Origin of the sequence: Actinospineispora acaciae DSM 45401 (assembly GCF_000620785.1) — a bacterium.
GTDB classification, from domain to species: Bacteria; Actinomycetota; Actinomycetes; order Mycobacteriales; family Pseudonocardiaceae; genus Pseudonocardia; species Pseudonocardia acaciae.
Genome location: NZ_JIAI01000010.1, coordinates 1 through 56,084, shown reverse-complemented (window position 1 = coordinate 56,084; position 56,084 = coordinate 1). Strand labels below are relative to the sequence as shown.

At 72.5% G+C, this 56,084-nt stretch carries 59 protein-coding genes (1 of these 59 running past the window's edge); 45 read left to right on the top strand and 14 right to left on the bottom strand.

Annotation, left to right across the window (positions count from 1 at the left end):
* Window positions 1-609, bottom strand: partial view of an MFS transporter gene (locus N912_RS56375; protein WP_037068067.1) — the 5' portion only. 852 nt of this gene lie to the left of the window's left edge; 609 of the gene's 1,461 nt are visible here — the first part of the coding sequence; its start codon is at window positions 607-609; the stop codon falls past the left edge of the window.
* 167 nt (window positions 610-776) lie between these two features.
* Between N912_RS56375 and N912_RS0133945 the strand changes: the two genes are divergently transcribed.
* Both N912_RS0133945 and N912_RS0133940 read left to right on the top strand, forming a co-directional pair.
* Window positions 777-1,145, top strand: coding sequence for a YciI family protein (locus N912_RS0133945; RefSeq protein WP_028925917.1), 369 nt, complete (start codon window positions 777-779; stop codon window positions 1,143-1,145).
* Window positions 1,142-2,389 carry an RNA polymerase sigma factor gene (locus tag N912_RS0133940; protein ID WP_037068184.1) on the top strand — a complete coding sequence of 416 codons (1,248 nt, stop codon included), beginning with the start codon at window positions 1,142-1,144 and terminating at the stop codon, window positions 2,387-2,389. The genes N912_RS0133945 and N912_RS0133940 overlap by 4 nt, the downstream gene beginning before the upstream one ends.
* Here N912_RS0133940 and N912_RS56370 read toward each other — a convergent pair.
* Window positions 2,356-3,099, bottom strand: coding sequence for a DUF2306 domain-containing protein (locus tag N912_RS56370; RefSeq protein WP_064745473.1), 744 nt, complete (start codon window positions 3,097-3,099; stop codon window positions 2,356-2,358). The genes N912_RS0133940 and N912_RS56370 overlap by 34 nt on opposite strands.
* 96 nt (window positions 3,100-3,195) lie before the next feature.
* On the opposite strand from N912_RS56370, the gene N912_RS0133930 reads away from it, so the two are divergent.
* Window positions 3,196-3,915 (top strand): TetR/AcrR family transcriptional regulator, encoded by a 720-nt coding sequence (locus N912_RS0133930; protein ID WP_028925915.1) that lies wholly within the window; start codon window positions 3,196-3,198, stop codon window positions 3,913-3,915.
* Between the two features lie 5 nt (window positions 3,916-3,920).
* Here N912_RS0133930 and N912_RS0133925 read toward each other — a convergent pair whose 3' ends face one another.
* Complete coding sequence (locus N912_RS0133925) at window positions 3,921-5,150, bottom strand: MFS transporter (RefSeq protein WP_028925914.1); 1,230 nt, start codon at window positions 5,148-5,150, stop codon at window positions 3,921-3,923.
* Between the two features lie 82 nt (window positions 5,151-5,232).
* On the opposite strand from N912_RS0133925, the gene N912_RS0133920 reads away from it, so the two are divergent.
* Together N912_RS0133920 and N912_RS56365 are read left to right on the top strand one after the other, a co-directional pair.
* Complete coding sequence (locus N912_RS0133920) at window positions 5,233-5,592, top strand: winged helix-turn-helix transcriptional regulator (protein WP_051581187.1); 360 nt, start codon at window positions 5,233-5,235, stop codon at window positions 5,590-5,592.
* Window positions 5,593-5,618: 26 nt separating this feature from the next.
* Window positions 5,619-6,095, top strand: a complete 477-nt coding sequence (locus tag N912_RS56365; protein WP_051581186.1) for a MerR family transcriptional regulator — start codon at window positions 5,619-5,621, stop codon at window positions 6,093-6,095.
* Window positions 6,096-6,098: 3 nt separating this feature from the next.
* Here N912_RS56365 and N912_RS0133910 read toward each other — a convergent pair whose 3' ends face one another.
* Window positions 6,099-6,440, bottom strand: a complete 342-nt coding sequence (locus N912_RS0133910) for a DUF6247 family protein (RefSeq protein ID WP_051581185.1) — start codon at window positions 6,438-6,440, stop codon at window positions 6,099-6,101.
* A 9-nt stretch (window positions 6,441-6,449) separates the two neighbouring features.
* Entirely contained in the window at window positions 6,450-7,397 is a 948-nt protein-coding gene (locus N912_RS56360) for a LysR family transcriptional regulator (RefSeq protein WP_051581184.1), read from the bottom strand.
* 206 nt (window positions 7,398-7,603) lie between these two features.
* Here N912_RS56360 and N912_RS0133900 point away from each other — a divergent pair, with 206 nt between their 5' ends.
* A complete protein-coding gene (locus tag N912_RS0133900) occupies window positions 7,604-8,497 on the top strand; it encodes a DMT family transporter (protein WP_211261507.1) in 894 nt (297 codons plus the stop codon).
* Here the strand turns inward: N912_RS0133900 and N912_RS0133895 are convergent.
* Window positions 8,486-8,734 (bottom strand): hypothetical protein, encoded by a 249-nt coding sequence (locus N912_RS0133895; protein ID WP_156994221.1) that lies wholly within the window; start codon window positions 8,732-8,734, stop codon window positions 8,486-8,488. The two genes, N912_RS0133900 and N912_RS0133895, sit on opposite strands and share 12 nt — an antisense overlap.
* A 215-nt stretch (window positions 8,735-8,949) precedes the next feature.
* Between N912_RS0133895 and N912_RS0133890 the strand changes: the two genes are divergently transcribed.
* The 11 genes from N912_RS0133890 to N912_RS0133845 all read left to right on the top strand — a co-directional run bounded on the left by N912_RS0133890 (window position 8,950) and on the right by N912_RS0133845 (window position 19,093).
* Entirely contained in the window at window positions 8,950-10,260 is a 1,311-nt protein-coding gene (locus tag N912_RS0133890; protein WP_156994220.1) for an NsdA family TPR-like regulatory protein, read from the top strand.
* Window positions 10,257-10,841: a GNAT family N-acetyltransferase gene (locus N912_RS56355; RefSeq protein ID WP_084211456.1), complete on the top strand. Its 585-nt coding sequence runs from the start codon at window positions 10,257-10,259 to the stop codon at window positions 10,839-10,841. Before N912_RS0133890 ends, N912_RS56355 begins: the two co-directional genes overlap by 4 nt.
* A 33-nt stretch (window positions 10,842-10,874) precedes the next feature.
* Window positions 10,875-10,952 carry a putative leader peptide gene (locus N912_RS67125; protein WP_425415347.1) on the top strand — a complete coding sequence of 26 codons (78 nt, stop codon included), beginning with the start codon at window positions 10,875-10,877 and terminating at the stop codon, window positions 10,950-10,952.
* A gap of 108 nt (window positions 10,953-11,060) precedes the next feature.
* Complete coding sequence (locus N912_RS0133880; RefSeq protein WP_084211455.1) at window positions 11,061-11,909, top strand: ABC transporter permease; 849 nt, start codon at window positions 11,061-11,063, stop codon at window positions 11,907-11,909.
* Window positions 11,882-12,625 carry an ABC transporter ATP-binding protein gene (locus N912_RS0133875; RefSeq protein WP_028925907.1) on the top strand — a complete coding sequence of 248 codons (744 nt, stop codon included), beginning with the start codon at window positions 11,882-11,884 and terminating at the stop codon, window positions 12,623-12,625. Before N912_RS0133880 ends, N912_RS0133875 begins: the two co-directional genes overlap by 28 nt.
* Before the next feature lie 67 nt (window positions 12,626-12,692).
* On the top strand, window positions 12,693-13,808 hold the full coding sequence (locus N912_RS56350; protein WP_037068065.1) for an LLM class flavin-dependent oxidoreductase: 1,116 nt from the start codon (window positions 12,693-12,695) through the stop codon (window positions 13,806-13,808).
* Complete coding sequence (locus N912_RS65325) at window positions 13,805-14,932, top strand: alpha/beta fold hydrolase (RefSeq protein ID WP_211261506.1); 1,128 nt, start codon at window positions 13,805-13,807, stop codon at window positions 14,930-14,932. The genes N912_RS56350 and N912_RS65325 overlap by 4 nt, the downstream gene beginning before the upstream one ends.
* Entirely contained in the window at window positions 14,929-15,405 is a 477-nt protein-coding gene (locus tag N912_RS0133860; protein ID WP_028925906.1) for a cupin domain-containing protein, read from the top strand. The genes N912_RS65325 and N912_RS0133860 overlap by 4 nt, the downstream gene beginning before the upstream one ends.
* Before the next feature lie 12 nt (window positions 15,406-15,417).
* The gene (locus N912_RS0133855) at window positions 15,418-16,392 is read left to right on the top strand and encodes an ABC transporter substrate-binding protein (RefSeq protein WP_028925905.1); all 975 of its coding nucleotides are present in this window, start codon (window positions 15,418-15,420) and stop codon (window positions 16,390-16,392) included.
* A gap of 14 nt (window positions 16,393-16,406) precedes the next feature.
* Entirely contained in the window at window positions 16,407-17,729 is a 1,323-nt protein-coding gene (locus N912_RS0133850) for an MFS transporter (RefSeq protein ID WP_028925904.1), read from the top strand.
* On the top strand, window positions 17,726-19,093 hold the full coding sequence (locus tag N912_RS0133845) for an LLM class flavin-dependent oxidoreductase (RefSeq protein ID WP_028925903.1): 1,368 nt from the start codon (window positions 17,726-17,728) through the stop codon (window positions 19,091-19,093). Before N912_RS0133850 ends, N912_RS0133845 begins: the two co-directional genes overlap by 4 nt.
* A gap of 145 nt (window positions 19,094-19,238) precedes the next feature.
* On the opposite strand, the gene N912_RS0133840 is transcribed toward N912_RS0133845, so the two are convergent.
* Together N912_RS0133840 and N912_RS0133835 are read right to left on the bottom strand one after the other, a co-directional pair.
* Window positions 19,239-19,826, bottom strand: coding sequence for a TetR/AcrR family transcriptional regulator (locus N912_RS0133840; RefSeq protein ID WP_028925902.1), 588 nt, complete (start codon window positions 19,824-19,826; stop codon window positions 19,239-19,241).
* A 367-nt stretch (window positions 19,827-20,193) separates the two neighbouring features.
* Window positions 20,194-21,168, bottom strand: coding sequence for a LacI family DNA-binding transcriptional regulator (locus N912_RS0133835; RefSeq protein WP_028925901.1), 975 nt, complete (start codon window positions 21,166-21,168; stop codon window positions 20,194-20,196).
* Window positions 21,169-21,376: 208 nt separating this feature from the next.
* On the opposite strand from N912_RS0133835, the gene N912_RS0133830 reads away from it, so the two are divergent.
* From N912_RS0133830 to N912_RS0133775, 12 genes are all read left to right on the top strand, one after another.
* Window positions 21,377-22,012, top strand: a complete 636-nt coding sequence (locus tag N912_RS0133830; RefSeq protein WP_028925900.1) for a hypothetical protein — start codon at window positions 21,377-21,379, stop codon at window positions 22,010-22,012.
* A 369-nt stretch (window positions 22,013-22,381) separates the two neighbouring features.
* A complete protein-coding gene (locus N912_RS0133825; RefSeq protein WP_028925899.1) occupies window positions 22,382-23,263 on the top strand; it encodes an MlaE family ABC transporter permease in 882 nt (293 codons plus the stop codon).
* A 256-nt stretch (window positions 23,264-23,519) separates the two neighbouring features.
* A complete protein-coding gene (locus N912_RS56340; protein ID WP_245645620.1) occupies window positions 23,520-24,260 on the top strand; it encodes an ABC transporter permease in 741 nt (246 codons plus the stop codon).
* Window positions 24,261-24,300: 40 nt separating this feature from the next.
* Window positions 24,301-25,566, top strand: a complete 1,266-nt coding sequence (locus N912_RS0133815; RefSeq protein ID WP_084211454.1) for an MlaD family protein — start codon at window positions 24,301-24,303, stop codon at window positions 25,564-25,566.
* Window positions 25,563-27,047: an MlaD family protein gene (locus N912_RS56335; RefSeq protein ID WP_051581182.1), complete on the top strand. Its 1,485-nt coding sequence runs from the start codon at window positions 25,563-25,565 to the stop codon at window positions 27,045-27,047. Before N912_RS0133815 ends, N912_RS56335 begins: the two co-directional genes overlap by 4 nt.
* A 2-nt stretch (window positions 27,048-27,049) precedes the next feature.
* Entirely contained in the window at window positions 27,050-28,312 is a 1,263-nt protein-coding gene (locus N912_RS0133805; protein ID WP_028925897.1) for an MlaD family protein, read from the top strand.
* A 6-nt stretch (window positions 28,313-28,318) separates the two neighbouring features.
* Entirely contained in the window at window positions 28,319-29,803 is a 1,485-nt protein-coding gene (locus tag N912_RS56330) for an MlaD family protein (RefSeq protein WP_051581181.1), read from the top strand.
* Complete coding sequence (locus tag N912_RS56325; RefSeq protein ID WP_064745472.1) at window positions 29,800-31,110, top strand: MCE family protein; 1,311 nt, start codon at window positions 29,800-29,802, stop codon at window positions 31,108-31,110. Before N912_RS56330 ends, N912_RS56325 begins: the two co-directional genes overlap by 4 nt.
* Window positions 31,107-32,402 carry an MlaD family protein gene (locus N912_RS0133790; RefSeq protein WP_028925896.1) on the top strand — a complete coding sequence of 432 codons (1,296 nt, stop codon included), beginning with the start codon at window positions 31,107-31,109 and terminating at the stop codon, window positions 32,400-32,402. The genes N912_RS56325 and N912_RS0133790 overlap by 4 nt, the downstream gene beginning before the upstream one ends.
* On the top strand, window positions 32,399-34,789 hold the full coding sequence (locus tag N912_RS0133785; RefSeq protein WP_028925895.1) for an RND transporter family protein: 2,391 nt from the start codon (window positions 32,399-32,401) through the stop codon (window positions 34,787-34,789). Before N912_RS0133790 ends, N912_RS0133785 begins: the two co-directional genes overlap by 4 nt.
* Entirely contained in the window at window positions 34,786-35,853 is a 1,068-nt protein-coding gene (locus N912_RS56320; RefSeq protein WP_084211453.1) for a peptidyl-prolyl cis-trans isomerase, read from the top strand. Before N912_RS0133785 ends, N912_RS56320 begins: the two co-directional genes overlap by 4 nt.
* 51 nt (window positions 35,854-35,904) lie before the next feature.
* Window positions 35,905-36,108, top strand: coding sequence for a hypothetical protein (locus N912_RS0133775; RefSeq protein ID WP_028925894.1), 204 nt, complete (start codon window positions 35,905-35,907; stop codon window positions 36,106-36,108).
* On the opposite strand, the gene N912_RS56315 is transcribed toward N912_RS0133775, so the two are convergent.
* Window positions 36,089-36,628 carry an MDR/zinc-dependent alcohol dehydrogenase-like family protein gene (locus tag N912_RS56315; protein WP_051581179.1) on the bottom strand — a complete coding sequence of 180 codons (540 nt, stop codon included), beginning with the start codon at window positions 36,626-36,628 and terminating at the stop codon, window positions 36,089-36,091. The genes N912_RS0133775 and N912_RS56315 overlap by 20 nt on opposite strands.
* A 149-nt stretch (window positions 36,629-36,777) precedes the next feature.
* On the opposite strand from N912_RS56315, the gene N912_RS0133765 reads away from it, so the two are divergent.
* On the top strand, window positions 36,778-37,584 hold the full coding sequence (locus N912_RS0133765) for an ABC transporter ATP-binding protein (RefSeq protein ID WP_051581178.1): 807 nt from the start codon (window positions 36,778-36,780) through the stop codon (window positions 37,582-37,584).
* Here N912_RS0133765 and N912_RS0133760 read toward each other — a convergent pair.
* Window positions 37,491-38,192, bottom strand: a complete 702-nt coding sequence (locus N912_RS0133760) for a TetR/AcrR family transcriptional regulator (RefSeq protein WP_028925892.1) — start codon at window positions 38,190-38,192, stop codon at window positions 37,491-37,493. The two genes, N912_RS0133765 and N912_RS0133760, sit on opposite strands and share 94 nt — an antisense overlap.
* 260 nt (window positions 38,193-38,452) lie before the next feature.
* Between N912_RS0133760 and N912_RS0133755 the strand changes: the two genes are divergently transcribed.
* The 5 genes from N912_RS0133755 (at window position 38,453) to N912_RS62615 (ending at window position 42,198) form a co-directional block, all read left to right on the top strand.
* Window positions 38,453-39,133, top strand: coding sequence for a DUF4097 family beta strand repeat-containing protein (locus N912_RS0133755; RefSeq protein WP_028925891.1), 681 nt, complete (start codon window positions 38,453-38,455; stop codon window positions 39,131-39,133).
* A gap of 71 nt (window positions 39,134-39,204) precedes the next feature.
* A complete protein-coding gene (locus N912_RS0133750) occupies window positions 39,205-40,398 on the top strand; it encodes a cytochrome P450 (RefSeq protein ID WP_028925890.1) in 1,194 nt (397 codons plus the stop codon).
* Window positions 40,399-40,498: 100 nt separating this feature from the next.
* On the top strand, window positions 40,499-41,041 hold the full coding sequence (locus N912_RS0133745) for a hypothetical protein (RefSeq protein ID WP_028925889.1): 543 nt from the start codon (window positions 40,499-40,501) through the stop codon (window positions 41,039-41,041).
* A gap of 31 nt (window positions 41,042-41,072) precedes the next feature.
* On the top strand, window positions 41,073-41,909 hold the full coding sequence (locus N912_RS0133740) for a DUF4097 family beta strand repeat-containing protein (protein WP_028925888.1): 837 nt from the start codon (window positions 41,073-41,075) through the stop codon (window positions 41,907-41,909).
* A 31-nt stretch (window positions 41,910-41,940) separates the two neighbouring features.
* A complete protein-coding gene (locus N912_RS62615; protein WP_084211452.1) occupies window positions 41,941-42,198 on the top strand; it encodes a WhiB family transcriptional regulator in 258 nt (85 codons plus the stop codon).
* Window positions 42,199-42,235: 37 nt separating this feature from the next.
* Here the strand turns inward: N912_RS62615 and N912_RS0133735 are convergent, their stop codons facing one another.
* Window positions 42,236-43,303, bottom strand: a complete 1,068-nt coding sequence (locus N912_RS0133735) for a LacI family DNA-binding transcriptional regulator (protein WP_028925887.1) — start codon at window positions 43,301-43,303, stop codon at window positions 42,236-42,238.
* A gap of 305 nt (window positions 43,304-43,608) precedes the next feature.
* On the opposite strand from N912_RS0133735, the gene N912_RS0133730 reads away from it, so the two are divergent.
* The 8 genes from N912_RS0133730 (at window position 43,609) to N912_RS0133695 (ending at window position 51,973) form a co-directional block, all read left to right on the top strand.
* Window positions 43,609-44,757: a Gfo/Idh/MocA family protein gene (locus N912_RS0133730; protein ID WP_028925886.1), complete on the top strand. Its 1,149-nt coding sequence runs from the start codon at window positions 43,609-43,611 to the stop codon at window positions 44,755-44,757.
* 8 nt (window positions 44,758-44,765) lie between these two features.
* Window positions 44,766-45,929 carry a dihydrodipicolinate synthase family protein gene (locus N912_RS0133725; RefSeq protein ID WP_245645640.1) on the top strand — a complete coding sequence of 388 codons (1,164 nt, stop codon included), beginning with the start codon at window positions 44,766-44,768 and terminating at the stop codon, window positions 45,927-45,929.
* On the top strand, window positions 45,926-46,765 hold the full coding sequence (locus N912_RS0133720) for a sugar phosphate isomerase/epimerase family protein (protein ID WP_028925884.1): 840 nt from the start codon (window positions 45,926-45,928) through the stop codon (window positions 46,763-46,765). Before N912_RS0133725 ends, N912_RS0133720 begins: the two co-directional genes overlap by 4 nt.
* Window positions 46,762-48,144: an MFS transporter gene (locus N912_RS0133715; protein ID WP_051581177.1), complete on the top strand. Its 1,383-nt coding sequence runs from the start codon at window positions 46,762-46,764 to the stop codon at window positions 48,142-48,144. Before N912_RS0133720 ends, N912_RS0133715 begins: the two co-directional genes overlap by 4 nt.
* Complete coding sequence (locus tag N912_RS0133710; protein WP_028925882.1) at window positions 48,141-49,136, top strand: cobalamin-independent methionine synthase II family protein; 996 nt, start codon at window positions 48,141-48,143, stop codon at window positions 49,134-49,136. The genes N912_RS0133715 and N912_RS0133710 overlap by 4 nt, the downstream gene beginning before the upstream one ends.
* The gene (locus N912_RS0133705; protein ID WP_245645618.1) at window positions 49,126-50,172 is read left to right on the top strand and encodes an NAD-dependent epimerase/dehydratase family protein; all 1,047 of its coding nucleotides are present in this window, start codon (window positions 49,126-49,128) and stop codon (window positions 50,170-50,172) included. Before N912_RS0133710 ends, N912_RS0133705 begins: the two co-directional genes overlap by 11 nt.
* Window positions 50,172-51,191 (top strand): dihydrodipicolinate synthase family protein, encoded by a 1,020-nt coding sequence (locus tag N912_RS0133700; protein WP_037068060.1) that lies wholly within the window; start codon window positions 50,172-50,174, stop codon window positions 51,189-51,191. Before N912_RS0133705 ends, N912_RS0133700 begins: the two co-directional genes overlap by 1 nt.
* 83 nt (window positions 51,192-51,274) lie before the next feature.
* A complete protein-coding gene (locus N912_RS0133695) occupies window positions 51,275-51,973 on the top strand; it encodes a hypothetical protein (protein ID WP_156994219.1) in 699 nt (232 codons plus the stop codon).
* Here the strand turns inward: N912_RS0133695 and N912_RS0133690 are convergent.
* Window positions 51,937-52,779: an LLM class F420-dependent oxidoreductase gene (locus N912_RS0133690; protein ID WP_028925878.1), complete on the bottom strand. Its 843-nt coding sequence runs from the start codon at window positions 52,777-52,779 to the stop codon at window positions 51,937-51,939. The two genes, N912_RS0133695 and N912_RS0133690, sit on opposite strands and share 37 nt — an antisense overlap.
* A gap of 19 nt (window positions 52,780-52,798) precedes the next feature.
* The gene (locus tag N912_RS0133685; RefSeq protein ID WP_028925877.1) at window positions 52,799-54,199 is read right to left on the bottom strand and encodes a cytochrome P450; all 1,401 of its coding nucleotides are present in this window, start codon (window positions 54,197-54,199) and stop codon (window positions 52,799-52,801) included.
* A 79-nt stretch (window positions 54,200-54,278) separates the two neighbouring features.
* Between N912_RS0133685 and N912_RS0133680 the strand changes: the two genes are divergently transcribed.
* Window positions 54,279-54,893, top strand: coding sequence for a TetR/AcrR family transcriptional regulator (locus tag N912_RS0133680; RefSeq protein WP_028925876.1), 615 nt, complete (start codon window positions 54,279-54,281; stop codon window positions 54,891-54,893).
* A 312-nt stretch (window positions 54,894-55,205) separates the two neighbouring features.
* Entirely contained in the window at window positions 55,206-55,754 is a 549-nt protein-coding gene (gene idi, locus N912_RS0133670; protein WP_028925875.1) for an isopentenyl-diphosphate Delta-isomerase, read from the top strand.
* A 62-nt stretch (window positions 55,755-55,816) separates the two neighbouring features.
* Here the strand turns inward: idi and N912_RS63980 are convergent.
* On the bottom strand, window positions 55,817-56,084 hold a 268-nt coding region (locus N912_RS63980), incomplete at its 5' end, for an HNH endonuclease signature motif containing protein (RefSeq protein WP_169748003.1).

Here is a 56,084-nt window from a genome sequence, read left to right as displayed (position 1 = left end):
GGCGCCGAGCAGGTCGAACGAGCGGGCCCGTTCCGACTCGCGGGTCTCGCGAAGCAGCCCCGGCGCGAGCGCCAGCACGACCAGCCCGACCGGGACGTTGACCAGGAACACCCACTGCCAGCCCAGCCCCTCGGTGATCACCCCGCCGAGCAGCAGCCCGGCGGTGGCGCCGGTGCCGCCCAGCCCGCCCCAGATGCCCAGCGCCTTGTTCCGCTCCGGCCCTGCCGGGAACGTGTTCATCAGCAGCGACAGCGCCGCCGGCGCGATGATCGCCGCCGAGGCCCCCTGCAGCGCCCGCGCCGCCACCAGCACCTCGATCGACGGCGCCAGCCCGCACAACAGCGAGGCCACCACCCGCACCGCCATCCCGACCAGGAACGCGCGCTTGCGCCCGTACACATCGGCCGCCCGCCCGCAGAACAACAGCAACCCACTGAACGCCAGCGCGTACACGGTGACCGTCCACTGCACCGCCGCCCCGCCCACCCCCAACCCCGCCTCGATGGACGGCAACGCCGTCAGCAGGATCGTGCCGTCCAACACCGCCATCAAGAACGCCGCACTCAACAGCGCCAGTACCCGCCACCGCCGGTCATAGTTCGCACCCATACCCCCCAGTCGAACCCCGCACCCCAATCCGGACACGCTCACGAACAGCCCGCGAGTCGGGGTTTTTGTCAGGGTGAGTCGGGGTTTCTGTCAGGGTGGCGATGTCCGATCCGCCCGGCCGGCGCCGACCCACCGGCGACGAGCAACCGCGACGAGGAGCAGACAACGTGAAGTACCTGATGCTGATCTACAGCTCGCCGGCCACCTGGAACGCGCTGTCCCAGGAGCAGCGCGACCAGCTCGAGCGCGACCACTCCGCGCTGTACCACGAGCTGGTCGAGTCCGGCGAGTGGATCGGCGGCAACGCGCTGGCCGACCCGTCGACGGGCACGGCGGTCCGGGTCCGCGACGGCGTCACAATGGCGACCGACGGCCCGTACGCCGAGGTCAAGGAGCACCTGGCGGGCTACGACCTGATCGAGTGTGACAGCAAGGAACGGGCCATCGAGATCGCCGCCAGGATCCCGGACGCTGCCGTCTGCGGCGTGGAGATCCGCCCGGTGATGGAAACGGGCGCCGGCTCGGAGTTGTGGTGACGCGCTCGCACGCCCGCGAGCTCGAGGACCTGTTGCGCGAGCTCGCGCCGAACGTGCTCGGCACCGTGCTGCGCCGCCACGGGGACTTCGACCGGACCGAGGACGCGGTGCAGGAGGCGCTGCTGGCCGCCGCGCGGCAGTGGCCGTCCGAGGGTGTCCCGGACAACCCGCGCGGGTGGCTGGTCACGGTGGCCAGCCGCCGGCTCACCGACCAGTGGCGCGGCGAGTCCGCCCGCCGGCGCCGCGAGGAGGCCGTCGCCGCCCTCGAACCGCCCGAGGAGCGCGCGGCGCCAGGGGTCGACGAGCTCGAACCCGCCGCCGAGGACGACACCCTGGAGCTGCTGTTCCTGTGCTGCCACTCCGCGCTGAGCGCCGCCTCCCAGGTGGCGCTGACCTTGCGCGCCGTCGGCGGCCTGACCACCGCGCAGGTCGCCGCCGCGTTCCTGGTTCCCGAGGCCACCATGACCCGGCGGATCACCCGCGCAAAGCGGAGCATCGAGGCGACCGGCGCCCGGTTCGGACCGATCCCGGCCGGGGAGCACGCCGAGCGGCTCGGCGCCGTGCTGCACACCCTGTACCTGATCTTCAACGAGGGCTACACCGCGACCGGTGGCGAGCAGCTGTACCGCACGGAGCTGACCGGCGAGGCGATCCGGCTCACCCGCCAGGTGCTGCGGCTGCTGCCCGAGGACGGCGAGGTGGCCGGCCTGCTCGCGCTGATGCTGCTCACCGAGGCGCGCCGCCCCGCCCGGACCACCGCCGACGGCGCGCTGGTGCCGCTGGCCGAGCAGGACCGGACGCTCTGGGACGCCGCGCTGCGCGACGAGGGGATCGCGCTGATCACCGCGACGCTGCCGCGCGCCGAGGTCGGCCCGTACCAGCTGCAGGCGGCCGTCGCGGCGGTGCACGCCGAGGCGCGGCGTGCCGAGGACACCGACTGGCGCCAGATCGCCGCGCTGTACCGGCTGCTCGCCGCGACGGCGCCCAGCCCGATGGTCACCCTCAGCCAGGCCGCCGCCGTGGCCATGGTGGACGGCCCGGCCGCCGGCCTGGAGCTGCTCGAACCGCTGCGCACCGACGACCGCATCGCCAAGCACCACCGCCTGGCCGCCGTCCGGGCGCACCTGCTGGAGCTGGCCGGCGAGCACATCGCCGCCCGCGACGAGTACCGGCTGGCCGCCCGCCGCACCACCAGCCGCCCCGAGCGCCGCTACCTCGAAGCCCGCGCCTCCCGCCTGGACTGACCGGACGCCGGCCGCCCCCGCAGCAGCCACCACTCCACGACCAGCAGGTTCACCACCCAGCTCATCCAGACCGCCGAGCCGGCGGCGGCCTGGACCGCGGCCACGTCGCTGCCGCCGAGCAGCGAGTCCGAACCCGGGTCGAGGATGATCACGAACAGCGCCACCCAGGGCCGGTTGAGCACGATCGAGGTGGTCAGCGCGACGCTGCGCAGCATCCACGCCCGGTGGTCGGCGAAGCGGCGCTGCCGGGCGGCCCGGTACCCCGCGACCCCGGTGACCAGCCAGCCCAGCGCGAGCATCGTGTTGCCCACCGAGGAGACGAACCCGGTGGTGCTCACCACCGACACCCCGAGCACCGCGATGCCGCCGGGAAAGATCCCGAGGAAGAAGTACGCCCGGCCGATCCACCGGTGCGCGGCCCGGAACCTGGTACGGAACCACGGCCAGACCTGGAAGCAACCGGCGACCAGCGCCACCGAGCCGAACGCGATGTGCGCCACCAGCAGCGGGTAGTGCAGCGGGTAGTCGCGGTGCAGCGGGATGCGGGAGGTGGCCGGGTCGCCGGTCAGGTAGGGCGGGACGGCGGTCGCCAGGAAGATCACCGCCATCATCGCCAGCGGCGGCATCCAGATCTGTTGGTACGAGCGGCGGCGGGCGCGCCGGTGGCCCGGCCTCTGCGGCGGCTCGGTGCGGACTGTCGGCTGGCTCATGAGCTGGCGCTTTCTCTCGGCGGGGAGGCTATAGCGTATGGGATACGCAGTAAGTGTCCGGCATTGGCCGCGTATGGGGTACGCAATAATCCGGGCATGCCGGAGAAGCCGTCGAACGACGAGGCGCTGCTCTGGGGAGGCGACAGCGGGCCGAGGCGCGGGCCCCGGCCGACCTTGAGTCGGGACCGGGTGGTGCGCGCCGGGATCGAGATCGCGGACGCCGAGGGGCTGGACGCGCTGTCCATGCAGCGGGTGGCCGCCCGGCTGGGCGCGGCGACCATGGCGCTCTACCGCCACGTGCCGGGCAAGCAGGAGCTGGTGCTGCTGATGCTGGACGCGGCGACCGGCGCGCCGCCGGAGATCGACGACCGCGTTGACTGGCGTCCGGCTTTGACGACCTGGGCGCGGGCGAACTGGGACGTCTTCGCGCGCCATCCGTGGGCGCTACCGATCGTGATGCTGCCCCGGACGATGGGGCCCAACGAGGTGGCCTGGGCCGAGGCGGCGCTGCGGGCGCTGGCCCCGACCGGGCTGGAGCCGTTGACCGCGCTGCGGGTCCTGATGGTGGTCAACGGCTACGTCCGGGGCGTGGCGTCCGAGGCGGCCGGCGGGCCCTCGGTGCCGGGGGTGGACCGGATCAGGGCGTACGACTGGACCGGGCGGTTCCCGCTGTTCGTCGGGGCGCTGGAGTCGGCGGACCACGAGGCGTTCGAGATGCCGGAGCCGGCGGAGGCGCTGGCGGCCAGGTTCGAGTTCGGGCTGGAGCGCGTGCTGGACGGCATCGAGCCGTTCGTGCGCGCGCACGGGCGTCAATAGCGACGCTAGAAACGCCGCAGCGCCAGCCCGAGCGCGATGGCGACCAGCGCGGCGGCGCCGAGCACGAGCGGCGTCGCGCCCCAGCCGCCGACCGAGGTGGCCACCGCCGCCACCACCGGAGGGCCGGCCACCTGCCCGAGCGTGGAGCCCTGCATGACCACCCCGACGGTGGCCGCCATCGCGTTCGGTGACGGCGCCAGGTCCGGCGTCGCGCCGATCAGCGTGGCCGGGATGATGCCGCCGGCCAGGGACAGCAGCACGCAGCAGGCGTAGCGCCACTCCAGCGGCAGCCCGCCGGCGAAGATCCCGACCGCGGACAGGCCCATCACCGCGCTGCCCGCGCAGATCAGCACCCACCTCGGCGCGCCGCGCCCGCGCAGCCAGCCGCCGAGCAGGTTGCCGGGGGCGTTGACGAAGCTGGCCGCCGCCGCGAGCAGCGCCGCCGTGCCCACCGGCACGCCGTCCTCGATGAGCAGCGTGGGCAGGAAGCCGAACACCGCCAGGTACTGCCCGGCGTACATCGCGAACGCGCCGGCGGCCAGCAGCGGCCCCGGTGCGGTGGCCACCGCGCGCAGCACCGGCAGCACCCTGGCGCGCGGCTCGCTCTCCGGTGCCCGAGGTGCCGGCCGCAAGGTGCGGGTGGCCAGCCCGGCCGCGGCGGCGGTCAGGCCGGTCAGCGCGGCGCCCAGCAGCCACAGCCCTCGCCACCCGCCGTGGTCCAGCAGCACCGGCGTGACCAGCACGCCCAGCGCGGTCCCGGTCGGCATGAACGCGCTCCACAGCCCGAACATCACGCCGCGCCGCGCCGGCGCGGTCACCCGGAGCAGCAGCGGGGGCACGGCGAGCACGGTCAGCACGAACCCGAGCCCCTCGCCGAACCGGGTCGCGAGCAGCAGCGCGCCACCCTGGGCGGTGGCCCCCGCCGCGCTGGACACCGCGATCACGCCCAGCCCGGCCAGCATCGAGCGCCGATGCCCGAACCTGTCCACCGTCGCGCCCAGCACCAGCCCGAACAGCCCGCCCGCGACGTTCACCGCCGCGATCACCCAGCCGCCGGTGACCAGCGAGAGCCCCAGGTCTTCGCGCACCGCTGGCAGCGCCGCCACCGCCTTGCCGACCTGCAACGCCGCCGCGACCCCGCCGCCGAACAGCAACAGCGCGACCGCCCAGCTCGTGCGCGCCGGCAGGGCGCTCGCGCCCGCGCGCCCGGCCGACGTCGTGACCGGTTCGTTCACGGCGGCACCCCATCCCTCTAGTATTGGTTACAAAAGCGAACCAGGTTGTATTCTGGAACCCACCTCGGTCACAATGGGCCGTATGTGCGAGAAGTCACCGCCGTCGTCGCTGCTCCGCAACGGCGACACGGCGTTCTGCCCCCACTACCACCGCGCGGTGGAGATCATCGGGCGGCGCTGGGCCGGTGCGATCGTGCGCGCCCTGCTGGCCGGCATGACCCGGTTCAACGAGATCGCCGCCGCCTGCCCCGGCATGTCGCACCGGGTGCTCTCGCAGCGGCTGCGCGACCTGGAGGAGGACGGCATCGTGGTCCGCACCGTGCACGACGAGGTCCCGGTGCGCATCGAGTACCGGCTCACGCCCCGGGGCGAGGCGCTCGCCGAACCGGTCATCTCGCTGACCGCCTGGGCCGAGCACTGGCTCCGCGACAACCCCGGTTGATCGACCCGCTCAAGTAGGCTTGAACCATGACGGCCGAGGCGGACGGGGAGCGGTTCACCATTGGCGAGCTGGCCGCGCTGGCCGGGATGCGGCCGTCCGCGCTGCGCTACTACGAGGACGAGGGGCTGCTGGCGCCGGCCGGCAGGTCCGGACAGCAGCGGGTGTTCGACCGGCGCGGCGTGCACCAGCTCGCCGCCATCGACTTCTGGCGCGAGGCCGGTTTCACCCTCGACGAGATGTCCCGGCTGTTTCACGACGCGGCGGGCAGCATCTCCGAGGCCAAGCGGGTGGCCGCCGACCGGGTGGCCGAGCTGGAGCGGTTCATCGAGGAGGCCGGCCGCGTCAAGGACCTGCTGCACCACGTGCTGAGCTGCGAGAACGAGCGCCTCGACGAGTGCCCGCACTACCAGGAACATCTGCACGAACGCGCCGAGCGGATCGTCTCCGGCGACTACCGCCGCGACCGTCGCCTACGCCTGCAACCGCTCCGCCGCTCGCCCTGAGACCTACTGGCCGAGGCGTTGGCGGATCAGTGCCCGCACCTCGTCGGCCGGCACCCCGTCGGGGTTCTCGCCGGTCCGTACGATCTCCGCGGCCTTGTCCAGCATCCTGCGGTGCGCCTCGGGCCCCTGCCGATGGGTCAGCCACGCGATGCGGTGATAGTTGCGCAGCACGTCGAGGACGCCTGTGAGGTCCAGCGTCTCGGCCTCATCCGCCAGCGCTCGCCGGTATGAGCGCTCGAACGCGGTCCGCTCCTCGTCGATCAACGCGTCCCGGATGGCCGCCGGCGAGGTGCCCGGCGGCAGCGCCGGAACCGGCGACTCGTCGAACGGGTTTGCGGCGGTCACTGTCACAGACTAGCCGTCATCGAGCGCAGGGTGCTCGGGCCACGGTGGCAGGTCTGTCGAGGTCACCCGGGTCAGCTCGGCGACGAACGCGCGCAGTGCCGGGGTGTCGCCGGTGGCCAGCGAGGCGACCGCGAGCGAGCGGGACACGGCCGGCTCGCAGGGCAGCAGCCGCACGCCCGGCACCGGCGCGCCGGGGGGCACGGCGGTGCGGGGCACCAGTGCCATCGCGAGGTCGGCGGCCACCAGCGCGAGCTGGGTGGTGAAGTCGTAGACGCTGTAGCGCACGTCGGCGTCGACGTGGTGCGCCCGCAGGATCTGGACCAGGGCGCCGTGCTGGTCGGTGTGCGGCGGGCAGGCCGTCCAGACCTGATCGGTCAGCTCGGCCAGCGGCGCCGAGGCACGCCGCGCCAGCGGATGCCGCGCCGACACCGCCAGCCGCACCTCCTCGGTGACCAGCTGCGTCACCCGGATGCCGGCGGGCACCGTCGCCGGATGGGCCGACCAGACCTCCATCACCAGCACGTCGATCCGGCGCGCCCGCAGCGCCGGGATCAGGTCGACGATCTCGCCGTCGAGCAGCCTCGGCTCCAGGCGGGGGTGCGCGGTGATGAGCGCCCGCAGCACGTCGGGGAACAGGGTGCGGATCGCGCTGGCCATTGCCCCGATGCGCAGCGGCCCGGCGACCTGGCCGCTGGCGTCGGCCAGGTCGCGCTGCGCGTCGGCCACCGTGGCCGCGATGTCCCGCGCCGAGCCGGCCAGCAGGTGCCCGGCGGGGGTGAGCCGGATGCCCCGCCCGTCCGGCTCGACCAGCCGGCAGCGCGCCTCGCGCTCCAGCTTGCGCATGTGCTGCGACACCGCGGGGCCGGTGATGTGCAGGGCCTCGGCGGCGGCGGTGATCGAGCCGTGCTCGGCGACGGCGGCGAAGACGCGCAGCCGTTCCCAGGACAGGGAAGACATCTAAGTCACACTAATACTTAGACGGTAAGAATACGAAGTAGAGGTTAGCGGACGTCGGTGGCAGTGTCGAAGCAGTGGGCCTCCCAGTGCAATCCAGTCAGCACGCCAGCCAGCATCCCGCCGCATCGACACCGACACCGACTCCAGCAGCGACTCCGACCCCGAAACCCGCGCCGTCACGCACGGACCTGACGGCCACCCTGTGCGTGCTCGCCGGCGCGATCGGCATCTCGGCGTCCAGCATGTTCGTCAAGCTCGCCGGCGCCGACCCGGCCAGCTCGGCGCTGCTGCGCTGCCTGATCGCCCTGGTCGTGCTGCTCCCGCTGGCCGGCTACGAGCTGCGCCGGCGCGGGCTGATGCCGGCCCGGATGATCTGGTGCGGGCTGGCGGCCGGGGCGTTTCTCGGCGCGGACTTCATGATGTGGACGGCCTCGATCTTCGACGTGGGCGCGGCGATCGCGACGGTCCTGGTCAACGTCCAGGTGGTGGCGTTCCCGGTGCTGGCGCGGCTGCTGGACGGCACGCCGATCTCCCGGCGGTTCGTGGCCGCGTGCCCGGTCATGCTGGTCGGGGTGCTGCTGGCCAGCGGCGCCCTCGGCGGGAGCCTGAGCAGCGCCCACCCGGTGCGCGGCACGCTGCTCGGCATCGCCGCCGGCGTGGCCTACGGCGCGTTCCTCTACCTGAACCGGCTCTCCGGGGAGCGCAGCCCCGGCCACTCGGTCACCCCGATCGCGCTGGCCACCGTCGGTGCGGCCGCGATCGCCGCCGTGGTCGGGCCGTTCACCACGGGCATCCAGCTGTCCCAACCGCCGGCCGCCTGGGGCTGGCTGACCGCGCTGGCGCTGGTCGGCCAGGTGGCGTCCTGGGTCCTGGTCGGGATCGGCAGCCCTCGGCTGGCGCCGAACAAGACCAGTGCGCTGCTCCTGCTGACGCCGGTGCTCGCCGTGGCGCTCGCCCTCGTGGTCCTTCGTGAGGACCCGACGGCCGTGCAGCTGGTGGGGTGCGTGGTGGTGGTCGCCGCCGTGTGGGTGGCGAACCGGCGGGGAGCGGCTCGGGGCCGGGGAGCGTCGGGGTCGGTTCGGGGTGCGTCAGGGAGTTGACCGGAGCAGCCGCCGCGCGATTCGTTTCGCGGCGCTGGCCGCCGAGCGCGCCGTGGTCCGCCGCCGTTCGCGCAGCGTGTGGCACCGGGTACAGCGCGGGCCGAACGGCTCGACCATGGACTGCGGAAGGATCGTGTGCCCGCACAGCGAGCGGTAGGTCCCGCTGTGCTCCAGGAACGCCACCGCGATCTCGTCGTCGGCGACGGCGTGTTCGCGCTGGTCCTGGCTGCAGGTCACCCAGATCACCCAACTCGCGGAGGGCTGACCGGCTGGGCCGGGAGCTGTTATACCGGACATGGAGCGGCACTCTCTCTCGGGATCACATGCCCTCGGAATGTCGCGGACACTGACTTCTTGTGCCATCTGTCGCCGTCGCACGAGGGGGGTGGGTCTATCGATAGGACTGTCAACTACGGTGATTCCTGTCACTACAGGGATCGGGGGAAACCGGCGTGGCGGAGAAGGCCTCACCGCGCACTCGTCTGGAGCAGCTGCTCGCGCAGCGGCACATGACCGTCGACGATTTCCGGGCCCGCTTCGAGCGGTTGTCCGGCGACTCCCTCTCGGCCCGGCAGGCATACCGCTGGGTCGCCGGGAGCGTCAAGGGGCTGCCCTACCCCAGGGCACAGGGCACCCTGGAGAGGATCTTCGGCGAACCGGCCGCCCGCCTGCTCGGGCCGCCGTTGGGAGCCGGTGTGCTGGCCGCTTCGTCCCGCTCGGCCGCCACCCATCGGGGTACGAACAGCGACTGGCAAGGGCAGCTCGTCGCACTCAGCGCCGAGCGCGCACGGGATTTCCTGACTAGTGCGGAGGCGACCAACGTGGGTACCGAGACGGTTGATCAGCTTGCGGACGACATCCGGCGGTTGGCGGTCGCCTACCCGCGCCAGCCGTTGGCCTCGCTGCTCGGCGAGATCGTGGACACCCAGAGCCACGCGTTCGGCCTGCTGGAGGGCCGGCAGCGGCCCGAGCAGGCGCGCGAGCTCTACCTGCTGGCCGGGGTGGCGTCCGGGCTGATGGCCAAGGCCTCGCACGACCTCGGCGCGCCGCACGACGCGATCACCCAGGCGCGCGCCGCGTACACCTGCGCGGACAACGCCGGCCACGACGGGCTGCGGGCCTGGGCGCGCGGCCTGCAGTCGCTGATCTCCTACTGGGCCGGCCGGCTGGACGACGCGGTGCGCTACGCCGAGCAGGGCAGCGAGGCCGCCGACCGCGCCAAGGGCACCGCGTCGGTGTGGCTGGCCGCCGGCAAGGCCCGCGCGCTCGCGGCCCTGGGCAAGGTGTCCGAGGCGGGGGAGACCATCCAGCGGGCACAGGACGCCCGCGAACAGGTGCGCCCCGACGAGCTGGACGGCTTCGGCGGGATGTGCACGTTCAACCTGCCCCGGCAGTACTACTACGCCGCGGACGCGATGCGCTGGGGCGGCGCGGCGGAGAGCGAGCGCACCGAGCGGCTGGCCACCCAGGCCATCGAGGCCTACGAGGCCGCCCTGGAGGCGGACCGGGCGTTCGGCGACGAGGCGGGCGCCCGCTGCGCGCTGGCCGTCGCCCGGATCGAGCGCGGCGAGCTGGACGGCGCCGCCGAGGCGATGACCGACGTGCTGTCGCTGCCCACCGCGCGGCGCATCCACGGCGTGGTCACCTCGGTGGACTATGTTCGCCAGGTGCTTGCCCGTGCCGGCCGCAAGGCGAACGTGGCCCTCGAGCTGGAGGCCGCGCTGCTGGGGTTCAGCTCGGAGCGCCTGGCCGTTTCTCGGTGACCGGCCTCCGGCTGACGGGCGTGCTGACCCGGCTGCGGGAGTTCCGGCTGGACGACGTCGACGACGCGTTCGCCGTGCTCGGCGACGACCGGGTGACCCGGACGCTCTCGTTCGACTCCCGGACCCCGGGCCAGGTCCGCGACATGCTGGCCGGCGCGATCGAACGGGCCGCCGCCCGCCCGCGCACCGAGTACTACCTCGCGGTCACCCCGCTGGCCGGCGACCGGCTGGTCGGGTTCGCCCGCCTCGGGCTGACCGGCGTGCGCGCGGCCAAGCTGGGCACCGCGATCGCGGCCGACCACTGGCGCCTCGGCTACGCCCGCGACGCGGTCACCACGCTGCTCGGCTTCGGGTTCGGGCGGCTGGACCTGCACCGGGTGAGCGCCGCGATCGGGCCGGGCAACGAGGCGTCGCTGGCGGTGTTCACCCGCATCGGGTTCCGCTACGAGGGGCGGCTGCGCGACCATGTGTTCACCAACGGGGCGTGGCGGGACTCGCTGCTGTACTCGCTGCTCGCCCACGAGTGGTCGCCCGCTCGGGCGCCTGGTGACCTGGTTCACAAATCCAACCTGATTGGTTGAGATTAGCGCGGCGCGGCGATTAGCGTCCCTGCCGTGGACGGACACGTGATGCTGACCAAGCGGGGTCACATCGACCTGCTGCGGGTGTCCTCCGCCATCTGTTCGCGCTGACCCTTGCCGCCCGCGCCGTGCCGGCGCCTGCCGCGGTGTCCCGGGCTCGGCGCCGTCGCGACTCGGGGCCGCCCCACTTCGTGCCCGAACCCGCCCCGAGGAGTGCCGATGACCGTGACCCACGGCGACGCGCGCGCCGGTGTTGCCGAACTTGACCTGCAGACCGTGCGCAACACCCCGGCGCGGGGTGAGCGGCGGGTGCCGCGCTGGCTGTTCAAGACGTTCTCGCCGATCGCGCTGGTGGCGCTGTGGCAGCTGCTCAGCTCGCTGGGCGCGCTGCCCTCGGAGACGCTGGCCGCGCCGGTGACGGTGGCGCGCACGGCGGTCGGGCTGTGGACGGAGGGGCAGCTGTCCGATGCGGTGCTGACCTCGGTCGGGCGGGTGCTGTTCGGGCTGGCCATCGGGCTGGTCGCGGCGGTGTCGCTGGCCACGCTGTCCGGGCTGTTCCGCCGGGGCGAGGACGTGATCGACGCGCCGGTGCAGATGCTGCGCACCATCCCGGTGATCGGCCTGATCCCGCTGCTGATCATCTGGTTCGGCATCGGGGAGGAGCCCAAGGTCGCGCTGATCTCGCTGGCCGTGACGTTCCCGCTGTACATGAACATCTTCGGCGGCATCCGGAATGTGGACGCCGGCCTGGTGGAGGCGGCGCGCACGCTCGGGCTGGGCTGGCTGGGGCAGGTGCGGCACGTGATCCTGCCGTCCGCGCTGCCGCAGGCGCTGGTCGGGCTGCGCTACGCGCTGGGCTCGGCGTGGCTGGCGCTGGTGTTCGGCGAGACGATCAACGCCACGTCCGGCATCGGCTACCTGATGAACAACGCCAGGGAGTTCTTCCAGACCGACGTGATCGTCGTCTGCCTGGTGCTCTACGCCCTGCTCGGGCTGCTCGGTGACCTCATCGTCCGGACACTGGAAAGGGTGCTGCTGGCATGGCGACCGGCGTTTCGCGGGGCGTGACGAGCGTGACCGGCCCGGTGTCCGTGACCGGGCCGGTGTCCGTGACCGGGCTGACCCGCCGGTTCGGCGACCGCGCCGTGCTCGACGGCCTGGACCTGGACATCCCGCCCGGCCAGTTCGTGGCGCTGCTCGGCACCAGCGGCTGCGGCAAGAGCACGCTGCTGCGCATCCTGGCCGACCTGGACCGCGACATCGCCGGCACGGTCCGGGTGGCGCGGCGGCGGGCGATCTCGTTCCAGTCGCCCCGGCTGATGCCGTGGAAGCGCGTCTGGCGCAACGTCGCGCTCGGCCTGCCCGGCCGCCCGGACCGACAGCGCGCGGTCGCCGCCCTGGACGAGGTGGGCCTGGCGCACCGCACCGACGTGTGGCCCAAGACGCTGTCCGGCGGCGAGGCGCAGCGTGCCTCGCTGGCCCGCGCCCTGGTCCGCGAGCCCGACCTGCTGCTGCTCGACGAGCCGTTCTCCGCGCTGGACGCGCTGACCCGGCTCACCGCGCAAGCGCTGGTCGCCGAGCTGTGGCAGCGCCACGGCTGCGCGGTCCTGCTCGTGACCCACGACGTGTCCGAGGCGCTCACCCTGGCCGACCGCGTCCTGGTCATGTCGTCCGGCCGCATCGACTACGACGTCTCCGTGACCCTGGACCGCCCCCGCGACCCCGGCTCCCGCGAGTTCGTCGCCCTGCGTACCGATCTGTTGGCCCGACTGGGCGTCCGCTGAACCCGTGAGTGGTTGGCGTTGTCATAGCAACGCTATCCACTCACGGGTCCTGACCTGGGAGGATAGTGTGAGCGTCGAGTTCATCGGGATGATCGGCACGCGTCATGTGTCGGAGATCCACCCCGCGGCCGGGCCGGTGATCGACCGGGAGTTCGTGCGGCGATTCACTCGGGCGCACGAGGATGCCGGGTTCGATCGGGTGCTGGTCGGGTACAGCTCGAGCACGCCGGACGGGCTGCAGGTCGCGGCGTACGCGGCGGCGCACAGCGAGCGGCTCGGGTTCCTGGTCGCGCACCGGCCGGGGTTCGTGGCGCCGACGCTGGCCGCGCGCCAGTTCGCCACGCTGGACCACTTCTCCGGCGGGCGGGTCGCGGTGCACGTGATCAGCGGCGGCAGCGATGTGGAGCAGCGGCGCGACGGGGACTTTCTGGGTAAGGACGAGCGCTACGACCGCACCGACGAGTACCTCGAGGTGCTGACGAAGACCTGGACCGCGGGAGAGCCGTTCGACCATCACGGCCGGCACTACCGGGTGGAGGGCGTGCAGGCGGAGGTCCGGCCGTTCCAGGACCGGATACCTGTGTACTTCGGGGGCTCGTCGGCCGCCGCGTACCGGGTGGGCGGGCGGCACGCCGACGTGTTCGCGCTGTGGGGCGAGCCGCTGGCCGAGACCGCCGAGCAGATCGCCGCCGTCCGCGAGGCCGCGCGCGCCGCCGGCCGGTCGGAGCCGCCGCGGATCAGCGTGTCGTTCCGGCCGATCCTGGGTCCGACCGAGGAGGCGGCGTGGGAGCGCGCGCACCGCATCCTGGCGGGGATCACGGCGGCCGGCGGTGGGCACGGCTCGTTCACCGGCAGGAAGATGCACGTCGGCGCGCCCGGCAACGTCGGCTCGCAGCGGCTGCTGGCGGCCGCCGAGCGCGGCGAGCGGCACGACCGCGCGCTGTGGACGCCCACCGCCGCGGCGACCGGCGCGGCCGGCAACTCCACCGCGCTGGTGGGCACCCCGGAGACGGTGGCCGCCGCGCTGCTGGACTACGTCGACATCGGGGTGAGCACGCTGCTCATCCGAGGCTACGACCCACTCGACGACGCCGTCGACTACGGCCGCGAGCTGATCCCGCTGGTCCGCGCCGAGCTGTCCCGCCGCGCGTCCAGCCGTACCGAGGCCGGTGTCACCTCATGACGGTGTGGACCCCGGACGGCTCGTCGAGGGGAACTGTCGTCGTGGTGCACGGGCGCGGCGAGCACCCCGGGGTGTACCAGCGGATCGGACGGAGGCTCGCGGCCGACGGCTACACGGTGGTGGCTCCGGACCTGCGGGAAGACGGCTTCAGCCCTGCGCACCTGTACGCAACGCTGGCCGCGCACCCCGGTGGCTCGCGGGTGCTGCTCGGCGCGGACTCCGGCGCGGTGCACGCGTGGACCTGGGCCGCCGAGAACCCCGGTGAGCTGGACGCGCTGGTGCTGGCCGGCCTGCCGCTCGAACCGGCCGCCGAGCCGCCCGGGCCCGGTTTCGCCGATCGGGACGCCGAACTGGCCGCCCGTACCTCCTGCCCGGTGCACCGCGAGCTGATCGGCAACGACCCCGGGTTCGGCTGGGGCGCGCTGGTCGACCTGGTTCCACAACCGCCGGCCACGCTGCCCGACCTGCCCGTGCTGATCCTGCACGGCGACGCCGACCCGGTCGCCCCGGTGGCCCCGGTCCGCCTGCTTGCCGCCCGACGGCCCGGAACACGTTGCGTTGTAGTGTCGGGCGGCGTGCACGATGTGCTCAATGATCGGTTCCACCGCAGCGTGGCCGCCCAGCTGGTGCTGTTCGTCGAGGAGATCGGCAAGGGCGCCGTGCTGCTGTCGGAACCGCTGGAGCCGGCCAAGCCGGTGCGAGCCCGCCGGGCCGCCCCGCTGCACGTCTCGGCCCGGCTGGACTACGCGCTGCGCGCCGTCGCCGAGCTGATCGCGGCCGGCACCGGGTCGCCCGAGCCGGGAGAGCCGGTGCGCTGCGAGGCCATCGCCCGCGCCCGGGACATCCCGCTGAACTCGCTGGTCAACCTCATGATCGAGCTGCGAAGGGCCGGACTGGTGCGCAGCCAGCGCGGCTGCGAGGGCGGCTACTGGCTGGCCCGGCCGTCATCGGAGATCACCGTCGCGGACGTGGTGCGCGCGGTGGAGGGCGTGCTCGTCTCGCTGCACACCGCCGGCCCGGACTCCTGGCTGTGGCACCGCCTCGGCCAGACAGTTGCCGAGTTCCTCGAAGCCTGGACAGTCGAGGATGTCGCAACAAGACAGATCGAGGAGGCCATCGGATGACCGACGCATTCCACCCGGACCTGACCGACACCGCCGGCGCCACCGACCGGACCCCGCTGCGCACCAGGCTGCACCACGTTCGGGCCGGCGAGCTGGACGGCGACACCGCGCAGACCTCCGGCATGCGGCGGCTGGCCGCGATCAGCGGCGAGCGGGTCGGCTCGGAGCGGATCTGGATGGGGGAGACGCACGTGGCGCCGGCCACCGCGTCCGGCAACCACCACCACGGCGAGTCCGAGACGGCGATCCACGTGGTCAGCGGCCACCCCGAGTTCGTCTTCCACGACGGCACCGACGAGGTGCGGATCAAGACCGCCCCCGGCGACTACATCTTCGTGCCGCCGTTCGTGCCGCACCGCGAGGAGAACCCCGACCCGGACCAGCCGGCCGTGGTGGTGATCTCCCGCAGCACCCAGGAAGCCATCGTCGTCAACCTCCCCGAGCTGTACCCGTTAGAGAACCCCCCGCACTAGGAGCACTCAACAATGCGCCGACTCCTGCTCGCCGCCGCCGCGGCGATCGGACTGTTGCTGCCCGCCGCCTGTTCCGGACCGTCGAACCCCGGCGACGCGTCCGACCTGTCCTCGGTGACGCTGCGGGTCGGCGACCAGGCGGGCATCCAGCAGGCCCTGCTGAAGGCGTCCGGCGCGCTGGACGGCGTTCCTTACAAGGTCAACTGGGCGGAGTTCCCGGCGGCCGCGCCGCTGCTGGAGGCGCTGCGCGGCGGCGCCATCGACGTCGGCGTGGCCGGCGACGCGCCCACCCTGAACGCGCTGGCCGCCACCGAGGAGATCAGCATCGTGGCCGCCAACCAGCAGCCCAAGCGCGGCGGGCTGGCCATCCTGGTGCCGAAGGACTCGCCGATCCAGACGGTCGCCGACCTGCGGGGCAAGGCCGTCTCGCCGACCACCCAGGGCAGCATCGGGCACTACCTGCTGCTGCAGGCGCTCACCGAGGCCGGCCTGACCGCGAAGGACGTGAAGATCAGCTTCCTGCAGCCGGTGGACGCGGCGTCCGCGCTGCAGTCCGGCTCCATCGACGCCTGGTCCACCTGGGACCCGTACACCGCCGTCGCCGAGCAGGAGCAGGGCGCCAGGATCCTGCGCGACTCCGGGGGCCTGGCCTCCGGGCTCGGCTTCCTGGACGCCAACAACGACTCGCTGGCCGACTCGTCCACCCGCGCGGCCATGGCCGACTTCGTCCGCCGCTACAACCGCGCGATGGACTGGGCGCGGGCCAACGCCGCCGCCTACACCCGCATCTACGTCGACCTGACGCGCCGGCCCGAGTCGGTGGCCGGGGTCGTCGCGGAGCGTGCCAAGCGGACGGGCACGCCCGTCACCCCGGCGGTGGTGGCCGAGCTGCAGCAGGTCGCGGACAACTACCACCGCTACGGCGTGCTGCGCAAGAAGGTGGTCGTGCAGGAGCGGGTGCGCGACCTGACCAACGAGAGCCCCTGACCCCGGAGGGTTATGTGACTACCAACGGAGCCCGGCCGGGGCGGGCGGCCATCGCCAGCCTGGTCGGTACCACGATCGAGTGGTACGACTTCTATCTGTACGCCACCGCGTCCGCGCTGGTGTTCGGCCCGCTGTTCTTCTCCAACGTCGACCCCAAGGCCGGCGTGCTGGCGAGCTTCGCCACGTACGCGGCGGGGTTCGGCGCCAGGCCGGTGGGCGCGCTGGTGTCCGGGCACCTGGGCGACCGGGTGGGCCGGCGCACCATGCTGGTCGCCTCGCTGCTGGTGATGGGGCTGGCCACCGCCGCGATCGGGGTGCTGCCGACGTACTCCTCGGTCGGGCTGGTGGCGCCGGCGCTGCTGATGCTGATGCGGCTGCTGCAGGGGCTGGCGGTGGGCGCGGAGTGGGGCGGCGCCGTGCTGATGTCCGTGGAGCACGCGGAGTCGCTGCGGCACCGGCGGCGCCGAGGGCTGTTCGGCAGCTTCCCGCAGATCGGCTCGCCGGCCGGGATGCTGCTGGCGTCCGGGGTGTTCACGCTGGTGCAGGCCGGGTTGGGGCGCGAGGCGTTCCTGGCCTGGGGCTGGCGGGTGCCGTTCCTGCTCAGCCTGGTGCTGGTGGCGATCGGGCTGGTGATCCGGCTCAGCCTGGAGGACGCGCCGCTGTACCGGCAGGCGCGGGAGCGTTCGGAGGTCGCCCGCCGGCCGCTCCTCGAGGTGGTCACCACACAGCGGCGCGGGCTGTGGGTGACCACCGGGATGCGGATGTCGCAGAACGCGCTGTACGTGTTGTGCACCACGTTCGCGCTGACGTACCTGTCCCAGGGCAAGGCGGCCGACCCCGGCGCCGGGCTCACGGCGGTGATCATCGCCTCGGCGATCGGGCTGGTCAGCACGCCGCTGTGGGCGGTGCTCTCGGACCGGGTGGGGCGCCGGCCGGTGTACCTGGGCGGTGCCGTCGGGGCGGCCGTGTTCCTCGGGGTGTTCTTCCTGATGCTGGACACCGGCTCGACAGCGTTGATCGTGCTCGCGATGGTGGTCACCGTGAACGTCTTCCACGACGCGATGTACGGCCCGCAGGCGGCCTGGTTCAGCGAGCTGTTCCCGACCGGGGTGCGCTACAGCGGCGCGTCCATCGGCTACCAGTTCGGCTCCGTGCTGGCCGGCGGCACCGCGCCGCTGATCGCCGCCGCGCTGCTGCTCGCCGGGGGCGGGACGCCGTGGCTGATCTGGGCGTACTTCGTGGGGCTGTCGGTGCTGACTATCGCCTCGGCGTGGCTGGCGCCGGAGACGCTGCGGTCGAGCCTGGGACGCCGGGTCGACTCGAAGGTGGCCGCATGAGCGAGCGGATCCTGCTCAACGCGTTCGACATGGCCTGCGTGGGCCACCAGTCCACCGGGTTGTGGACGCACCCGGACGACCAGGGCCATCGCTACCGTGACCTGGACTATTGGACGGACCTCGCGAAGCTGCTGGAGCGCGGCGGGTTCGACGCGTTGTTCCTGGCCGACGTGCTCGGGGTGTACGACGTGTACGGAGGCTCCCGCGACGCGGCGGTGCGGGCGGCCGCGCAGGTGCCGGTGAACGACCCGATCATGGCGGTGCCGGCGATGGCGGCGGTGACGTCCCGGCTGGGCTTCGGGGTGACGGTGTCGCTGGCCTACGAGCAGCCGTACGCGCTGGCCCGCCGGATGAGCACGCTCGACCACCTGACCAAGGGCCGCATCGGCTGGAACATCGTCACGTCCTATCTGGACAGCGCCGCGCGCAACCTGGGGCGGGGACAGCAGATCCCGCACGACGAGCGCTACGAGATGGCCGAGGAGTACCTCGAGGTCTGCTACAAGCTCTGGGAGGGCTCCTGGGAGTCGGACGCGGTGGTCCGCGACGCCGCGCGCGGGGTGTTCACCGACCCGGCCAAGGTGCACGACATCGAGCACAAGGGCCGCTACTTCGAGGTGCCGGGGCCGTTCCTGTGCGAGCCGTCGCCGCAGCGCACGCCCGTGCTCTTCCAGGCGGGGGCGTCGCCGCGCGGGACCCGGTTCGCCGGGACGCACGCCGAGGCGGTGTTCGTCAACGGCCCCAACCCCGGCGTGGTCCGCCGCTCGGTGGACGCGGTCCGCACCGCCGCGCGCGAGGCCGGCAGGGATCCACGCTCGGTCAAGGTGTTCGCCATGCTCACCCCGGTGACGGGCGAGTCGGACGCTCTTGCTCGGGCCAAGTTCGAGTCGTACCTGGAGCACGCGTCCGAGGAGGGCGCGATGGCGCTGTTCGGCGGCTGGACCGGGGTGGACCTGGCCGGCGCCCCGTCCGAGCAGCGGTTGGAGTACGTGGAGACCGACGCCAACCGCTCCGCGCTGGCCTCGTTCACCACCGCCGACCCGGACCGGGCCTGGACGGTCGGGGAGCTGGCCCGGTTCATCGCGGTGGGCGGCCGGGGGCCGGTGGTGGTCGGATCCGGCGTCACCGTGGCCGACGAGCTGGAGCGCTGGGTGTCGGAGGCGGACGTGGACGGGTTCAACCTGGCCTACGCCGTGACCCCGGGGACGTTCGTGGACTTCGTCGAGCACGTGGTGCCCGAATTGCGCCGCCGTGGCCGGGCCCGCGACTCCTACCCGGCCGGCACGCTGCGGGAGAACCTCGGCGCCGCCCCCGGCCCGCTGCTGGCCGCCGACCACCCCGGCGCCCGGTACCGCCTCGGGTAGCTCGTGCGCGCCCGGTGCTTGGGGAGATCATCAGGCCGTTACGGTTGTTCTGAGCGTGCTATAACAACCGTGGTGGCCTGATGATCTTCGTTTCCGGGCGCGGGCGGGGGCACGGGCGCGAGCGGGGGCGGAGGCCGTTCGCGGTTCAGTCGCCGAGTAGGCGGCGCAGGACCTCGGCGATCGCGGTCTCGCCGTCGGCGATCGCGGCGTCCTTGTTGTGCGCGCGGGCGATCACCAGCGCGACCTCGTTCACGGCGGCCACGATGATGTGCGCGAACATGGTGACCTGGCGCGGTTCCAGGCGGCCGGCGCGGGAGGCGCGGGCGAGCGCGGCCTTGACCGAGCCGAGGGTGTAGTCGTCGTCGAGGGTGCGCCAGCGATGCCAGCCCAGCACCGAGGGGGCGTCGAGCAGCATGACCTGGCGCACGGCCGGGTCGTCGGCCAGCCTGATCCAGGCCAGGCAGCCCGCGCGCAACGCCGCGACCGGGGTCGACTCCCGCTCGGCCGCTCGTTGGATCTCCTTGCCGACCTGCTCCTGCATCTCCTCGAATACCGCCCGGAACAGGGCCTCCTTGCCTTCGAAGTGGTGGTACAGCGAGCCCTTGCTCAGGTTCGACTCGCGCAGCACGGCGCCGATCGACGTGCCGTCATAGCCGCGCGAGGCGAACAGGCGGGTGGCGTGCGCGAGCACCCGCTCACGGGTGGCGACGCCGCGCTCGGCGTTCTTGTTCATGGTCGGTTGCCGCCGTTCTCCTTGACAGACCGACCGTCGGTCTAGCAGGTTCTAGACCGACGGTCGGTCTAGCTTTGGCGGTGCGCGCCTTGGTCTCGGACGGCGGCCCGCACCCGGTCTTTCTGTTTTAGACCGACGGTCGGTCTCTTTACGCGACACGGTATCGGGACCAGGACTTCTCGCTGGCCGGGACTGGGCCGGGTCGACCTGGTCGCCAACGACACCGGCGGCGCGGTCGCGCAGCTCTTCGCCGCCCGCCCCTGACCACCGTTCCCCCTCCCGCCGGCACACGCACCTTCGTCGCCCCACACAGGTCCCAACATGTGTGCGGCGACGTAACGGTGTGTGCCGGCCGGGGGAGGAGCGGTCAGGTGGAGGCGCGGACGACCAGTTCGGGGTCGAGGCGGACCAGGCCGGGGGGCTCGGTGCCTAGGAGCATGTCGAGGGCGCGCCCGGCGATCGCGTGCAGCGGGTGGCGCAGCGCGGTGATCGGGGGGTCCACCAGCTCGAGCAGGTCGGTGCCGTCGAAGCCGGTCACGGCGATGTCGGCGGGCACCTTGACGCCTTCCTTCTGCAGCGTGCTGAGCAGGCCGACGGCCAGCACGTCGGCCGCGCACAGCGCCGCGTCCGGCAGCGTGTCCCTGCGCAGCAGTTGGTGCGCCGCCTCCCGGCCGGCCGAGGTGGAGAAGTGCGGCAGCAGGATCTCCTCGTCGCCGGCCCGCGCCCTGGCCCGGAACGCCGCGAGCCGCTCCGCCCCGGCCGAGGACTCCTGCTCGGCGCCGACGTACACGGTCCGCTCTCGCCCGGACTCGCGCAGGTGGGTCAACACCGTGTCGATGCCGGCGTCGTTGTCCACCCCGACGAACCCGGAGCTGGCGCCCGTCGCCCACCTGTCGACCTGGATGACCTGGGAGCGTTCCTCGGCGCGGTGGATGGCCGCGCCGCTGCGGGCGGTGGAGGTGGGCACCACGGCCAGGCCGTCCACGAACGACTCGTGGAACGCCTCGAGCCGCTGTGCCTCGACGTCCGGGTCGTCGGCCGAGTCGGCGAGCACGACCCCGACCCCGGCGCCGTTCGCCACCTGCGTGAACGCGTCGACCAGGTGCACGAAGTAGGGGTTGCGGATGGACGGGACCAGGATGCCGAAGTTGCCGGTCGACTGCCGGCGCAGCGCCCTGGCCACCGGGTTGGCCCGGTAGCCGAGCCGTTCGCTGGCCGCCAGCACTCGCTTCGCCAGGCCCGGGTCGACGTTGCGGTCGGTCCCGGCGAGCACCCTGGACGCCGTCGACCTCGACACGCCGGCCGCGACCGCGACGTCGAGCAGCGTCGCGCGTCCACCCATTCCCCCGACCTCCCACTGATCCCGAGCAGACCCCGAGCCGATGTCCCGCTCAGTACGAAAGTTTGCACGCAAACAATCCGTCCGTCCACGCGGGCCGCCGGTGATGCATGCAGCGTGTCCGAGAGGTGCGCGGGACAGGACGGTCGGGCGGGCGAGTAGGTTCACCGCCGACCGGCTCCTCGCTCGCCGCTCCCCCGAGGAGGTTCTCGTGCTGATGCTGGTGCTGATTGTCGCGGTCGCGGCGTGCCTGGCGGCCGGGCTGCTGGCCGGCAAGATGGTCCTGGTCTGGTGCGCGCTCGCGGCCAGCGTGATCGGCGCGCTGATGCTCGCGTACCTGCTGTACGCCGGCCGGCGCATCGGCGCCGAGGAGCCCGACGAGGACGCAACGCTCGAGGTCCCGCCCGCCCCGAAACCGGCCACCCCTGAACCGGCCACCCCGGAACCGGCCACCCCGGAACCAGCCACCCCGGACCCGGCCACCGAGCCGGAGCCCGAGCGGTCCGCCGAACCGGACGCGGCCCGAGCCGCCAAGCCCGACGCCGAACAGACCGGCGAACCGAAACCCGAGCCGGTCGCGGAGACGAACACAGAGCCGGCCGCCGCGACGAACACCGAGACGAACACCGCGACGAACACCCCCACGGCCACGACGGACGACGACCCCGGATCCCCGGACATGATCGTGCAGGTCGTGCCCGGTCGCCGGCGGTTCCACGTGGACGGCTGCCGGCTGCTCGCGGGCAAGCCGGCCGAGGAGATCAGCCTCGACGAGGCCCGCGAGGAGGGCTTCACCGCGTGCACCTCATGCATCCCGCGCCGCGAGGCACTCCTCACCCCGAGCTGAGCCCGGCCCCGATCGCGAACGGTAACCCCGCCGACACCCGGTCGATGTCGCGAAGTTACCCAATCGTGGCCACCAGGGCCGATACCTCGACACCCGCCCCGCACGCCCGCTCACACCCCCACTGACCAGGCATTTCCCCTCACGAACGAACGGCTGAGAAGACCTGGGAACCCACAGGTGCTCTCCGTAACCCGACCGTCTGCCCATCGTTGCTTGGTTAGGTGGATCACATGGTCGCCCTGAATGGAGCGTTCGGGGCCGCCGCCCACCCGTGAGCCTCTCGCGACTCACCGAGGGGTACGCCGGGAAGGACTCCCGGTCCTGGCTGGTCAGCGCGGCGTTGCCCGGCCAGCGAGAAAGGGAAGCCACATGTCAGAACGTGGTGACGCACCGTCGGGTACGGGCGGCGCCTCGGCGGTCCGTCCGGCCGGGTACCTGCCGCGTACCCAGAGCCGGTGGGCGGGGTTCGTCCCGACGCCGGTGTTCGCCCCGCTGGAGCTGGCCGGCGGGCTGGCCCAGCTCGGCGGCCGGGTGCTGGCCTCGGCGGTGCTGCACCCGGTCGGCTACTGGCGCGCGGCCCGCGACGAGATGTACGGCGTGCTCAAGGTCTCCTGGTTCCCGATCGTCTCGGCGGTGTTCACGTTCGGCCTCATGACCGGCATCGTGGCGGAGAACTTCAGCGTGCAGGTCGGCGCCGGCAACCGCTACGGCCAGTACTTCTTCATCGTCAACATCCGCGAGTTCACCCCGTGGATCAACTCGATGGTCGTCGCCGGCGTGGTCGGCGCGACGATCTGCTCGGAGCTCGGATCAAGGAAGATCCGCGAGGAGCTGGACGCGCTGGAGGTGCTGGGCACCGACCCGGTGCGCGAGCTGGTGGTGCCCAGGATGGTGTCCATCACGATCCTGACGCCGCTGCTGATGATCGTGTCGGTGATGATCGGCGTGGTGTGCGCGCTGGTCAGCTCGGTGGGCTATGCGCACGTGCCGGCGAACGACTACCTGGGCTCCGTCTACTCCAACCTGACGGTCACCGAGATCGTGGCCGCACTGGTCAAGAGCACGCTGATCGGCTACGCCATCGGGCTGGTGTGCTCGTACATGGGCCTGAACGCCTCTGGCGGCTCGGCCGGGGTCGGCCGCGCGGTGAACCGCGCCGTGGTGATGTCGTTCGTGATGGTTTTCATTATTGACGGGCTGTTCAACCTGACCATGCTCGGGCTCTTCCCCGAACTCCAGACGATTCGATGAGGATGGCTCACGTTGACTAAATTCCCTCTCAGAGGTCGGATTATTCATCGAGACCGCCTTCGGCGGTCGCGCGCCGGTGCGTTGGTCTCGTGGGTCGCGTCGGTCTGGCGCGGGTCCGGCGCTCGGGCGGTCCTCCGGTCCGCCGTCGCTGGCCGGACTCATGAATAATCCGCCTGGTAGCGGGTCGAGTTCCGCCGTGAGATCTGTGGAGGCCGTTCGGCGAGGCCTTTCGGTGAAGCTGGCGAACATGGTCGATATGATCAGGTTCTCCGCCCAGGTATTCGCCGCCGTGCCGCGCACCTGGAAGTTCTCCAGCGAGATATTCCGGCAGGCCGGAATCCTGATCCTGTCCAGCGGGTTCATCATCTGTTTCATGCAGCTCCTGGTCGGCGGGGTTTTCGCCGTCCAGGGGTACTACATCATGCGTCAGTTCGGCGCCGGCGGATACATGAGCGTGTTCACCGCGCTGGGCGGGCTGCGGTTGTCCGGCCCGGAGATGTCCGGCTGGATCCTGGCCGCCAAGGTGGGGTGTGGCCTGGTCGCGGAGCTGGGCTCGGCGCGGATCTCCGAGGAGATCGACGCGCTCGAGGTGATGGGCGTGGAGCCCAAGGCGTATCTCGTGGCGACCCGGCTGCTCGCCGCGCTGATCGCGATGCCGTTCCTGTACGCGATCGGGATCTGGCTTTTCTACTTCGGTTCCTGGGCCATGGTCGTGCACGTGCTGCACGGGGTGTCCGAGGGCGGATTCCTGACCGTGCTGTGGTCGTTCACCAGCCCGCTGGACCTGTTGTTCTCGATGTTGCTGTCCATCGTGCTCGGCGTCGTCGTCATTCTGGTGGGCTGCTACTACGGTTTCACCGCGTCCGGCGGGCCGGTCGGGGTCGGCCAGAACACCGCGAAGTCGATGGTGGTGAACATGGTGTTGGTCAGTGTGCTCGGCCTCGCTATCGAGCAGGCGTTCTGGGGCGGTTTCGGCAACAACCCCATCGCGAACTAGCCGGCCCCCACCGTCCTCTCCGCTCCCCGGAGGAACTCCCATGAACTCCCGCCCCCGCCCGTCCCCGACGACCCGACGGCTCGTGCCGGCGATGGTCGCGGTGCTGGTGCTGGCCGCCATCGTCGGCGGCTACGCGGTGAGCCAGCTCGGCGCCGGCCAGCGGCTGACGATCGTGCTGGTCAACGCGATCGGGATCCAGGACGGCACCCCCGTGCAGCTGCGCGGGTTCGCCGTCGGCAAGGTCACCGAGGTCACCGCGCGCGGCAACAGGGCGGTGGTGAGCTTCGAGGTGGACAAGCTGCCCGAACCGCTGCGCGCCGGCACCACCGCCACCGTGGAGTGGCGCTCGCTGCTCGGCGAGCGCTACCTGCAGCTGCAGCCGGGGCCGCCGGGCAACGCCGTGCTGCCGGACCGGGCGATGATCGACACCGGCTCCGAGCACGTGGTGGTGGAGGACCTGCTGGAGGCCCTCGACGCGCCCACCCGCGCGCACCTCAGCTCGATGCTCAAGCAGCTCGACACGACGCTGGACGGCAGCCAGCCCGACTTCAACAAGACGCTGCAGGCCTCCGGCCCGACGGTGCAGGCGCTCGGCGCGGTGCTCAACGGGATCGGCTCGGACGGCGAGGCGATCAAGACGCTGCTGGCCAACCTGCACAAGGTCACCGAGGTGGTCGCCGCGCGCAAGGGACAGGTGTCCTCCACCGTGCTCGACCTGAACCGGATGACCGGCGCGGCCGCGGTGCACCAGCGCGAGCTGAGCGAGGGCCTGGCCGCGCTGCCGGACACCCTGGACTCGGCGAAGAAGGCGCTGGACAAGGTGCCCCCGGCCGCCGACGCGACGATCCCGCTGCTGGAGGACCTGGCCCCGGCCGCGCACCGGCTGCCCAGCGTGGCCAGGAACCTGAACGCGGTGCTCTGCGACCTGCGGCCCAGCCTGAAGCTGCTCAAGCCGATCCTGGAGGACCTGGCCAGGCTGCTCGGCACGACGCCGGAGTTCCTGGACGTGGCCACCGACACGCTGCCCCAGCTGCGGACCGCGCTGGAGCGCTCGGCGCCGGCGGTGGCCTTCCTGCGCCCGTACACGCCCGAGATCGCCGGCTTCGCCGCCAACTGGGGGAACATGTCGTCCGGCTACGACTCGAACGGCAACTACATCTCCACCCTGATCGTCACGCCCGGGCTCATGTCGGTGGACAACAACCCCGGCGTGCTCCCGCCCGGCGCCAGGGTGCAGACCCAGATCCTGCCCGGTGAGCTGGTCGGCCAGCCCTGGAAGGACGCGAACGGGGGCGGTCACCGGTGACCGCGCCCGAGCTCACCGCACGCCGCCGGCGCCGGGTCACCGGCGTGGCGCTGGTGCTGGTCGCCGCCCTGGTCGGGGCGATCGCGGTGGTCACCTTGGCCGGCGGTCACCGGACGACCACGCTGACCGCCGTGTTCGCCGACTCCAGCCCGCTGGTGGCCGGCAACAAGGTGCAGATGAACGGCGCCGAGGTCGGCAAGATCACCGCGATCCGCCTGGTCAACGGTCAGGCGCGGGTGGAGATGACGGTGGACCGCTCGGTGTACCCGCTGCACGCCGACGCCAGCGCGCGGATCGAGCCGGTGAGCCTGCTCGGCGAGCGGTTCGTCGCGCTCAAGCAGGGCACGCCGGCCGCGCCGGTGCTGCCCGAGCCGACGGTCATCGCCGTCGAGCACACCAGCGCGGCCGTGGACCTGGATCAGCTGTTGAACACCCTGGACGACCCGACCTCCACGGCGCTGGCCGCGATGGTCACCACGCTCGGCGAGGGTCTCGGCGGCCCGAACGGCGGCCAGGGCGACAAGGTGGCCCAGGCACTGCGCGGGCTGGAGCCGACGCTGCGCCAGGTGGACGAGCTGTCCCGGCTGCTGGACCGCCAGAACCAGGTGCTCGACCACCTCGTGGTGTCCAGCCAGCGCAACGCCACGGCGTTCGCCCAGCCGCTGGACTCGCTGGTCGACGGCGCGAACCGGACCCTGGGCGCGGTCGCGGCCAACCGGCAGGCCACCGACGCCACCCTGGCCGAGCTGCCGTCCACGCTGGCCAGCGCCCGGCGCACGCTCGGCCACCTGGGCGACGCCGCCGACAACGGCGCCGGGATGCTCAGGGACATCCGCCCGGTGACCGACGACCTGGTCGACGTCAGCCGCGAGCTGCACGACTTCGCCGACGCGGCCAACCCGGCGCTGGAGTCGCTGCCCGACGCGCTGCACCGGCTGGACGTCCTGCTGGACGAGGCCCGCCCGGTGGTGCGTGACCTGCGGTCCGTGGCCGCCGACCTGCGCAGCGTCAGCGGCTCGGTGCACGACCTCGGCCACCAGGTGCTCAAGCACCGCCCCGGCCAGGCCAGCCAGCTGGAGAACCTGATGACCGGGGTCGCGGACTGGGCGATGGCCACCAGCGGCTACGACGGCCTGTCGCACTACTTCCGGGCGGTGCTGGTGATGTCGCCGTCCTCCAACCTGAACACCGTGGCCGGCGGGCTGCCGGCCCTCACCCCGGCGCCGCCGTTCAACCCGGTGCCCAAGGACCCCAGCGGCCAGTCCGGCCGGCCCGGCACACCGAGGTTGCCGTTCCTGCCCGGCGGTCCGAACCCGGACGCCCCGGACGCGGGCGGGTCCGCGGAACCCAAGGGCGACCCGAACAGCGCGACCGGCCTGTCCCAAGAACAGGAGAGCAACCTGTTCGACCAGCTCCTCGGCCCGGGCACGGGCAAACCGGGTGCAGCCAAACCGGGCACGGGCCGTCAGGGAGGGAACTAGCCATGGCGCCTTCCAGACACGCGGCACGAAGGTTCCTGATCGGCCTGGTGGCGCTGGTCGCCGTCCTGTTCGCGTTCTACATCGCGTTCAACGCCAACCAGGCCAAGCTGCCCTGGCAGCGCCCGCCGGTGGCCAAAGCCGCGTTCACCGACATCGGCCAGCTCCAGGTCGGCTCCGAGGTGAGGCAGAACGGCGTGAAGGTCGGCACCGTCTCGGCGATCGACCTGGTGAACGGCGACCCGGTGGTGAGCATGGAGCTCTACGGCGGCGTCCCGATGAACCGGGACGGCTACGCGGGCATCTATGACCAGTCCACGCTGGCCCAGAAGTTCGTCGAGCTGCGCCCGGGCACCCCGGCCAGCGGGCCGCTCGGGGACGCGGTGCTGCCGGTCGCCCAGACCGAGTCCACCCACGACCTGGTCCAGGTGCTCGACGTGTTCGACCCGGCGACCCGCCGCGCGCTGGGCAACGCGCTGCGCCAACTCGGCACCGGCCTCGCCGGGTACGGGCCCGGCCTGCACGAGTTTGTCTCCACCGCCCCCGCCGACCTGGACAACCTGGGAGCGATCAGCACCACCCTGACGAACGACCGCACCGACCTGCCCAAACTGCTGCGCACCACCGACCGGCTGGCCACCCGGTTCGCCGGCCGCGAGCAGCAGTGGACCGAGCTGCTGCACCAGACCGACGAGACGCTGCGCGCCCTGGGCGTGGACGACTCCGCGCCACTGGCCGCCACGCTGAACAAGCTGCCCCCCACGCTGCGCGCGGCCCGAGGCGCCCTGGACGCCGCCAACCAGCCGCTGGCCGACGTGGCCACCGCCACCGGCCGGCTGCGCTCCGGCGCCGGCTCGCTGGGCCGGGCCACCCCCGACCTGCGCGGGGTGTTCCGCGAAGCGCCGGACCCGCTGGCCAAGGTGCCCGGCGTGGCCGACGACGTCAAACCGGCGGCGGACGACCTCACGCACACCCTCTCCGACGCCCGCCCGTTCGTGCCCCGGCTGGGCGACGGGCTGGCCTCCGCGGCCCCGCCGATGCGGGTGATCGCCCCGTTCGCGCAGGACATTGGCACCTTCTTCACCGACATCGGGACGCTCTCGTCCAGCCACGACGGCTGGGAGCACCGGTTCCGGATCATGATGGCGATGCCGAGCCTCACCTCGCTGCAGGAGCTGCCGGTGAAGGACACCGCCAACCCGTACCCGGTGCCCGGCCAGCCGTACCGGCAGCGGGACCCCAACGGCGCACTGGTCCCGGGGAGGTAGGCGCGCATGGTTCGCTACCTCAACCGCCGCCCGGTGCTCGCCGGGCTGGTCATCCTGGCCGCCGCCGGGATCCTCGCGACGCTGCTCGTCTTCAAGAACCACCTGGTCACCGTGCTGCGCCCGGGCGAGACCATCGCCGTCGAGCTGGCCCGCAACTACAAGCTCCAACCGGACGACACCGTCGTGAAGATGTCGGGCTCAAAAATTGGAGTAGTCCAAGACGTAGAGCAGCGGGACAAGAACATCGTCGTCACGCTCAAGGTGGACAACGGCACCCGCGCGCTGCTCGGCAAGGAGCCGACCGCGACGGTGCGCCCGACCACGATCCTGGGCGGCGTCTACTACGTCGAGCTGACCTCCGGCGGCGCGCGCGGCGAGTTCACCGCGTACACCATCCCGGCCGCCCGCACCCGGCTGCCCGTGGAGCTGGACAAGGTGCTGTCCGCGCTGCCGGCCGACGCCCGCGCGGGCATGGCCGGCATGACCGAACGCCTGGACACCACCCTGCGCACCGGCGCCGGCGGTGACCTCCAGCGGTTCCTGGCCAACGCCCCGTCCGGCCTCGAACCGGCCGGCGTGGTGGCCGACGCGCTGCGCGGCCAGAACCCGGACTCCGACCTCGCCAGGCTGGTCAAGGACCTGGACGCCACCGCCCGCGTGCTGTCCGCCAAGCCCGACCAGCTGCGCTCGGTGGTCGACTCGCTGGCCGACACCTCCCGGGTGCTCGGCACCAACTCCGGGCCGATCGCGCGCACCATCGCCGAGCTGCCGGACACCATGGAGGCCACCCGCCGGGGCGCCGACGACCTGAGCGTCACGCTGGACAAGCTGACCGCCACCGCGCACGACGTGCGTCCCTCCATCCAGGAGCTGGACCCGCTGCTGAAGAAGCTGGACCCGGCGCTCGCCGAGTTGCGTCCGCTGCTGTGCGACCTGCGCCCGCTGCTGGAGGAGGTCAAGCCGCTGCTGCACGAGCTGGTGCCGGCCATCGACCGTGGCACCGAGGTGCTCGAAGACCTGCACGGCCCGGTGCTGGACCGGATCAACGGCCCGATCCTGCACGAGCTGAACTCCGAGTGGCGCGGCCAGGCACCGAAGTACCCGAACGGCGGCGACGGCTCCAAGTTCTACGAGCAGTTCGCCTACCTGCTGGCCAACGCGTCCAACGCCACCTCGTACATGAACTCCACCTCGCACATGCTCGGGTTCGAGATCGGCACCGGCGCCAACGGCGTGATGGGCACCGGCCCCGGCGCGCGCGACCTGCAGAACCTGCTGTCCACCATGTGGGGACCGCCGCACCAGCGCCCGCCCACGCAGATCCCGCCCGGCCTGCAGGCGCTGGAGCCACCCGACCCGGGCCTGCGACCGCCCGTACTCGACCCGTCCAACCCCGCCGCGACCCCGAAACCCGACGAGCCCGCACCGGAGAAGGACCGCTCGCTGCTCGGACCGCTGTTGGGCAAGCCGAAGAAGGGGACCGACCGATGAGCCCGCGCCGGAGCCTGCGCGAACGCTGGCAGCGGCTGCGGACCGTGCCCGGCCTGGGCCGCGACGTCACCGCGCTGGCCGTGCTGGTGGCGCTCGGCCTGGCCGCCGCCGGCTACCTGCTCACCTACGCCAGCTTCACCCCGCCGTGGGCGCAGCGCTTCGAGTTCAAGGTCGAGCTGGCGGACGCGGTCTCGGTGAGCCCCGGCAACTCCCAGGAGGTGCGGATCGCCGGCGTCCCGGTCGGGCTGATCACCGCCAGCGAGCCCACCGACCACCACACCTCGCTGGTCACGCTGCGGATCGAGCCGGGGCACCCGATCTACGACAACGCCCACGTGGTGCTGCGCCCGGTGAACCCGCTCAACCAGATGTACATCACGCTCAACCCCGGCGCCCCGCCCGCCAAGGAGCTGCCCGAGGGCGGCGTCATCCCGCTGGCCCAGACCTCCCGCCCGGTCCAGCCCGACGAGGTGCTGGACAAGCTGGACGACCGCTCCCGCGTCGCGCTGACCAGCCTGCTCGCCGAGTCGGACAACGCGCTGGCCAACGCCCCCCAGACGCTCGGCCCGGACCTGAAAGCGGCCGACAAGTCACTGAAAACCCTGCGCCCGGTGGTGGAACGGCTGAAGGTCCGCCACGACAACATCCAGAAGCTGATCACCGCGCTGGCCGACATCTCCAGCGCGCTCGGGCACAACGACGCGCGGTTGACCAGCCTCGTCGACTCCACCCAGGCCACCCTGCGCACGCTCGCGCAACGCGACGCCGAGCTGAGCGCCGCGCTGCGCGAGCTGCCCGGCACCACCGACGAGCTGCGCACCGCCCTGGACAAGACCTCCGAGCTGACCCACGAGCTCAACCCCGCGCTGGACAACCTCCAGGCGGCCTCCGACGAGCTGCCGGGGGCGCTGTCCTCGGTGACCGACATGGTCGACCCGCTGCGCGACACGGTGCACGCCGCCGAGTCGGTGGTGTCCAAGGCGAAGGAGATCGTCAAGGACCTGCGGCCGATCACCCGCGACCTGCGGGAGGCGTTCGACGACCTGGCCCCGGTCACCGGCTGCCTGGACGAGTACACCGCCAAGGTCGCGCCGTGGATGTACGACCTGGGCGCGTTCACCTACAACACCAACTCGATGTGGTCGGGCAGCGACAAGAACGGCGGTTTCGGCCGGGGCCACGTGACCATCCACCTCACCGGCCCGCTCGGCGCACAGCGGCCCGGCGAGCAGACCACCAACAAGTACCAGGACGCGCCCAGCCCGATCGGTCAGTACCCGGCGAAGGGGAGCGGTGAGTGCCGGTGAGACTCTCAGCAGCCGGGTTCCGGACGCTCACGCTGGTGGCGTTCGTGCTGGCCATCGCCACCCTGACCGGATACCTGTACGCGCAGGCCGGCGGCTACATCCCCGGCTTCACCAAGACCAGGGACTACCGCGTCTCGATGGACACCGACACCGCCGCCAACATCGTGCCGTTCTCGGACGTGCAGGTGGCCGGCGTGCCGGTCGGCAAGGTGGCGGCCGTGACTCGCGTCGGGCAGGACATCCGGCTGGAGCTGGCGCTCGACGAGGTGGCGACGCCCGTGCACCAGGGCGCCACCGTGCAGATCTCCGAGAAGGCGCTGACCGGCCAGCCGATGGTGCGCCTGGTCGACGGCACCGGCCCGGCGCTGCCCAGCGGCACCGTGCTGCCGCGCACGGCGGTCAAACCGGTGGTGCAGCTGCGCGACGTGCTCGCCGGGCTGGACAAGCCGACCCGCGACTCGCTGGGCGGCGTGGTGCGCTCGCTGAGCCAGTCCACCGACGGGAGGTCCAAGGACCTGTCCGGGGTGATGGCCGGGCTGTCCGACATCGGACGCAACGGCGACACCGCGCTGGACGCGCTGGCCAGGCAGTCCGCCGACCTCGAGCAGGTCTCCCGCCAGATGGAGCAGATCTTCGACGCGCTGGACACCGGCCAGGGCCAGATCTCCCAGCTGGTGTCCAGCGCGAACCGGCTCACCGCCGCCACGGCCGGACAGCGGCCGGCGCTGGAGGAGACCATGCGCAAGCTCCCCCCGGTGCTGGACAGCGCGCATCAGGCCAGCGGCGACATCGAGGACCTCTCCGGGGCGCTGGCCCCCATCGCGGCCGACCTGCGCGACGCCGCCCCCGACCTGAACTCGGCGCTGGACCAGCTCCCGGAGGCCACCCGCGACCTGCGCTGCCTGCTGCCGCCGCTGCGCGAGGTCCTGGACGCGGCGCCGCCGACGCTGCACCGGATCCCGCACTTCGGCAAGGAGGCCAGGGAGACGTTCCCGCCCGCGATCGACATACTGCGCGACCTGAACCCCGCGCTGCGCTACCTCAAGCCGTACGGCCGGGAGATCGCCACCACGTTCGTCAACTTCGGCGGCGGCATGCACCACTACGGCGACGACGGCGCCAGCTTCGCCTACCTCAAGCCGAACTTCGGCGGGAACACCCCGCTGCGCCCGGGGCCGCTGAAGCTGCCCGGTTCGATCTACCCGACCAACCCGTACCCGGTGGCCGGCACCATGGGCAACCACCAGCCGTTCACGGGTGCCTACCCGCACGTGGAGCGCGACGGCGGATGAGACGCCTCGGGGCGGCGTTGCTCGCGGTGCTGCTCGGCGCCGCGGTGGTCGGCGGGCTGGCCCGGGTGCGGGTGGATACCGGGGTGGAGTCGTTCCTGCCATCGGGCGACCCGAGCCTGGCCGCCGTGCAACGCAAGGCCAGCGAGTTCGGCGGCGACCCGGTCATCGTGCTGCTGCGCTACCCGCAGCCGCACCAGTTCGTGACCGACCCCGCCCAGGCGCTGGCCCTGCTGCGCACCGAGCGGCGGCTGGCCGACCTGCCCGACGCGGTCGCCGTGTACGGGCCGGCCACCGTGCTCACCCAGCTGGTCGGCACGGTGAAGAACATGCTCGCCCAGGTCGCCGGCCAGCGTGACGTGCGGCGCATGCAGGCCGAGCAGGCCGCGACCGCCGAGGGCAAGCCGCCGGAGCAGGTGAAACAGGCGGGCTCGGCGGCCGTGACCGAGCTGGACCTGCGCTACGTCTGGCTGCTGCTCCAGGGCCTGCCGATGGGCCTCCCGTCGCTGGAGAACCCCCGGTTCACCGAGGCGTTGATGTTCGAGGCGGACGGCCAGCCCAAGCCCCGGTGGCGGTTCATCGTGCCGGACGTCGACACCGTCGCCATCCTGGTGCGGCCCCGCCAGGACCTGGACCAGGCCGGCACCCGGGCGCTGGTGGACGGCATCAGGGCCACCGTGGCCGCCGGTGGGCTGGCCACCAGCTCGGTCACGATCAGCGGGGTGCCGACGGTGACCGCCGAGCTGGCCGGCGAGGTCGCGCACGAGGGCCCGCTGATCGGGGCGTTGGTGGCGCTGGCGGTGCTGCTGCGCTACCTGCTGGTGCCCGCGCCCGGCTCGCACAGCGCGAGGCGAGAACACAGCGCGACCCGCACCGGTCGAAAGGCAACCAACAGCGGAGCGCTCTTCCAGCCCCGCCGGCGAGTGAGGCGAGAACACTGGCAACGGCTGCGCCCGCTGGCCGCCTCGCTGGTGGGCAGCGCGGCGACACTGGCCGGGTTCGGCTGGCTGGGGTACCCGCTGTCGCTGGGCACGGTGGTGCTGCTGCCGCTGCTGCTGGGGGTGGGCAGCTCGTTCCCGCTGTACCTGGCCACGCTCGCGGACCGGCGCCGGGTGGTGGTGATGTCGGCGGCCAGCGCGGCGGCGTTCCTGGCGCTGGCGCTCTCGCCGCTGCCGTTCGTGCGCGACCTCGGGTTCGCCCTGGCCGCCGGCATCGCGCTCACCGTCGCCGCCGCGCTGGCGCTCAACCGCTGGTGGCCCGCGCCCGCCGTGGAACCCCCGGCCGCCGAGGAACCCGCCGTGGAACCCGCCGACACCGGCACCGCCCTGGTGACCGCCCCGGACCGGCGGGAGGGCGCGCGGCGGGTGTGGTGGCGCTGGGCGGTCGGCGGGCTGGTCGCGGTGGCCGTGCTGGGCTGGTCGGTGCTGCCCTGGATCTCGGTCTCGTCCAACCCCGTCGAGCTGGCCAGGGGGCTGCCCGCGCTGGCCGACGCCCGCACGGTGGAGTCCACCCTCGGCGCCTCCGGCGAGATCAGCGTGCAGCTGACCGGCAAGGACACCCTCAGCCCGGAGGCACTGGCCTGGTCGCGCGCCGCGCACGAGGAGCTGACCAGGCGCTATGCCGACCGGCTGCGGCCCGTGGTCGGAGTGACCAGCCTGTTCGGCTTCCTCGGCGAGCACCCCACGCCCCACCAGATCGACGCCGCGATGAACCTGATGCCGCCGTACCTCAGCTCGTCGATCGTCCACCCGGACCGGCACGCCGCGCTGCTGGTGTACGGGGTGAAGCTGCAGGACCTCGGCGAGCAGCGGCGGATGCTGGCCGACGCGCGGGCCGCGCTGCCGCCCCCGCCGCCCGGTTACGCCGTGGACATCGTGGGCCTTCCGGTGGCGGCGGTGCGCGGGTACGAGCTGCTGCTCGGTGAGCGTTACCTGTCCAACCTGGCCGGGATAGCGGCGGCCGCGCTGGTCCTGGCCTTTGGGCTGGGTAGGGCGGACGCGGCCCGGGCGGCGGGAGCGGCGTTGCTGGCCACCGGCTGGGGGCTGGCCGCGATCTGGGTGTTCGGCATGTCGTTGAGCCCGCTCACCGTCGGCCTCGGCTCGCTGGTCAGCGTGACCGGCTGTGAGTTCGCGGTGCTGCTCGGCTGGGCGCACCGGCGCGGGCGGCCCTGGCTGCGGCGCAGCGTCGGCTACGCCTGCCTGACGTCGGTGCTCGGCTACCTGGCGCTGGTCGGCTCCCGGCTGGAGCTGGTGCGGGAGTTCGGTCTGGTGTTGGGGGTGGCCGTGGTGCTGTCCTACCTGGCTGCCAAGCTAGTCGTCCGCCTCGGCCCCCCACGGGCCGGCGCGGCGGGCTCGACGCGGCCCGGTGCCGCTGTGGAGGTGAACGCGTGAAGACCCCTCGAGACCTGGTCAGCTGGGTGCGCGGGCATCCGCTGGTCCCCGGCGGCCGGCGTGCCCGGACGGCCGGCATGGTGCTGCTCGCGCTGCTGGCCGTCGGCTCCGGCACGGCGGTCACCGTGGACCGGATCCAGGCGCTGCCCGCCGGCGCGGTGTTCCGGGTCGGCGATACCACCCTCACCGAACAGCAGCTCGGCGACCGGGTGACGCTGCTCAAGGCCATGTACTTCGTCCGCCAGCCCGCCGACCCCGCCGGCCTCGACACCTTCCGCCGCGACAGCGCCAAGGCGGTCGCGGTCAGCCAGGTGCTGGAGAACGTGGCGAAGTCGCGCAACATCGTGATCGCCGACAAGACCGCCAACGACGAGCTGACCGCCGGGCTGGAGAAGCAGTTCCCGCAGGGCCGCGACGCGTTCATGGCCAAGATGGCCGCCGTGGGCGTCACCGAACGCGCGATCGTCGACGAAATCAAGCGGCAGCTGGCCAACAACCAGCTCTTCGACCAGGTCACCAAGGACGTCCCGGCGCCGACCGACCAAGAGCTGGCGCAGGCCTACGAGCAGCACCGCGCCGAGATGGCCGTCCCGGAGAAACGCCACCTGCGCAACATGGTGTTCCGCACCGAGGAGCAGGCCAAGCAGGCCCGAGGCCAGCTCGACGGCGGCACCGACTTCGCCGCGCTGGCCAAGCAGGTCTCCCTGGACGACACCACCAGGGACAAGGGCGGCGAGCTGGGCACCGTGCCCCGCGAACCGCTCGAACCGGCCTACGCGAACGCCGCGTTCACCGCCGCGCCGAACTCGGTGTTCGGCCCGGTGCGCACGCCGCAGGGCTGGAACGTCGGCCAGGTGCTCGAGGTGACCCCGGCCGTCCCGCTGGCCCTCGACCAGATCAAGCCGCAACTGCAGGCCTGGCTGTTCCGCGAGCGCAAGGTCGACGCGTTCAACAGGTGGCTGGCCGAGCAGATCAGGGCCGCGCACGTCCGCTACTCCGACGCCTACCGCCCCGCCGACCCGGACGCCGCGCCCCCCGGAGCCCCCGTCGGCGCCCCGAAATAGCTCCGCTGCTCGCACCGCCCGGCGGACCTACCGTCGCGTAACCTACGTCGAGTGACGGTGGTCGTGGCCTGCATGCTGGTCCTGCTCTACGCGGCCCAGGGCACCCACATGTTCACCGCCGCCGTGCTGGCGCTGGCCGCCGTCCTGGTGGTCACCGCGATCCTGGTGGACACCGCCGTCCTGTTCGGCCCCGAGCCCGAGCGCGCCGCCGACCCGCTGTCCCGGCCCCGCCCGTCTAGGCATCCTCCCGGGTGACCACCAGCTTGCTCCGGTGCCCGGCCACGGCCTCGGCCGCCCGCTCCCAGGTGGCGGTCTCGCCGGTCACCAGCTCGGGCCGGAACCGCCCGTCGCGCACCAGCTCCAGGATCGCCGGCATGGCCGGCCGCGCGTGCACCCGCCCGGTGTGGAACCGGATCCCGTTGGTGTACATCTCCAGCAGCGGCACCGGGGTGGTCTCCGCGAAGTAGATGCCGATGCTCGTGCACACCCCCTCCGGCTCGGTGGAACGCAGCGCGCACGCCAACCCGTCGACGTCGCCGCTCGCGTCCACCGTGATCGGGTACGGCCCGAGCCGGCGCGGGAACTCCTCGTCCAGCAGGTTCGCGCCCAACCGCTCCGCCGTGCCCCGCAGGAACCCGTTCCCCCCGACCAGGTCGACCCGCTCGGCACCGAGCGCCCGCGCGATCGCCGTCGCGTACAGCGCGATCGACGCCCCACCCGCCGCGATCAGCACCGGCGCCCCCGGCCGCTCGCACACCCGGTTCGTGCTCTGCACACCTGCCTCAGTGCATGTGCGGCGGCCGAACCGGGTGTGCGGGCGAGATCCACCGCTACCGTCACCCCGGGCGGGTAACCAAGCGTCGTTCGGGTACGCTGTGGCCGGCATCACGACCGGTCCGGTCGGCCAGATCATGCGGGGGTGTCATGTCCTTCGGCGGGGCTGTGGACAGTGCGCGCAACGGGGCCGGCAACGGCGTCGCGCACAGCATCCAGGTGCGCAACCTGCACAAGTCGTTCGGCGCGTTCGACGTGCTCACCGGCCTGGACCTGATGTTCGCCGACGACGCGATCACCACGATCCTCGGCCCGTCCGGCACCGGCAAGAGCGTGCTGATCAAGCACCTCGTCGGGCTGCTGGAGCCGGACGACGGCGAGGTGCTGATCTTCGGCAGGGACATCTGGAAGATCTCCGCGAAGGAGCGCTACGAGCTGCGCACCCGGATGGGCGTGCTGTTCCAGGACGGCGCCCTGTTCGGGTCGATGAACATCTTCGACAACACGGCGTTCCCGCTGCGCAAGCACACCGACAAGACCGAGGACGAGATCCGCGAGATCGTGATGCGCCGGCTCACCGAGGTGGGGCTGGAGCGGTCATGGACGAAGCTGCCCAACGAGGTCTCCGGCGGCATGCGCAAGCGGGCCGGGTTCGCCCGCGCGCTGGTGATGGACCCGGCGATCGTGTTCTTCGACGAGCCGGACTCCGGGCTCGACCCGGTGCGCACCAGCCTGCTCAACGACCTGATCCTGGACATGCACAGCGAGCACCGGGGGACGTACCTGCTGGTCACGCACGACATCCGGACCGCGCGCAAGGTCAGCGACTACGTCGGGCTGATCTGGAAGGGGCGGGTCGTGCACTACGGCGAGGCGGACGAGGCCTTCGCGTCCGAGGACCCGTTCGTGCGCCAGTTCCTGTCCGGCGAGTCGGCGGGTCCGCTCGGCATGGACTGACCGCGCTCGGCGGCGGCCTCCACCACCGTGTCGATGATCTTCTCGCAGACCAGGTCGAAGATCTCGTCCGGCTCCAGAGCGCGCTGCTTGGCGGCCTCGGCCAGCCGGGGCGCGGCGGTCTCGTCGTCCCTGTCGGCGGCGGCGGCGCTCCGGGTCTCGTGCAGCGCGCTGCCGACGGCGTAGAGCTCCAGCGCCTCCAGCATCGGGGCGATGGCGCCGACCGGGACCTGCGCGGACTCCAGCAGGAGCACGGTGGCGTCGACCTGGGCGGCGCCGATGCCCAGCGGCCGGTTGCTGAGCATGACCGGGACCAGGTCGGGGTGGTCCCGGAACGCCTGGCGCAGCCGGCGGGCGTCGCGCAGCAGCCAGACCCGCCACGGCTCGCCCTCGGTCCGCGGCGCCCGCACCTCTTCCAGCGCCACCGCCGCGGCGCCGGCCAGGATCGCGTCCTTGTTCTTGAAGTGGTGGTAGAGCGAGGCGCCGTTGACCTTCAGGCGGTCGGCCAGCCGGCGGATGCTGAGCGCGTCGATGCCCTCGGTGTCGATGATCTCCAGGGCGACCTCGAGCGCCTTGCGCTTCGAGATCAGCGGAACCCTTGGTCGAGCCACCGCCTGCACCCCTTCTCGCCGCGAGCGTTCCCCCCAAGGATTTGATCGCTCTACATCGAACCTGGTTACCGGTTCGGCGCCACGATATCAACTGACACTTGTTTCGGCGTGTCACCGCCGTTTCGGCGCGTCTACCTGCGTGTACGCCACCAACTGGCACCACGGTCCGCGATGATTAGGTTGCTGTGGCGCCATAGTGATGCCATAGTGGTGCCAGCGTGGCGCTGGCCGCGCGGACACTTGGATCAGAAGGGGACGACATGCCCACGTTCGACACCGCCGGACCGGTCACCGCCGCCATCAAGATCGGCTTCGGCGACGTCAGGGTCGCCGCGTCCGACCGCGCCGACACCGCCGTCGAGGTGCGCCCGACCAACGGGTCCAGCAAGGCCGACGTGAAGGCCGCCGAGGACACCCAGGTCGAGTTCGCCGACGGCGAGCTGCGGGTCACGGGCCCGGAGAAGCGCCAGATGTTCGGCAAGGGCGGCTCGGTCGACGTGGTGGTCGAGCTGCCGGCCGGCTCGCGGGTCACCGCGAGCCTCGGGATGGGGCCGCTGCGCTGCGAGGGCCGGCTCGGGGAGTGCCGGCTCGCCACCGAGAGCGGCCAGATCGAGGTCGGCGAGGTCGAGGGCGCGACCGAGCTCAAGAGCTCGCACGGCGACATCGCCGTGGCCAAGGCGCACGCCGCCCTGACCGCCAAGACCTCCTACGGCAACGTCCGGGTCGGCGAGGTGGCGCGCGACTCGGTGGACCTGGAGACCGCGTACGGCGAGATCGAGGTCGGCGTGCGCTCCGGCGTCGCGGCCAAGCTCGACGTGAACACCAAGCACGGCGCGGTCCGCAACGAGCTGGCCGAGGTCGACGCCCCCGACCGGTCCGAGCCGGCGGTCCACCTGCGCGCGCAGACCCAGTCCGGCGACATCGTGGTCCGTCGGGCCTGACCGCACCTCGCCGGTGGTGGCGTGCGCGCATGCCCGCGTGCGTCACCACCGGCCCGGGAGAGGAGATCCCCATGACAGGAACGAGCATCGCCGAGGCGATCGGCCCCCGGCGGCTGTGGCCGAACGGGCGCCGACCGGAACGGCCCGTCGAGTTCGACGAGGAGCACGGCGTGTGGCACGTGCACGGCTATCCGGAGGCGGTCGAGATCCTCGGCAACCCCCGGACGTTCTCCTCGAACATCAACCGGCTGTTCGACCCCAACGCGGACGCCCCCGGCGAGGGCGACCTGCTCCGGATGGACCCGCCCGACCACCGCAAGCTGCGCAACCTGGTCAGCCGCGCGTTCAGCCGGAAGGTGGTGGCCGACCTGGAGCCGAGGATCGCCGAGATCACCCACGAGCTGCTCGGCGAGGTGGCCGGCCGGGACCGGCTCGAGCTGGTCGCCGACCTGGCCCACCCGCTTCCGGTGATCGTCATCGCCGAGCTGCTCGGCGTGCCCAGCAGCGACCGCCAGCTGTTCCGGACCTGGGCGGACGAGCTGCTGAACAGCGACAACGAGTTCGGCCCCGGCGACGACGAGCAGACCCGGATGCAGGCCATCGCGGACAGCCAGGCGGTCACCGACCGGATCAACGCCTACCTGCTCGAACACGCCCTCGAACGCAGGCGCCGGCCGAGGGCGGACCTGCTGACCCAGCTGGTCCAGGCCGAGGTCGACGGCGAGCGGCTGACCGACACCGAGGTGGCGACCTTCGCGGGCCTGCTGCTGCTCGCCGGGCACATCACCACCACCCTGCTGCTCGGCAGCAGCGTGCTCTGCCTGGACGCTCACCCGGACCGGGCAGCCCAGGTGCGCGCGGACAGGTCGCTGGTGCCGGGCCTGATCGAGGAGTCGGTGCGGTTCGCCAGCCCGTTCACGCAGGTCATCAGGGCCACCCAGGTCGAGGCCGAGATCGGTGGTCGCCGGGTGCCGCCCGACCAGATGCTGGTGGTGTGGCTGTCCTCGGCGAACCGGGACCCGCGCCAGTTCGCCGACCCGGACGTGTTCGACCCGACCCGCGACCCCAACCCGCACCTCGGGTTCGGCCGGGGCGTGCACTTCTGCATCGGCGCGCCGCTGGCCCGGCTGGAGGGGCGGGTGGTGCTGAACATCCTGTTGGACACCTACCGTGAGCTGCGCACCGACCCGGCCGCCCCGCCGGTGTTCATGTCCTCGACGATCACGAACGGCGTCGAGGCGCTGCCGCTGCTCGTCAGCACCTGAGCCGACGATGAGCCAGCACAACGCCGCCCCGGGCACCGCATGGCGCCACCTTGAGCCATATGCGGTTGCGGTGACGTCATCGTGGTGTCATCATGGCGTCATGGATTTGACGCCGTATGTCGACAACCTTCGCCGCGAGCTCGCGCTGGCGGCCGAGGCCGGCGGCGAGGACACCCGCGCGCTCGCCGAGCGGCTCACCGCGCCGCTGGAGTCGACGGTCCGGCTGACGCTGTTGAACGCGCTGTCCGCCGCCGCGGACGAGATCACCCGCGAGCTGGCCCCGGGTTCGGTGGAGGTGCGGCTGCGCGGGCTGGACCCGGAGTTCGTGGTGACGCCGCTGCCGGCCGGCCAGCCGATCGAGGACGCCGACGAGGGCTACCAGGCCGGGCCGGGCGGGGTACGGGCGCCCGCGCCGCCGCCGCCGATGGAAGGCGACGACGGCGGCACGTCACGGATCAACTTCCGGCTGCCCGACCACCTCAAGAGCCGGATCGAGGAGGCCGCCGGCCTGGTCAGCCTCTCGGTCAACGCCTGGCTGGTCCGGGTCGCGGCGGCCGCCCTGGAGCCCGAGGGCTGCGACACCCGCCCGTCCGGGCGGCGCACCGCCACCGGCGGCCAGCGCTACACCGGCTGGGTTCGCTAGGGCACTCGACAACCGGGGAAGGGCCACCGCCATGCCAGCCTTCGACACGCCCGAACCGATCTCGGCCACCGTCGAGGTGGTGGCCGGGAACATCAGGTTCACCGCGGCGGACCGCGCCGACACGGTCGTCGAGGTGCGCCCTGCGAAGTCGTCCAGGGACTCCGACGTGCAGGCCGCCGAGCTGACCCGCGTCGAGTACGCCAACGGCAGGCTGCACGTCAAGGCGCCGAAGCCGCGCGGCCTGTTCGGGCGGGGCGGGTCGGTCGACGTGACCGTCGAGCTGCCGGCCGGCTCCCGGGTGGACGGCAGGGCGGCGGTGGGGGACCTGCGCTGCGACGGGCCGCTCGGTGACTGCCGGCTGGTCACCGGCTCCGGCGACATCGAGGTCGACCAGGCCGGCTCGGTGCGGCTGAAGACGGCCCACGGCGACGTCACGGTGGACCGCGCGGAGGGCCACTGCGAGGTCACCGGCTCCGGCGCGGTGAACATCCGCAAGATCGACGGCGCCGCCGTGGTGAAGAACCTGAACGGCGACATCTGGGTCGGCGAGGTCACCGGCGAGCTGCGGTCGAGCACCGCGAACGGCGACATCACCGTCGACAAGGCGCAGGCCGGGGTCGGCGCCAAGACCGCCAACGGCAACATCCGGGTCGGCGAGGTGGTCCGCGACTCGGTGCAGCTGGCCACCGCGTACGGCGAGGTCGAGATCGGCATCCGGGAAGGCACCGCCGCCTGGCTCGACGTCGGCTCGTCCTACGGCACCGTGCACAACTCCTTGGAAGGCACCGACGGTCCGGAACGTTCGGACAACAAGGTCAAGGTCCGTGCCCGCACCGCATACGGCGACATAGTGATTCGCCGCTCCTAATCCCATTCACGTCGGGGGAAAGCGAATTGTCATGTTGGAATCTACAGCACTGCCATGCCTCAACGAGGACGCCGACCTGTGGTTCGCCGAGCGTCCCGACCAGCTCGGCCGCGCGCAGGCCCTCTGCCGCACCTGCCCCATCCAGCGGAAATGCCTCGCCGACGCGCTCGCCAGAAACGAGCCCTGGGGCGTATGGGGCGGCGAGATCCTCAACAACGGCCGCGTAATCCCCTTCAAACGCGGCCGAGGCCGCCCGCCGAAGTCCGCACCCATTCCCGCCGTTGCCTGATTGGTCACGCACCCAGTTCGTGCGCCGCACACCGGTTTCAGTGCGTGTGTCGGGTACGAAGTGGGTGTGCGGGCACCCTCGCCGTGCTGTCGCGGAGTACGAGGTGGGCGGGGATCGTGACGCGGCGGGCGCGTTTCGGGGTGGACGGGTCGAGCACGAGGGTCATTGCCTCGCGGCCGATGCGGTCCAGGTCCAGGGCCACCGTGGACAGCGACGGGGTCAGGTGGCGCACGATCGGGATGTCGTCGAAGCCGATCAGGGACAGCTCGCCGGGCACCGAGACGCCGCGTTCGCGCAGCGCGAGCAGGGCGCCGACGGCCATCACGTCGGTGGTGCAGAACAACGCGGTGGCGTCCAGCCCCTCGGAGACCAGCCGGTGCGCGGCCGTGTAGCCGCCGTCCTCGCTGAAGTCGGTCTCCACCACCCGCACGTCCGCGCGCGCGACCCCGGCGGCGGCGAGCGCGTCCACGAAGCCGTCCACCCGGTTGCGCACGGTGGTCATCGCCAGCGGCCCGGCGGCCACCGCGATCCGCCGATGTCCCAGCTCCGCGAGGGCCCGCCCGATCGCGGCCGCGCCGCCCCTGTTGTCCGGCAGCACCGCGTCACCGGGCAGGTCGTGGTGGCTGACGAACGCGTACCGGCCGCCGGCGCGGCGGTAGTTGGCCAGCTCGGCGCGCATCGGACGCAGGTACTCCGCGCCGGCGAACCCGCTGCCGACCAGCAGGATCGCCCGCGCCCGCTGGGCCCGCAGCGTCGAGACGTACTCGATCTCGCGCTCCGGTGAGCGGAACGTGCTGCCCAGCATGACCACGGCGCCGTGCTCTGTGGCGACGTCGATGGCGCCGCGCGCGATGGCCGCGAAGTAGGGGTCGCCCACGTCGTGCATGACCAGCCCGACGGTCGCGGTGGCGCCCAGTGCGAGCGCCTGCGCCTGCGCGTTCGGCACGTACCGAAGCCTGCGCGCGGCCGCGAGCACCCGCTCCCGAAGCTCCGGCCGCACCACCCGCTCCCCGCCGTTGAGCACCCGCGACGCCGTCGCCAGCGACACCTCGGCGGCCTGCGCCACCTGCGCGAGCGTCACGTACCGCCCGCCACCCCTGTCCATGCTCACCCCCGACCTGGCCCGCGGGCGCGGATGCCGACGCGGCCCTTGACCCGCCCGAGGTGCGAAGCCTACCGTGCCCGGTAAGCGCTTACCGGAAAGCGCTTACCAACCCGAGCACGAGACCAAGGCGCGAGCACGAGCACCAGCCCAACACACCCGCGAGTCGGGCGTTTCAGCACAGTGAGTCGCGGTTTTCGGCACACCCGAGACCGCCGACCGGTGTCGAACCGTGTGCCAGAACGCGCGACTCGGTGTGCCACAACGCCCGACTCGCGGAACAGCGGAACAGCGGAACAGGGGTACGGATGGAGCGGATCAGCGTCGGGATCGCGATGAACGGGGTCACCGGGCGCATGGGGTACAACCAGCACCTGGTGCGCTCCATTTTGGACATTCGTGAGCAGGGTGGGCTGCCGTCGCGGTCGGGGGTGATCTGGCCGGAGCCGGTGCTGGTCGGGCGCAACGAGTCGAAGCTGCGCGCGATCGCGGACCGGCACGGACTGCGCCGCTGGACCACCAGCCTGGACGAGGCGCTCGCCGAGCCCGACGTGCAGGTGTACTTCGACGCGCAGACCACCAACCTGCACGACAAGGCGATCACTCAGGCGATCGAGGCCGGCAAGCACGTCTACGCGGAGAAGCCGCTGGCCGAGCGGCTGGACACGGCGCTGGCGCTGGCGCTGGCCGCGAAGTCGGCGGGCGTGCGCACCGGGATCGTCCAGGACAAGCTGTTCCTGCCCGGGCTGCGCAAGCTCAAGCGGCTGATCGACGGTGGGTTCTTCGGGCGGCTGCTGTCGGTGCGTGGCGAGTTCGGCTACTGGGTGTTCGAGGGCGACTGGCAGCCCGCGCAGCGCCCGTCCTGGAACTACCGCGTCGAGGACGGCGGCGGCGTCACCCTGGACATGTTCTGCCACTGGGAGTACGTGCTGCACAACCTGTTCGGCCGGGTGCGCGGGGTGCAGGCGCTGGCCGCCACGCACATCCCGGAGCGGGTCGACGAGTCCGGCGCGCCGTACCGGGCGACCGCCGACGACGCCGTGTACGGCATCTTCGAGCTGGACGGCGGCGTGGTCGCGCAGATCAACTCGTCCTGGACGACCAGGGTGTTCCGCGACGAGCTGGTCGAGTTCCAGGTGGACGGCACGCACGGGTCAGCGGTGGCCGGGCTGCGCCGCTGCCGGGTGCAGCACCGCTCGGTGACGCCCAAGCCGGTGTGGAACCCGGACATCGAGTCGACCGAGGACTTCCGCGCGCAGTGGGCGGAGGTGCCGGACAACGAGCCGTTCGACAACGGCTTCAAGGTGCAGTGGGAGGCGTTCCTGCGCCACGTGGTGGACGGCGACCCCTGGGAGCACGACTTCGTCGCGGCCGCCCGGGGCGTGCAGCTCGCCGAGCTGGGCCTGCGCTCGTCCACCGAGGGCCGCCGCCTGGTCGTACCGGAGCTGGCGCTGTGACCGCCGCCTTGACGTCCGTGATGCTGCCCCGGCCGGACGGCACCCTCGAGCCGTACTCCATGCAACAAGCCGTGAGTGGCAATGGGCGCCATAGCACCCCTAGCCACTCACGGGTTGCGTATGCGGCGGCGCATGTGGTTGCGGATCCGATGGCGGACAACACGCCGGGGCGGCCGGCCGTGCTGGACTGGGACGCCACGCTGGCGTTTCGGCACCACCTGTGGCGGCACGGGCTCGGGGTGGCCGACGCGATGGACACCGCGCAGCGCGGCATGGGCCTGGACTGGCCGGCCACCGCCGAGCTGATCCGCCGGTCGGCGGCGGAGGCGGCCAGCGTGGGCGGTGCGCTGGTCTGTGGCGCGGGCACCGACCAGTTGCCGCCGGGCGAGCATGGCCTGGACGCGGTGCGCGCGGCGTACGAGGAGCAGCTGGAGCTGGTGGAGGCGGCCGGCGCCACGCCGGTGATCATGGCCAGCCGGGCGCTGGTCACGGCCGCGAGCGGCCCGGAGGACTACGCGGCGGTGTACGGCGCGCTGCTGCGCCAGGTGCGCCGGCCGGTGGTGCTGCACTGGCTCGGGCCGATGTTCGACCCGGCGCTGGCCGGCTACTGGGGCAGCGACAACCTGGACGCCGCCACCGACGCGTTCGTGTCGATCATCGGCGCGCATCCGGAGAAGGTGGACGGCGTCAAGGTGTCGCTGCTCGACGCCGACCGGGAGGTGGCGCTGCGCCGGCGGCTGCCGGCCGGGGTGCGCTGCTACACCGGCGACGACTTCAACTACCCGGAGCTGATCGCCGGGGACGACATCGGTCACAGCGACGCCCTGCTCGGGGTGTTCGACCCGATCGCCCCGGCCGCCGCGACCGCGCTGGCCGCGCTGGACGACGGCGACACCGACGGATACCGGCGTGCGTTCGAGCCGACGTTGCCGCTGGCCAGGCATTTGTTCGGGGAGCCGACCTACCACTACAAGACGGGCATCGTGTTCCTGGCCTGGCTGGCCGGCCACCAGGCGCACTTCACCATGGTGTCCGGGATGCAGAGCGCGCGGTCGCTGCCGCACCTGGCCGAGCTGTTCGTGCTCGCCGACCGCGCCGGGCTCTACCCGGACCCGGAGCTGGCCGCCGCCCGGATGCGGCTGTTGCTCGCGCTCGCCGGAGTGACCGGATGACCCTCAGCATCAACCGCGCGTCGATCCGGCAGTGGTCGGTGGCCGAGCTCGTCGACGGCTGCGCGCGGCGCGGCGTCGGCGGGGTCGGGCTGTGGCGCGAGGACGTCGCCGAGCTGGGCACCGCCAAGGCCGCCGCGCTGGTGCACGACGCCGGGCTGGAGGTCACGTCGCTGTGCCGGGGCGGCTTCTTCACCGCCGTCGACCCCGCCGAACGCCGGCGGCGCCACGACGACAACCGCCGCGCCGTGGACGAGACCGCCGCCGTGGGCACCGACGTGCTGGTGCTCGTCTCCGGCGGCCTCCCGGACGGGAGCACCGACCTGGCCGGCGCCCGCGCCCACGTGGCCGACGCGGTCGCCGAGCTGGCCCCGTACGCCCGCGAGCGCGGGGTCCGGCTGGCCATCGAACCGCTGCACCCGATGTTCTGCTCGGACCGCTGCGTGGTGAGCACCCTGGACCAGGCGCTGGACATCGCCGAGGCGCACCCGGCGGACGCCGTCGGCGTGATCGTCGACGCCTACCACGTCTGGTGGGACCCCGGGCTGGACGCCGCGATCCGCCGCGCCGGCGACCGGATCGCGGCCTACCAGGTCTCGGACTGGGTCACGCCGCTGCCCGAGGGCGTGCTCACCGGCCGGGGCCTGATGGGCGAGGGCTGTATCCCGCTGGACGAGCTGGGCCGGGCGGTGGCCTCGGCGGGATACTCCGGCCCGATCGAGGTGGAGATCTTCAGCGACGAGCTGTGGAGCCTGCCCGGCGACGAGGCACTAAACCTGATCGTTGAGCACCACCGGGCGAGCATCACGACCCCAACGACGGGATCGAGGCGAACATGAGCGAGGGCATGACCAGGGCCGCCGACGACACGGTGGCGAGGCTGGAGCGGTTGCCGTTCGGGCGGGTGCACCTCCGGGTCGCGTCCCTGCTCGGGGTGGGGACGTTCTTCGACGCGTTCGACTCGCTGGTCATCGGGGCCGTGCTGACCGTGGTGATCAACACGTTCCACGTCGACTTCGCCATGGCGGGGGTGCTGATCAGCGCGGCCTACGTCGGCCAGTTCATCGGCGCGCTCACCCTGGGCATGCTGGCCGAGCGCTACGGGCGCCGGCTCGGGTTCATCATCTCGCTGGCCATCTTCGGGCTGCTGAGCCTGGCGGCGGCCGCGGCGTGGAGCTTCGAGTCGCTGCTGGTGCTGCGGCTGCTGCAGGGTGTCGGGTTGGGCGCGGAGGTGCCGATCGCGGGCGCGCTGTTCAACGAGTTCGTGCGCGGGCGCAGCCGGGGCCGGTCGGTGCTGCTCTACGAGAGCATCTTCAGCTGGGGCATCCTGCTGGCGCCGCTGATCGGGCTGTTGTTCTTCCAGCTGTTCGGCCCTGAGCTGGGCTGGCGGCTGCTGTTCGTGTTCGGCGCGCTGCCGGTCGTGGTCGCGGTGGTCGCCTACTTCAAGCTGCCGGAGTCACCGCGCTGGCTGGCCGAGCAGGGCCGGTCGGCCGAGGCCGGCGTGCTGTTGGACCGGATGGAGGCGGACGCCCGCTCCCGTGGCGTAAAGCTGGCGGAGCCCGAGGTGCGCGCGCCCGCCGACGTCAAGCCGACCCGGTTCGGCGAGCTGTTCAGCCCGTACTACCGGCGGCGCACCGCGCTGTCCTGGGTGATCTGGTTCTGCGGGTACTTCATCCTGTACGGCTTCGGCGTCTGGTTGCCGGCGCTGTACGTCAAGCTCGGCGGGCTGCCCACTCAGGACGCGTTGGGCCTGACCGCCGTGGCGAGCGCCATCTACCTGGTAGAGCAGTACGTGTTCGCGCTGACCGTGGACAAGGTCGGCCGCAAGCCGTGGTTCGTCGGCGGGTTCGCGCTGTCCGTGGTCGGCGGCGTGGTCGGCGCGGTGGCCATCGCGCTGGGGGCCACGGCGTGGCCGGTGCTGTTCGTGGCCGGGTTGCTGATGGGCCTGGGCATCAGCCCGGTCACCGCCGGGCTCTACCTGTACACCCCCGAGCTGTACCCGACCCGGATGCGCGCCTGGGCCACCGCCACCGGCAGCAGCCTGAACCGGGTGGCCAGCACGATCGGCCCGATCCTGGTCGGCGCGCTGCTGGGCGCCGGCTTGGGGCTGTCGAGCGTGTTCATCGCGTTCGGTGTGATCGCCGCCGTCGGCATGGTGGTGATGGCATGGTTGGGCATAGAAACCAAACAGCGGGTGCTGGAGGAACTGGCGCAGTGACGTTGCAGACCACCCTCGTCGGAAGCTATCCGGTCCCGTCGTGGCTGCGTGCCGCGCCGTCCAGGGAGGCGCTCAACGACGCCACGGCGGTGGTGTTGGCGTTGCAGCGGCGGCTCGGCGTGGACGTGCTGACCGACGGCGAGCTGTCCCGGTTCGACGTCAACCACCCCGAGACCAACGGCATGATCGAGTACTTCGTGCGGCCGCTCGGCGGGGTGCGTTCGGCGGTCACCAGGTCCGATGCCGCGCGCTTCGCCGCACAGCCGCACCTGGGGTTCCGCCGCCGCCCGGCCGGGGTGGTCACGGGCGAGCTGGACGAGGGCACGCTGGACCTGCCGGCCGCGTACCGCTCGGCGCGCGCGCTCGCGGACGGGCCGTTGAAGTTCACCGTGACCAGCCCGTACATGCTGGCCCGCACGCTGCTGGACGAACACTACGGCGACGAGCGCGCGCTCGCGCTGGCCATCGCCGACGTGCTCGCCGACCAGGTCCGCGACATCGACGCCGACGTGATCCAGGTCGACGAGGCGCACCTGCCCGGCCGCCCGGAGGACGCCGACCTCGCCGCCGAGGCGATCAACCGGGTGCTGGACGCGGTCCCGGGCGCGCCGAGCGTGCATTTGTGCTTCGGGAACTACGGTGGACAGCGGGTGCAGGCCGGCCGGGTGCGCGCGCTGCGCCCGTTCCTGGCCGGGCTGCGCGCCGACCATGTGGTGCTGGAGGCCGCTCGCGGCGACGCCGAGGACCTCAAAGAGCTAGCCGATCTGGACAACCTGCGGTTCGGTATTGGAGTGATCGACATCAAGGACACCCAGATCGAGTCCGCCGACCAGGTGGCGGCGCGGATCGAACGGGCCGCCGGGCTGCTCGGCGGCGCGGAACGGATCGGTTGGGTGCATCCGGACTGCGGGTTCTGGGTGCTGCCCAGGTCGGTGGCGGACGGCAAGATCGCGGCGCTGGTCGCGGGGCGGGACTCTTACGTTGGCCGGTGACGCGGGGACCACCGACGACCTGGCCGACCTCGAACGACACCTCTGGCAGCCCTCCGAGCACGTGGTCGCGGACCTGGCCGGGCTCTCCGGCGACCTGCTGCTGCTCGGCGCGGGCGGCAAGCTGGGGCTGAGCCTGGCGCGGATGGCCAGGCTGGCCTACGACCGGGGCCCGGACCGGGGGCGCGAGCCGAGGGTGATCGCGGTGTCCCGGTTCTCCGAGCCGGGCCGGCGCGAGGAGTTCGCCGACGCCGGCATCGAGGCGCTGCCCGCCGACCTGTCCGACCCGGCGGAGCTGGCCGCCCTGCCGGACGCGGAGAACGTGATCTACCTGGTCGGCCGCAAGTTCGGCACGCACGCCGACCCGTGGGTCACCTGGGCGGTGAACACCGGCCTGCCGGCCAGGGTGGCCGAGCGGTTCGCCGGCGCGCGGATCGTGGCGTTCTCCACCGGCAACGTCTACCCGCTCACGCCCGTCGGGTCCGGCGGCGCGGACGAGCACACCGAGCCGGGCCCGATCGGCGAGTACGCGCAGTCCTGCCTCGGGCGCGAGCGGCTGCTGCAGCACGCGTCGGTCACGGCGGGCACCCCGATGTCGATCCTGCGGCTGAACTACGCGATCGACCTGCGCTACGGCGTGCTGCACGACATCGCCAGCACCGTCTGGGCCGGCGACCCGGTGGACGTGACCATGGGCAGCGTGAACGTGCTCTGGCAGGGCGACGTCAACGCCGTCACGCTGCGCTCGCTGCGGCACTGCGCGTCCCCGCCGGACGTGCTCAACGTAACCGGCCCGGAGACGGTGTCGGTGCGCTGGCTGGCCGGGGAGTGCGCGCGCCGGCTCGGCAAGGAGGCGGTGATCGTCGGCGAGGAGGCGCCCACCGCGCTGCTGTCCAACGCGGCGAGGTGCATGGCCCGGTTCGGCTACCCGAGCGTGTCGCTGTCCGAGATGCTGGACTGGACCTGCCGCTGGGTGGCCGCCGGCGGCCCGAGCCACGGCAAGCCCACGCACTTCCAGCAGCGGAAGGGCTCGTTCTGATGGACGCGGTCCGAGAGCGCGCGCTGCGCGACGGCGTGGTGATCCCCGCCCATCCGCTGGCGCTGACCTCGTCGCGAAAGCTGGACGAAGGCCGCCAGCGGGCGCTGACCAGGTACTATGTCGACGCCGGCGCCGGTGGGGTGGCGGTCGGGGTGCACACCACGCAGTTCGCCATCCACGACCCGGCCGTCGGGCTGTACCGGCCGGTGCTGGAGCTGGCCGTTGAGGAGCTGCCCGACGCCCCCGAGCTGCTGAGGGTGGCCGGCGTGCTCGGCCCCACCGAGCGGGCGGTCGCCGAGGCGGCGGTCGCCGCGGAGCTGGGCTACGACCTGGCGCTGGTCGCGGGCAGCTCCTGGGGCCCGGACGCGTCGGAGGACGACATCCTGGCCGGGCTGGCCGCCGTCGGCGAGGTGCTGCCGCTGTTCGGTTTCTACCTGCAGCCCGCGGTGGGCGGGCGGCCGTTCGGCTACCCGTTCTGGCGGCGGTTCTTCGAGCTGCCGTCCGTGCGCGCCGTCAAGATCGCGCCGTTCGACAGGTACGGCACCCTGGACGTGGTGCGCGCGCTGGGCGACTCCGGCCGGGCCGGCGAGGTCGCGCTGTACACCGGCAACGACGACGCCATCGTGGCCGACCTGGTCACGCCGTGGCCCGGGGGCCTGCGGATCGTGGGCGGGCTGCTCGGCCAGTTCGCGGTGTGGACGGCGGCCGCTGTGGCGTTGCACACGCGGGTGCGCCGGCTGGTGACGGCGGGGGAGGCGATCCCGTCCGAGCTGCTCGCCGTCGGCGCGGACCTCACCGACGCCAACGCCGCCGTGTTCGACGCCGCCAACGGCTTCGCCGGCTGCATCCCGGGCATCCACGAGGTGCTGGTCCGCGAGGGCGTGCTGGCCGGCCGCTGGTGCCTGGACCCGGACGAGGAGCTCTCGCCCGGCCAGGACGCGGAGATCGACAGGGTGTGGGCGGCCTACCCACACCTGCGCGACCCGAAGGCCCTTGCTGAGAGGCTGCGTCACCTGTAATTCACCTACGGACCTACTACCGAGGTATGGTCGAATGAACGGGTCACCCTGAGGGGTGACGGGGGTTCGGCCGAAGGAGACAGGTGCGCGGTCCTCGATACGACATGCCCGGCTGGTTGCGCGACCGCTGGGTGTTTCGCCTCGTCCTGGCCGGCGCGGTGGCGTTCGGCGTGCTGTCCGTGGGCCTGCTCGCCCAGCTGGTCCGGTTCGACAAGCTGTACGGCGGGCGGCTGACCCACCGGCTGACCACCGCCGACGGCCCGCTGTGGCTGCACCTGCTGGCGAACACCCCCACGGTGCGGCTGGTGTCCCGCTCCGGCGACACGCTGGTGCCGCTGGTCCTGCTGGCGCTGGCCGCATGGCTGTCCGTGCGGACCCGGCGCTGGTGGCCGGCGCTGAGCGCGGTGTTGTCGCTGCTGCTGGTGGCGGTCGTGCTCGCGGTCGGCAAGGGGGTGTTCGGCGAGGTGATCGACGTGCCCGAGCTGGCCTGGAGCTCACGGGCGCTGTCCGGCCCCGGCACCACCACGGTGGTGTCGGCGGGCATGGCGGCGTGGCTGTTGCGCGAGCATGTGGACACCGCGACCGGCCGGGCGCTGTGGGCGCTGGCCGGCACCGTCGCGTTGGCGGTGGCCACCTCGCAGCTCTACACCGGCCACCACCTGCCCGCGGTGGCGGCCAGCGTGCTCTGCGGCGCCTGGGTGGTCTGGCTGGTGGTCGGCCCGGTCGGTCGCCTGGTGAGCGGCGCTCAGACCAAGGCCAACGCCTCGGCCAGCTCCCGGTAGCCCGGCAGCGGGTCGGCGCCGGGCTCGGTGGCGAGCTGGATCGCCACGTGGTCGGCGCCGGCGTCGAGGTGCTCGCGCAGCCGGGCGGCCACCGTCGCGGCGTCGCCCTGGGCCACCAGCGCGTCAATCAACCGGTCGCTGCCCTCCCCGGCCAGGTCGTCCTCGGTGAACCCGAGCCGGCGCCAGTTGTTCAGGTAGTTGGACAGGCGGTAGCGCAGGTACGGGTTGAGCACGGCCTCGCGGGCGATCGGGCGGGTCCGCTCCGGGTCGGTGCCGAGCACCACCTTGTGCTCCGGGGTGAGCAGCGGGCCGTCGCCCAGGATCGCGCGTGCCTGAGCGGTGTGCTCCGGGGTGATCAGGTACGGGAACGCGCCGGCGGTGCGCTCGCCGGCCAGCCGGGTGACCTTCGGCCCGAGCGCGGCCAGGATCCGCTCGCCGACCGGGACCTCAGCGGCGTCCAGCGCGTCCAGGTACTCGACGATCGTGTCGTACGGCTTGCGGTACTCCTGGGTGGCCTCGCGGTGGCCGACGCCCACGCCGAGCACGAACCGTCCGGGGTGCTTCGCCGCGAGCCGGTGGTACGACTCGGCGACGGTGGCCGCCGGGCTGGTCCACATGTTCACGATCCCGGTGACCACCGCTATCCGCTCGGTGGCGTCCAGCAGCTCCTCCGCCAACCGCAGGTCCGCCGGCGGCGACCCCCCGATCCACACGGCCCCGTACCCGAGCTTCTCCAGCTCGGCGACCAGCGGCCCGTCCAGCCCGTTCGAGACCCGCCAGATGCCGTACGTACCGAGAGTGGCCATTCGTCTCCCCTTCGCCTTGCTAGTGCGCGCCGATCTTCCGGTGTTCCAGCTCCAGTGCGAAGCCATCAGGCTTGAGGGTGAGCAGCTCCCGCACCCGCAGCTGGTAGCCCGGCGTCACGCGTGGACGGTAGCGCCTCAGCAGCAGGCCGAGCACCAGCACCGCCTCGTGCAGGGCGAACTGCCGGCCGATGCAGGCGCGCAGGCCGGTGCCGAACGGCTTGTACACGTGCGCCGGCCGGTTCCGGACCCGGTCGGGAGCGAACCTGTCCGGGTCGAAGACGTCGGCGTCCACGCCCCACACCGGGTCGCGGTGCAGCAGCGGCAGGACCACGATCAGCGGCTGTCCCTTCCGCACCGGGTAGCGGCCGGCCAGCACGGTGTCCTCCCTGGCCTGGCGCGCGAACCCGGGCACCGTCGGCCACAGCCGCAGCGCCTCGTCGAGCGCGCGGCGCACGTGGCGCAGCTTGGCGACCTGCTCGAACTCGGGCCGCTCGCGCTCGCCCCACGCCAGGTCCACCTCGGCCTGCGCCCGGCTCAGCGCGGCCGGGTCCCGGGACAGGTAGTACAGCGCGAACGCCAGCGCGCCCGAGGTGGTCTCGTGCCCCGCGACCAGGAAGGTGATCACCTGGTTGCGGATGTTCACCTCGTCCAGCGGCTCCCCGCTGTCCGGGTGCGCGGTGTTCAGCATCAGCCCGAGCAGGTCGTCGGTGCGGCGGTCGCCGGCCTCGCGGCGGGCCCGGATCACCTCGTCGACCACGCCGGCCATGAACGCCGCGTCCGCCCGGTAGCGGCGGTCGCCCGGCCGCCCGAGCCCCGGAACCCGCACGTTCACCCGCTGTGCATGCCGCAGGCACCTGGCCATCGCGGCCACGAACGGGTGCGGCCGCTCGCGCCGGAACGAGCCGAACTCATACCCGAACCCGGCCCGCCCGATCGTCTCCAAGGTCACCCTGGTCATGTCGGCGGCCACGTCCACCGCCGCCCGCCCCACCCGCCGGTCCCACGACTCGATCAGCTCGCCGGCCACGTCCAGCATCGTCGAGTGGTAGGCGCGCATCGCCTTCTGCGTGAACGCCGGCATCAGGATGTCGTGCGCCAGCCGCCAGTTCGGCTCGTCGTTGTGCGCGGTGAACAGCCCGTCCCCGGCGATGTTGCGCAGGTAGTCGACGCCCGGCCCGCGCGCCGGCCCGAACCGCGACTCGTCCACCAGCTCCGCGACCATCTCCGCGCCGGACGCGAACACCATCTCGAACCCGAGCAGCTTCCGCCGGAAGATCGGCCCCAGCTCGCGCCCGATACGGATCGAGTCCTGCACGATCGTGCTCGGCCGCACCCCGACCACATCCCCCAGGACCGGCACCCGCCAGCGCGGATGCGGAATCCCGGCGGTCTCGATCGCGCCCGTACCCACCACCGACATGCGCCCTCCCCAGCCTCTTGTTATACGTCGGTTCAATAGTGCTCGGTATTGAACCGATGTCAAGTAACATGTCCGGACGATGACCACCGGCCGCCGGCGACTGAGCCCCGAGCAGCGGCGCGAACAGCTGCTGCGGATCGGCGCCCGGCTGTTCGCGGAGCGCCCGTACGAGCAGGTGTGGATCGAGGAGGTCGCCGAGCGCGCGGAGGTGTCGCGCGGCCTGCTCTACCACTACTTCCCGACCAAGCGGGACTTCTTCGCCGCCGTGATCAAGGACGCCTCCAGCCGGCTGCCCCAGCTCGCCGAGATCGACCCGACGCTCCCGGTCACCGAGCGCCTGGCCACCGGCCTCGACCTGTTCCTGCGCTACGTCGAGGCGAACGAGCACAGCTACCGGGCCGTGCACCGAGGTGCCGTCGGCGCCGACCCCGACATCCGCGCGGTGGTGCGGGAGAACAACGCCGAGCTGGAACGCCGGATCCTGGCCGACCTGGGCGCCGACCCCGACGCCCGGGACGCCGAGATCTACCGGGTAGCGGTCCGCGGCTGGCTCGCCTTCGTGATCGCCACCTGCCTGGACTGGCTGGACCGCCGCACGATCACCCGCGACCAGCTACGCGACCTCTGCGCACGCACCCTGCTCGGTGCGCTGGGCCTCGGTCAGGGCGAGCCGCCCGGCTCCGGCCCCTGGTAGCCGCGCCCGGACGAGTCATCGATCGCAACCTCGTACCGGATGCCGGGGGCGATCCGGTTGCCGGTGACGGTGACGCCGCCCAGAACGACCACCGTCGATGGCTCACCCCACCGACGCTATGGACCGTTCGGGTTCGCGCCGGCCCCCTGTTCGGTTAGCGGACGGTAAAATTAGGCCGTTCGGGTTGTCCCATCTTCGGGCGGTTCCTGGCTCGCCGCCGCCGCGCCGCACCCCACAGACCCGGGCCGACCCGAACAATCGACTCGGCGGCGGCGCGTGGAGGGCGCGCCGGTGAACGACCCTGGAGATGGCGTGAACGATCGCGAACAACTGCTCGTCGAACTGGTCGACGGGGCCGGCACCGCCATCGGCGCCTGCACGGTCGCCGAGGCACACACCGCGCCAGGCCGCCCGCACCGAGCGTTCTCGGTGCTCCTCTACGACGACGCCGGCCGGATGCTCCTGCAACGCCGCGCGGCGGTCAAGACCCGCTTCGCCTCCCGCTGGTCCAACACCTGCTGCGGCCATCCCGCCCCCGGCCAGGAGGTCACCACGGCCGCCGTCGCCCGCCTGGCCGCCGAGCTCGGCCTGGCCCCGCACGCCATCGGCCCCCTCACCGAGGCCGGCGTCTACACCTACCGCGCGGTCGACGAGGCGAACGGCAGGGTCGAGGACGAATGGGACCACGTGCTCCTCGGCACCCTGCGCGCCGGCGCCCCGATCCCCGACCCGGCCGAGGTGTCCGAATGTGACTGGGTGGCGCCCGACCGCCTCCACGCGTCGATGACAGCTACCCCTGATGCGTACACGCCCTGGTTCTCCGGCGTACTGCGGGTCGCGGCCGAGGCGCGCTGCTCCTGACCGAGCCGAGCCACAGTCCGTGCTCAACTCCGCCCGTCGCGGATCGAACTCCGCCGTACGCATCAGGTTCGGAGTATGTCGAGTGGTTTGGGTTTGCGTCGTGGTGTTTGGGTGTAGTCCAGCCATTTCGGTGGGATGAACTCTGGCCATCCGTCGACCATGTGGATGGTCCAGCCGGCGCGGTGGATCATGCGGTGGTGGGTGACGCAGAGCATCACCATGGAGTGGATGGCGGTGCGGCCTCGGTGGGCCCAGTGCACGACGTGATGGACCTGGCATCGGTAGGCCTTGGCGTCACAGCCCGGGTAGGCGCAGCCGCGGTCTCGTGCG

Bases quoted from the DNA above. Each gene is read 5' to 3' on its own strand.
- N912_RS56370 (WP_064745473.1), bottom strand. From the start codon at position 3,099: ATGAGCCAGCCGACAGTCCGCACCGAGCCGCCGCAGAGGCCGGGCCAC.
- N912_RS0133930 (WP_028925915.1), top strand. From the start codon at position 3,196: ATGCCGGAGAAGCCGTCGAACGACGAGGCGCTGCTCTGGGGAGGCGAC.
- N912_RS0133920 (WP_051581187.1), top strand. From the start codon at position 5,233: ATGTGCGAGAAGTCACCGCCGTCGTCGCTGCTCCGCAACGGCGACACG.
- N912_RS56365 (WP_051581186.1), top strand. From the start codon at position 5,619: ATGACGGCCGAGGCGGACGGGGAGCGGTTCACCATTGGCGAGCTGGCC.
- N912_RS56360 (WP_051581184.1), bottom strand. From the start codon at position 7,397: ATGTCTTCCCTGTCCTGGGAACGGCTGCGCGTCTTCGCCGCCGTCGCC.
- N912_RS0133880 (WP_084211455.1), top strand. From the start codon at position 11,061: ATGACCGTGACCCACGGCGACGCGCGCGCCGGTGTTGCCGAACTTGAC.
- N912_RS0133875 (WP_028925907.1), top strand. From the start codon at position 11,882: ATGGCGACCGGCGTTTCGCGGGGCGTGACGAGCGTGACCGGCCCGGTG.
- N912_RS65325 (WP_211261506.1), top strand. From the start codon at position 13,805: ATGACGGTGTGGACCCCGGACGGCTCGTCGAGGGGAACTGTCGTCGTG.
- N912_RS0133860 (WP_028925906.1), top strand. From the start codon at position 14,929: ATGACCGACGCATTCCACCCGGACCTGACCGACACCGCCGGCGCCACC.
- N912_RS0133855 (WP_028925905.1), top strand. From the start codon at position 15,418: ATGCGCCGACTCCTGCTCGCCGCCGCCGCGGCGATCGGACTGTTGCTG.
- N912_RS0133845 (WP_028925903.1), top strand. From the start codon at position 17,726: ATGAGCGAGCGGATCCTGCTCAACGCGTTCGACATGGCCTGCGTGGGC.
- N912_RS0133840 (WP_028925902.1), bottom strand. From the start codon at position 19,826: ATGAACAAGAACGCCGAGCGCGGCGTCGCCACCCGTGAGCGGGTGCTC.
- N912_RS0133835 (WP_028925901.1), bottom strand. From the start codon at position 21,168: ATGGGTGGACGCGCGACGCTGCTCGACGTCGCGGTCGCGGCCGGCGTG.
- N912_RS0133825 (WP_028925899.1), top strand. From the start codon at position 22,382: ATGTCAGAACGTGGTGACGCACCGTCGGGTACGGGCGGCGCCTCGGCG.
- N912_RS56340 (WP_245645620.1), top strand. From the start codon at position 23,520: ATGATCAGGTTCTCCGCCCAGGTATTCGCCGCCGTGCCGCGCACCTGG.
- N912_RS0133815 (WP_084211454.1), top strand. From the start codon at position 24,301: ATGAACTCCCGCCCCCGCCCGTCCCCGACGACCCGACGGCTCGTGCCG.
- N912_RS0133805 (WP_028925897.1), top strand. From the start codon at position 27,050: ATGGCGCCTTCCAGACACGCGGCACGAAGGTTCCTGATCGGCCTGGTG.
- N912_RS56330 (WP_051581181.1), top strand. From the start codon at position 28,319: ATGGTTCGCTACCTCAACCGCCGCCCGGTGCTCGCCGGGCTGGTCATC.
- N912_RS56325 (WP_064745472.1), top strand. From the start codon at position 29,800: ATGAGCCCGCGCCGGAGCCTGCGCGAACGCTGGCAGCGGCTGCGGACC.
- N912_RS0133785 (WP_028925895.1), top strand. From the start codon at position 32,399: ATGAGACGCCTCGGGGCGGCGTTGCTCGCGGTGCTGCTCGGCGCCGCG.
- N912_RS0133765 (WP_051581178.1), top strand. From the start codon at position 36,778: ATGTCCTTCGGCGGGGCTGTGGACAGTGCGCGCAACGGGGCCGGCAAC.
- N912_RS0133755 (WP_028925891.1), top strand. From the start codon at position 38,453: ATGCCCACGTTCGACACCGCCGGACCGGTCACCGCCGCCATCAAGATC.
- N912_RS0133750 (WP_028925890.1), top strand. From the start codon at position 39,205: ATGACAGGAACGAGCATCGCCGAGGCGATCGGCCCCCGGCGGCTGTGG.
- N912_RS0133745 (WP_028925889.1), top strand. From the start codon at position 40,499: ATGGATTTGACGCCGTATGTCGACAACCTTCGCCGCGAGCTCGCGCTG.
- N912_RS0133740 (WP_028925888.1), top strand. From the start codon at position 41,073: ATGCCAGCCTTCGACACGCCCGAACCGATCTCGGCCACCGTCGAGGTG.
- N912_RS62615 (WP_084211452.1), top strand. From the start codon at position 41,941: ATGTTGGAATCTACAGCACTGCCATGCCTCAACGAGGACGCCGACCTG.
- N912_RS0133735 (WP_028925887.1), bottom strand. From the start codon at position 43,303: ATGGACAGGGGTGGCGGGCGGTACGTGACGCTCGCGCAGGTGGCGCAG.
- N912_RS0133730 (WP_028925886.1), top strand. From the start codon at position 43,609: ATGGAGCGGATCAGCGTCGGGATCGCGATGAACGGGGTCACCGGGCGC.
- N912_RS0133720 (WP_028925884.1), top strand. From the start codon at position 45,926: ATGACCCTCAGCATCAACCGCGCGTCGATCCGGCAGTGGTCGGTGGCC.
- N912_RS0133715 (WP_051581177.1), top strand. From the start codon at position 46,762: ATGAGCGAGGGCATGACCAGGGCCGCCGACGACACGGTGGCGAGGCTG.
- N912_RS0133700 (WP_037068060.1), top strand. From the start codon at position 50,172: ATGGACGCGGTCCGAGAGCGCGCGCTGCGCGACGGCGTGGTGATCCCC.
- N912_RS0133690 (WP_028925878.1), bottom strand. From the start codon at position 52,779: ATGGCCACTCTCGGTACGTACGGCATCTGGCGGGTCTCGAACGGGCTG.
- N912_RS0133685 (WP_028925877.1), bottom strand. From the start codon at position 54,199: ATGTCGGTGGTGGGTACGGGCGCGATCGAGACCGCCGGGATTCCGCAT.
- N912_RS0133680 (WP_028925876.1), top strand. From the start codon at position 54,279: ATGACCACCGGCCGCCGGCGACTGAGCCCCGAGCAGCGGCGCGAACAG.